A 57,671-nucleotide genomic window follows, 5' to 3' on the forward strand; every position below is an offset into this window, starting at 1 on the left:
GAATTTGACAACCGCCTGATTTCGGAGGCGCTAGCTACCTTCGGCATCCAGCGTTCGCTGAGCAAGAAGGGCTGTCCGTATGATAACGCAGTCGCTGAGGCTACGTTCAAGATTTTCAAAACGGAGTTTGCCAACCAACGACAGTTCCAAAGCCTGAAGCAGTTGTCGGTGGAGCTCCGTGATTATGTCCACTGGTTTAATGAGCATCGGATTCATGGGACGTTGGGTTATCGAACGCCCGCTGAAGTCAGACGGTTGCCCTCATAATCGTTGTCCAGTTTTGTGTTGACAATCCAGTAACGAAATTCCGCTCGCTCAGGGTCGGCGATATGGGCTGAATCGTGAGCCTAATCGATGCCGGGGCGGACTCTCGATCCCGGGGAGGTATCCTGAAGAAGGAGGCTGACTGCATGAATTCGCGTGGGCGCCGTTGCGTAAAAACGGGATGGAGCGTTGTAAGGGGGACTGAACGAAAGGGATATCGAGATACGCGGGGGAACGCTGCGGAATGCCAGAAGCCTGAGCAAATGGGATATCGATGGAAAGGGGGAGCAGCGTCATCATCAGCGGGACCTGAGCGAAGGGCATTTCGAGGGATAGCGAAAGAATGGAACTGTCGGAGGGGGGGCTGAGCGAAGGGGACAACGATGGAAGCGGAAAGAACCGGCATCGCCAGCGGGAGCCTGACCGAAAGGGATATCGGCGAAAAGCAAAAGAACAGCCACGTCAGCAGCAACCTGAACGAAGGGGAGCGCAGGATGGAGCAGGCGGAAAGATTCGGGGCGGGAAACCGCGGATTCGGAACAAGCGGCAGAAAGAAACGAAGGAGGCTGCCCGCCTCCTTCGTTTATACGGCTTTCTTGGCGAAGTAAGTCCAACCGGCGGCGAAGAAGAGACAGAAGCTGCCGAGGACGACGATGAGCAGCGTCTCCATGGAGATGTTGAACGCACCGTAGTCCTGCCCTTGCGTGCGGGGAAGCATGGCGAGCATCGGCTGCGTCCACGGGTCGTACGGGCCGAATCTCGCCGAGTTGGCGACGAGAATGTTCGGCAGCGTCAGCACGACGTTGATCGCGAGCGGAGCGGCGAAGCTCTGCAGCGCAACGGAAGCGAACAACTGGAGCGCCGCCAGCGGGAGGCAGGCGACCCAGCCGCCGGCGAACGACGTTGTAAGCTCGCGCCAAGGGATCGGGCCGTTGAAGCCGTGGGCGAAGCCGACAAGCAGCAAGGCGGCGAAAAGCAGCAGCTGCGTGACCGCGAGCATGAGCATGACGAGAATAAATTTAACGACATAAACCTGCGTGCGCGAGACCGGCGAGGCGAGCATCGATTTCCATCCGCCGCCCGCGTGCTCGTAACGGCATAAGAGGGAGGCGTAAACGCCGGTCAGCAGCGGCAGGAACAGCATGGCGTGCAGCACGGACATGAGCGACAAGGCTTCGATCCAGGGGAAGTCGCCTTCCTTGTTGGCCGCGAAAAGGCCGAACAAGGCGGCGATCAGCGGGCTGACGAGAACGAGCAGCCAGATGACGGAACGCCGGATCTTGATCCATTCCGAGCGCATCATTCGCCACATCGGTTACTTCACGTCCTTTCGTACGAATTCGGTCAGGCCGACCGCAAACACGACGATTCCGAATGCAACCCCGGCGGCAACCGCATAGAGGGGATCGTTTGCGGAGACGGCCAGCTGCGGCCACTTGTAGGGCACCCAATCAGGGAAGCGGGCCCCGGCGAATAAGGAGACAATCATGCCGATGATGCCGACGGTCAGCGGCACCGCCTGATTGGCCATTGTGACGGAAAGCCAGGCCTGCAGCGCGATAAAAGGCATGGAGGCCAGATAAGGATAGAAAGCGTCGGTCAGCAGATCGGACCAAGGGATCGATCCGCCGCCAAGGCCGAGCGTCAAGCCGAACGCGGCGGACAACGGCACGAGCAGCGCGCTGGAGACGAGCAGCAGGAGCGCGGTCAGCACGAATTTCCCGGCGAACACCTGCCGCTTGGACACCGGAAGCGCCAGCGTCAGCTTCCAGGCGTTCATCTGGTGCTCGATGCCCGCCGACATGGAGGCGACGATAGCGAGGCCCATAAGCAGCGCAGGCATCGCCAGCATCGATACGTCGCCGATCAACGCGTCCCATACTTCGCCGGGCTGTTTGCCCCTCACCAAATAGTCGTAGCGCAAGCCGAAGTTAACGCCCTGAAGAGCGACGACCCCGAGGGGGCCGGCGACGACGAGGACCCACAGCCACTTCCGGCGGATCTTCAGGAATTCGGCGGACAAAATGCGCAGCAGCATCGTCACAAGCTCCCTTCCGTACCCGTCATCTCGAGGAAGATGCTCTCGAGCGAAGCGGATTCCTCTTCCACCCGGTACACCTCGTAGTCCGCTTTGACCAGCTGCGCCACGATACCGGCCACGGTACGATTATCGGTCTGTGAAGCGGTCAGTACGCCGTTCTCCCAGCCGACCGAGTGGCCGTGCGACAGCAGCGTTCGCCAAGCGGCTTCGGGTTCGCTGACGGAGAGGCGGATACGGCCTTTGGCCTGGTCGCGCAGGCGCTGAATGCTGTCCTCGTAGATCAGCTTCCCTTTGGAAATAATGCCGACGCGAGTGGCCATCTGCTCCACTTCGGAGAGAAGGTGGCTGGAGATCAGAATGGTCACTCCGCTCTTGCCGGGCAAGCTCTTGATCAGCTCGCGGATCTCCTGGATGCCCGCCGGGTCGAGACCGTTGGTGGGCTCGTCCAGCACGAGCAGCTCCGGATCGCCGAGCAGCGCCGTCGCGATGCCGAGCCGCTGCTTCATGCCGAGGGAGAAGCCTTTGACCGCGCGGTTCGCATCCTTCGTCAAGCGCACGATCGACAACACCTCGTCGATTCGCGCTTTCGGCACGCCGAGCAGGCGCCGGATCGCTTCCAGATTTTCGACCGCGGTCAAGTGGCCGTAGTAGGAAGGGTACTCGACCAGGGAGCCTACTTTGCGAAGGATGGCGATCCGCTCCTTGCGAATATCCTTGCCGAACACGCGGATGCTTCCGTCCGTCGGCTTGGCAAGGCCGAGCAGCATGCGGATCGTCGTCGTTTTGCCCGCGCCGTTCGGCCCGAGGAACCCGTAGATGTCTCCTCGTCCGATCGCCAGGTTGACGCCGTCCACCACTTTTTTGCCGCCCAGTCTCTTGGTCAGGTCTTTCGTTTCGAGAATCGTATCGCTGGCCATGTTCTCTTCACCTCTGAACCCATTGTAAGGGCCGCAGGTTAAAAGATATGGAAGGCCGAGTTTAAGAACGGTTTAAAAAAAGGGCTTCGGCGTCAACCTTCCGGCCGGCGGCGCCTTGAGGCTACGACGAATACCGTCAGGCTGAGCACGATGGTGGCGGCCGCAAACAGCCAGGCTTCGCGCAGGCCGCCGACGAACGTGTCGATGCCGGAACGGGAATGAGCCGTGATAATCGCGGCGGCAATCGCCGTGTAGCAGGCGATGCCGAGATTTTGGACCATCCGCTGGATCGCCCCCATCGTTCCTTGGATGTCCCGGCCGGCGGCGCTCATCATGGCAGCCGTATTCGACGGGAGAAACAATCCCGCGCCAATGCCGTACAGCCCCAAAAGAGCGGCCATTCCCCAAGGCTGCCAGTCCGCTTGCATGGTGCCGAGAGCGCCGTAAGCCGCCGCCATCGCGACCAGGCCCGCCATCATGGGACGAACCGTTCCCGCCCGTTCCATGAGCCTTCCGGAGCTCCGGGCGACGAGAACAAGCCCTAACGGGCCGGACAGATTGACCAGGCCGGCTTGCCAGGAGTCGAGATGCCGCGCTTGCTCCAGGAAGTAAGGAGGGAGGATGAATCCCAGCGAGGTGGCTCCGCCAAGGACGAAGATCCCGAGCACAGGTGCCGTGAAGCCGATGCGCAGAAACAGCTTTAAATCGACGATCGGCCGACTCGTCCGCATCTCCCGGCAGACGAACAATGCGAATAACACGGCAAACAGGACGAGGGGACCCCACGTCGCGGTGCTCAACATTCCCGATCTCGACGCCATGGCCAGTCCTTGCAGCAGCGACAGGACGGAGGCGGACAGCAGGAGATGGCCGGGCAGGTTCATCGGAACGGCGTTTTTCGGTCCGTTCACGCTTTTGCGAAGGCAGGAACAGCCCCACAGACCGGCCGCCGCAACGGGAATGTTGATCCAGAACAGCCATCTCCAGCTGCCTGCGGACAGGATCAATCCCCCGATGCCGGGCCCTAAGACGGGACCCAGGCCGAGGAGGACGGCGAGCAGGCCGAACGCCGGACCCTGCCGCTCCTTGGGAATGGCGGTCGTGATAATGGCGGTCGCGGTTCCTTGAAGCATGGCGGCGCCAATTCCTTGCAGGGCGCGGAAGGCGATGAGCGTTCCCGGCGAGCCGGAAAGTCCGCAAAGCGCGGAGGCGGCGAGAAACACGAGCAGTCCGGCTCCATAAACGGTCACGCGCCCGTACCTGTCCCCCAGCCTGCCGAAAATCATCACCGTCCCGACAAGCGCCAGCGTGTACAAGGTAATGGTCCAGGTCATCGTCGCGATGGAAGAATGAAACGTCCGTACCCATGTCGGCAGCGCGATGTTGACGATTCCCGTATCCAAAGAAGACAGGAACATGCCGCAGCCTGCGGTAAGCACGACCAGACGGTCGGCACGCCCTGCTTGCATCCGATCTTGATTCATGAAACGATCCCTCCCGGCACCATTATAGAATGCCGATATTTCACGCTTCATCGAAATGTCGAAATGGTATACTTGAAGGATCATTCGGGAAAATCGAAAGGAGCGGCGCGGTATGACGATGTTTTCTCCGATCTCGAGATCGGCTTCGCTGATCGGCGACCCGACGCGTACGGCCATTTTGGTCGCTCTGATAGACGGAAGGGCCCTCACGGCGGGGGAACTCGCAAGGATGGCCGGCGTATCTCCGCAGACCGCAAGCGCGCATCTGAAAAAACTGACGGAGGGCGCGCTGATCCGCAGCGAGGAACAGGGGCGTCACCGTTATTACACGCTCGCCGGACCCGAGGTGGCCCGCGCGATCGAAGCCATCGCCGCGGTATCGCCGCCGCCTCAGGTGCGATCCTTGCGTCAATCCAATCACAGTAAGGCGCTCGAACGAGCTCGGACATGCTACGACCATTTGGCCGGGGAATTGGGAGTGGCGCTGACGGAAGCGATGCTTCGAATGGAATATCTTTGCGAGAGAGAAGGCGGGTATCGGGTAACCGATCGGGGCAAGATTTGGCTGCAGCGTTTCGGCATCCGTTCTCTGCCGCCAAAGGCGAACCTGGACGAGGTGCCTCATCATATCGATTGGACGGTCCGCAAATATCATTTGGCGGGACCGCTCGCGGTTGTCATGATGAGGAGACTGTTCGAGCTGGAGTGGATCGAGAAGGGGCTTGTTCCCCGCTCGGTAAGGTTGACCGATCGGGGACGTACGGCATTCCGCGAGGAGTTCGGCCTGGATCCGACCTTGTGGGCTTGATTCAGGCCGGGCGAATGACGACGGTCGTTCCTTCCGGTCCCGTCCGGACTTCGCTGCGCAGACGCATGTCCTTAAGCATGAGCGAAGCGATTGACAGGCCGATGCCGGCGCCTTTTTCCTCCGACTCCCCGGTCATGCCCGGGCCGCGGTCTTCGATCACGATGCTGCCGCCGTTTTCCGCCGACACTTTGAGAGCGACGTAGCGGCCGGCTTTCGCGTGGCGCAGAACGTTCTGCAAGTAATTGTCGACGACCCGTTCCAGCCACTGCGGGTCGGCTTCCCAATAGACAGGCTCTTCCGGAAGGTCGGAATCGATCTCGAAGCCGGCCTGCTCGAACGCCGGATACCAGCCGGCCAGCTGCGTCCGGGCCATCCGGACAATGTCGATGCGGCGAGGGTGGTACGGGTATTTGCCCGAGGACAACAGCGTGAAGGAGAGGAGATTGTCGATCAGCGTTCCCAGGAATTCGATCTTTCGGTCGATCAGCCGGAGAGACTCTCGCCCCTTGTCGCTGATCGCTTCTTCTCCGAGGCCGTAAGCATGCCCTCGAATCGCGGTCAGCGGCGTCCGCAGGTCGTGCGACAGCCGGGCGATCAGGTCGCGCCTCAGCGCTTCTTCCTCGGCCTCGCGTTCCCGGCTTCGCTCCAGCTTGCGCACCATGACGTTGAAAGACTGCTCCAATCTGCCGATCTCGTCCGAACGGGCCGTCTCGACCGGGGCCGGGATGCCGGTCTCCGAAGGAGCCGTCATGGCATTCTGGAGCTGCACGAGACGCCGCCGAATGCGATAGAAGAACAGCAGCGAGACGAACAGGAACAGCCCGAGGACGAGCAGGATTCCGGAGACGAAGATCGTACCCTGTCTGGCATCGATCGCGGCGGCGGTCGATTCGAACGCTTCCCGCGGCACCTTGAACACCATAAAACCGCGGTCGTTCCCCGGCTTGTCGCCGAGAAAGGCCACTACGGTATAGATACGGCTGTATGAGGAATTCTTCATGAACTGGACGGTATAAGAAGCGGTCCAGTTCGCCGGGAGATCTTGTCCTTCCGGAAGCTGAAGGCGCGTCGTTCCGCTGCCGTCCACCCAGAATAGGGATGCTTTCGGGTAGGCGTCCTTCAAACGGCGCAATTCCGCATCGATCTGCCCGGGCGATGCGTTCGCCAGCTTGGCGGCTTCCCGATGCCATATCTCTTCGAGGTGAGACGAGCTGCGGTAAGGCTCCGTCGTCTCGCGGTGGCCCGTCCAGGTCTGGAACACCGTCGCGGCGGAGACGAGCACAAGGGCGAACGGGAGCAGCACCATCGCCGACAGCACGATCAGCAGGTACTTGGTCATCAAGGAGTTTCGGAGGCTGAACCGCCTTTTGCCGCTTCCTCTTCCCGCGTTCATGCCTTCACCTCACCCGGTATCCGATGCCGCGAATCGTCTCGATAATCTGCGGATTCCCCGGATCCCGTTCGATTCTCTCCCGCAAGTAACGGATATGGACGTTGACGGTCTTGTCCCCTTCCAGGTACGGCTCGCCCCAGACCGCCTCGTAAATTTGTTCCTTGGTCAGAATCAGCCCGCGATTGCGGAGAAAATACATCAGGATCTGCAGCTGCTTCGCCGTCAGCGGAATCTCTTCGCCCGTCAGACTGTCGGTAACGGTCTGCAGCTCGGGCCGGATCAGAAGGTGGCCGCATTCGATCTGCCGGTCGGCCGCCATGCCATGGCGCCGAAGCAGCACTTCCAGTCTTGCGGCCAGCTCGTCCGGATGGAACGGCTTCGTCAGGTAGTCGTCCGCGAACCCGAGCCCCTGCAGCTTGTCGTCCATCGACGTTCTGGCCGACAGCATCAGGATCGGCGCGTTCGGCGCTTCCTTCTTCAGCCGCTTGCCGACCGTAAATCCGTCCAAGCCGGGCAGCATGACGTCGAGTACGATCAGGTCGGCTTCCCGCGCCCGCTCGACCGCTCCGTCTCCCGAGATCAGCCAGTCCACGACGTAGCCTCTGCGCTCCAGATCCTCCTTGACCCAGCGCCCGATGTCGCGGTCGTCTTCCACGTACAGCACCCGTTTGGCCACCTGCTCCTCCCCCTTTCCGCTGCTCGATTATTCCCTATATTAGTCGATAGGCTTCCCCGAGGGGAAGTTAATTTTCGGTTAAAAGGCGGCATGGCGAACATGCTATAATGGAGGGACACCATGCGCGCGGGGGCTGCATTCCGTTGAGACTCGGCAAAATTTACCGCAATTACATACAGAACAACCTGTTCGTAAAGGTCATTCTCGTCTTCGCCTTGATCGTCGTGGCGACGATCATCACGCTCTCCTACTTGCTCTTCAACTTCATGTCCGCGCAAGTCCGGCAGAACGAGCTCAAGGAGCAGAAGGAGCTGATGGATCGCGTCAACCGCTACCTGGAGCAGAAGTACGCCGGCGTCGAGGCGGACGTGCAGGAGATCTACCGCAACGGCGTGCTCGCGAACAATGTCTCCTACCTGTTGAAGCATTCTTATCAGGAATACATTCAATATACGCTCAACGAATCCTCGGTCGGCAATGCAGGGGCGGCCAACGCCCTCGATTTTTTCGGTTCCATTTTCGATTCGGATCCGGACGTTCGCAACGTCATCGTCTACAGCTCGGAAGTGCAGCAGCTCTACGTCTACAGCTCGCCCGTCACCCCCAAGCTGTACAGGACGGACTTGACCCACTCCTACATCCCCGACATGATGTCCCTGGAAGGCCCGAACGCCAACATCCCCAACATCTGGATCCGCAAGACGATCAACCAGTGGGACACCCGGCTGTATTCCATGCGGGCGCGGATCAACGACAAGAATACGCTCAAGAACATCGGGCAGCTGCTCGTCTACTTCGATTCGGAGCTGATCCGCAAGGCCCTTCCGCAGAATTCTGCGGGAACGAAAGGCCAGATTCTGGTGCTGACGCCGGACGGCCAGGTGATGTTCGATACATCGGGCTTATACTATGGGCAGAAGTATCCTTACTTCAACCGGATCAGTTCTTTAAAGGAGGAGGGAACGCTCGAGGAGCCCTCCTACATCTCCACGCTGTCCCAGAGCGATGCCGGATACACGATCGTCGGCGTCATGCCCAAGAAGGAATTGACCAAAGCGACCGCGGCCCTAAGGCGGACGATCGTTCTGATCAGCTTGATCTGCATCGCGGTCGCCATCGTCATTCCTTCGCTGGTCGTCATCAGCATCGCCCGGCGAACGAACAAGATCGTCCGGTTCATGAGGAAGGTGGAGGGCGGAGACCTGGGCGCCCGGCTTCACGACGACCGGGACGACGAGCTCGGGCAGATCTCGTCAAGCTTCAACGACATGGTCGAGGAGCTGGGCCGCATGATCGACCGGGAATACAAAGCGGAGATCCGGCTGAAGCGGACCGAGCTGGCCGCCCTGCAGGCGAGAATCAACCCCCACTTCCTGTACAACACGCTGGAAGTGATTCGGATGCGGGCCATGTCCCGAGGGGCCGACGACGTCGCGGAGATGATCTACAGCTTGGCCACGCTGTTCCGCAATTCGGTGCGCACGAACGCGGAATGTTCGCTCGCCGAGGAGCTCGAGATGTGCCGGCTTTATCTGGAGCTGTTCCGAATCCGATATAAAGATAGGTTCTCTTATACAATCGACTGCGATCCGCGGCTCGCTTCGCTCTCGGTGCCGAAGATGCTGCTTCAGCCGCTCGTGGAAAATTATATCGTGCATGGGATGGAACCCCGCCGCACGGACAACCGCATCGAGATCGGCGCATCGCTCGCGGACGGTCTCGTCGCGATCCGGGTGCGGAACAACGGCCGTCCGATCGAGACCGAGCGGCTGGAGCAAATCCGGGCGGACTTGAACAATCCGGAGGAAGAAGGAGACTCGTTCGGTTTGCGAAGCGTCCACAGCCGGCTGAAGCTGATCTACGGGCCGGAATACGGCGTCGAGCTTTTGAGCGCGGACGACGGCACGGAAGTAACGATGCGCTTCCCCTTAGAAGCCGGAGAGAAAGGAGCGGACAAAGGAGATGTATAACGTATTCCTGGTGGACGACGAGCCGTTCATCCTCGAAGGGCTGTACGATACCGTCGATTGGCCGGCATTCGGGCTGGAGGTCGCGGGCAGCGCGGAGAACGGGGAAGAGGCGCTGGCGTTGATGCGCGTGACGCCGGTCGATTTGCTCATCACCGACATCTCGATGCCTTACATGAACGGACTGGAATTGATCCGCAGAGCCCGCGAACTCCGGCCGGAGCTGAAGGTCGTCATCCTCAGCGGCTTCAACGAGTTCGATTACTTGAAGGAAGGCATGCGGCTCGGCATCGAGAATTACTTGCTCAAGCCGATCAACGTCAAGGAACTGAACGATACGCTGCGCACGACGGTAGAGAAGTTGGACAACCTCAAGCCGGGCGCCCTGATGAGCGAAGACAGCGTTCAGATGATGACGGACAACACGATGTTCCGGTGGGTCAACGGGCGCATGAGCGAAGCCGAGTTCGCCGAACGGGCCGCTATGCTCGGCATCCGGATGAACGAGCCGTACGGCTTGGCGGCGGTCCTGCGGCCGGCCGCATCCGACCCGGAGACGTCGGAGCGGGCGTTCCGGACGGCGGCCGAAGCGGCGGCGGAAGGCGAAGACGAGGTGGCGTTCCGCGATATGAACGACGACATCGTCATCGTCGCGGGTCTTCGCGATCCCGAAGAAGACAAGCCGAGGCTGCTGCAGCGGTTGGCGAAGCTCCGCAAGCGGCTGGAGCCGGTCGCCGCCGTCCGTCTGTCGCTCGGAAGCGTCTATCCGCTGCGGGGGCAAATTGCCGAGAGCTACCGCGAAGCGAAGAAGGCGCAGGAATATTTCATGATGTACCCGGAATGGGAATGGGTCGATTACGGCGATACCGCGGCGGTGAAGCGCGAAGAGCTGACGGCTTTCCCGATCGATTGGGAAGACTATGCAAGAAGGCTGCTGGCCAAAGACCGGGAAGGGCTGTCCGGGCGGATCGCGGGCGATTTCGAGGAGCTTCGCCGCCGCGAAGGAATGACGCCCGCCGGGCTGCAGGCGATTGCGGCGGAGCTGATCGTCCGCTTCAAGATGGAATTGCAGGCGGTCAAGCATGAGGAGGAGCCGGAGCTGTTCTCGCTCGGCTTCGAGCGCGTTCGGACCGCGCCCGATTACGCCGGCCTGGCCGAAGCGGTCCGCCTGACGGCCGAACGCTGCATCGATTCCCTCGAACGCGACGCGAGGAGCCCGATCGTCCTTCAGGTGCTTGCCGAAATCCAGGAGCATTATGCGGAAGAACTGTCCCTGAAGGCGCTGGGCGCCCGGTACCATATTCATCCGGTCTACCTGGGGCAGCTGTTCCAGAAGGAGACCGGCGAGAACTTTACGGAGTACATCAACCGTTACCGGATCGACAAAGCCAAGGAGCTGCTGAAGTCTTCCCGCCTGAAGGTGCACGAGATCGCGCGGGCGATCGGCTATTGGGAGACCGGGTACTTCTACAAGCAGTTCAGGAAATACGTAGGCATCTCGCCGACGGAATTCAAAGGCCTATAAAACGCGAGCCGCCAGGGGCGAACCGGCCCGGCGAAGCTTCGACCGCCCTCGCGGCGGTCTTTTCTTTATTTAGAACCATGGTTTATTAAGTTTGTGTTCTATTTGAAACGGTTTTCATGAATTACGATTGATTTGTAGATGATCTTATCAAGGAGGGCATTAGAAAGATGAGCAACAAGAAACGGCTAGGCGCGACGCTCACCGCAGTCACGGCTTTGTCGCTCGTGCTCGGCGCGTGCGGCAGCAGCGGCAGCAACAACAACGCAGCAAGCTCCGCTTCCGGAAGCTCCAGCTCCGAGAAGCCGGTGAACCTAATCTGGTACACGATCGGCACGCCTCAAAAAGACGTGGACAAGGTCATGGCGGAAGTCAGCAAATACACGAAAGAAAAGATCAACGCCACCGTCACCATGAAGATGATCGACTGGGGCGACTACCAGCAGAAGATGCAGGTGCTCGTCGCTTCCGGCGAGCCGATGGACATCATGTTCACTTCCGCCGGCGGCTTCGATTACGTGCAGAACGCCCGGAAAGGCGCGTTCCTGCAAATCGACGACTTGCTGGACAAGTACGGACAAGGCATCAAGGACACGATCGATCCCGCTTTCCTGAGCGGCACCAAGGTTGACGGCCACAACTACGGCATTCCGGCGAACAAGGAGCTGCCGCAGCTAGAGGTGTGGCGTTTTAACAAGAACGTAGTCGACAAGTATAATCTGGACATCTCCAATGTCCGCTCGCTCGAAAGCATAGAGCCGCTGCTCAAGAAAGTTAAGGAAAACGAGCCGACCTTCACGCCGTTCGTGATGACGAAAGATTACGTGCCGTACGTGCCGTACGACTATCTGATCACGAACCTGCCGATGGCCGTCAAACTGGACTCGCCGGACCACAAAGTCGTCGACATCCTCGAGACGGACGAGATGAAGCAGGCGCTGGAAACGATGCATAAGTATTATACGGCCGGTTATGTCGCTCCCGAAGCGGCGACGACGGGTTCCACGACCGACTTGGAGAGCACGGGCAAATGGCTGCTCGACCGGGCGCAAACGCAGCCGTTGGCCGACAACGTTTGGTCGGCAAGCTTCGGTTTTCCGGTCGTCTCGACGCCGGCCAGCGATCCGATCATCACGAATACGTCGGTTCAAGGATCGATCATGGCGATCTCGGCCAACTCCGAGCATCCGGAGAAGGCGATGCAATTCCTGAACCTGCTCAACACCGACCCGGTGCTCCGCAACATGGTCGACTCCGGCATCGAGGGCGTCCACTACGAGAAGACCGGCGACAACCGGATGAAGAACTTGCCGGAATCTAAAAACTACGACATGCCGTCCTATTCGCTCGGCAACAACATGCTGCTGTACCTGAACGAGAACGATCCGGACGACAAGTGGGAGCAATTCAAGAAGTTCAACGCTTCCGGCGTGCCGTCCCCGATCCTCGGTTTCAACTTCGACACCACGAAAGTCGCGACCGAGCTGACCGCCGTGCAGAACGTCAAGGAGCAGTTCTGGTCCTCGCTCATGACCGGAACGGTCGATCCGGCTACGTACCTGCCGAAGGCGATCCAGCAGTTCAAGAACGCCGGCCTCGACAAGATCATCGCCGAAGCGCAAACCCAACTGGACGCTTGGGTGGCGGCGAACCAACAAAAGTAATAGAAGCGCATCTGCAAAAGATGGCAGGATCGGGCGGGCGAGGTTCGCCCGATCCTTTTTCATTTAGGAGGGATTCATCATGGGCGGAACGTTCTTCCGCAATCTGAACCGCAACAAGGCGATGCTTCTGATGGTATTGCCGGGAGCGCTTTGGTTTCTGTGCTTCTCCTACCTGCCTCTGGTGGGGACGATCGCGGCCTTCAAGCAGTACCGGTTCAGCCGTCAAGGCTTCCTGTACAGCCTGGTCCACAGCAAAAACGTCGGCTGGGACAACTTCAAGTTCCTGTTCAGCACCGACGCCGCCTGGACCATTACGCGCAACACGCTTTTCTACAATATCGCCTTCATCTTCCTGGGACTGGTCTGCTCCGTCGCCATGGCGATTCTCTTGTCCGAGCTCGTGAACAAGAAGATGGCCAAGCTGTACCAGACGGGCATGTTCCTCCCTTATTTCCTCTCATGGGTCATCGTCGGCTACTTCGCGTTCAGCTTCCTCAGCCTGGACCGCGGATTGCTCAACCATATTCTCGGCTCCTTCGGCGGCAAGTCGCTGCAATGGTACTCCGACCCGACCTATTGGCCGTACATTCTCGTTCTCGTCTACCTGTGGAAGTCGGTCGGCTACAGCAGCGTCGTTTATCTGGCCTCCATCATGGGCATCGACAGGTCGCTCTACGAAGCGGCCATGATCGACGGAGCCAGCAAGTGGCAGCAGATTCGCAGCATTACGCTGCCGTTGCTCAAGCCGATCATCATTATCATGACGCTGCTGGCGGTCGGCAAAATTTTCTACGCGGACTTCGGCTTGTTCTATGAAGTGCCTCGCGACTCCGGAACGCTCTACTCGGTGACCAACGTTATCGACACGTACGTTTATCGCGGTCTGAAAACGACCGGCGAGATCGGCATGAGCACGGCGGCCGGGCTTTACCAATCCGTTGTCGGCTTCGCGCTGGTCATGATCTCCAACTTCGTCGTGCGCAAGATGGACAAGGACAGCGCGCTGTTCTAAGAAAATTACAGGGCTCCCTCTACAGTGCTCGGATTCAGCTCGGAGCGTCGCGTCACTTTTGGGGGCCGGTTAGAAAGGAGAGTTCATCGTGTCTAACGTTCAAGTATCCGGCGTTGCCGTGAAAACGAAAAAACGCAACTTCCAGCAGATCACGAAGGGCTGGAACGTCATCTTCAACCTGATCGCGGGCATCTTCGCGTTCCTGTGCGTGTTCCCGTTCCTTTTCGTCGTCATCATCTCCTTCACGGACGAGAAGACGCTCGCGACGGACGGGTACCGGATCATCCCCGCAAAATGGAGTCTCGAGGCGTATCGATACGTGTTCCAGACCGGGGATACGCTGCTGCGTTCCTACGGAGTTACCATTCTGGTCACGGTCATCGGCACGATCGTCAGTCTCATCATGATTTCGCTGTATGCGTACGCCATCTCGCGCCGCAGCTTCGCGTACCGTCGGTTTTTCTCATTGTTCGCGGTGTTCACGATGCTGTTCAGCGGCGGGATGATTCCGACCTATATCGTCGTTACGCAATTGCTTCACCTGAAGGACAGCGTCTGGGCTCTCATTCTGCCGCTGGCTATGAACGCCTTCTATATCATGATTCTCCGCACGTTCTACCTGACGAGCGTTCCCGACGCCATCATCGAGTCCGGAAAAATCGACGGCGCCGGCGAATTTCGCATTTTCTTGAGGCTCGTGCTGCCGTTGTCGCTGCCGGGCCTGGCGACCATCGGCCTGTTCAGCACGCTCGGCTATTGGAACGACTGGTTCAACGCGCTATTGTATATCGACGATCCGAATAAGGTTCCGCTGCAATCGATGCTCATGCGCATTGAATCAAGCATCCAGTTCATTCAGCAGAACTCGGCGAACAGTTCGATCAGCCTCGCCGCCTTGCAGTCGCTGCCGCAGGATACGGCCCGCATGGCGATGGTCGTGCTGGCGACGGTTCCGATCATTTTCGCATATCCGTTTTTCCAAAGGTACTTCGTACAGGGCTTGACCGTGGGATCGGTCAAAGAATAATCTCAGGCCGGGGGATGGATCGTGGTGAGACCGAAGGACGACCGGGGATATCGGGACCCGGCCAAGCCGATTGGCGAGCGGGTAGAGCTTCTGCTCCGCGAGATGACTTTGGAAGAGAAGGCCGGCCAGCTGGTTCAACCGTTCGGCTGGCAAGCCTATGAGCATACAGACGGGAAAATCGAGCTGACGGAAGCGTTCCGGCGGCAGGTGGAGCAAGGCGGCGTCGGTTCGCTCTACGGGACGCTGCGCGCCGATCCGTGGACCGGCGTCACCCTAGAGACGGGGCTGACGCCCGCCCAAGGCGCCGAAGCCGTCAACGCCATTCAGCGGTACGCGATCGAGAACTCCCGGCTCGGCATTCCGATTCTGATCGGCGAGGAATGCTCGCACGGCCATATGGCGATCGGGGCGACGGTGTTCCCGGTGCCGCTGGCGATCGGCAGCTCCTGGAACGCGGAGCTGTACCGCGAGATGTGCCGCGCGGTCGGCGCGGAGACGCGCTCCCAAGGCGGGGCGGCCACGTACTCGCCGGTGCTGGACGTCGTCCGCGATCCCCGCTGGGGACGGACGGAGGAATGCTTCGGCGAGGACCCGCACCTGATCGGGGAGTTTGCGGTCGCCGCCGTGGAAGGCCTGCAGGGCGAGCGGCTGGACGGCGAGAACGCCGTAGCCGTCACGCTGAAGCACTTCGCCGGCTACGGCAGCTCGGAGGGCGGCCGCAACGCGGGGCCGGTCCATATGGGCTGGCGCGAGCTGCTGGAGGTCGACCTGCATCCGTTCCGCCTGGCGGTGGAAGCGGGCGCGGCCTCGATCATGCCTGCGTACAACGAGATCGACGGCGTGCCGTGCACGGTGAACGGCGAGCTGCTGGACGGCGTTCTGCGCGGCAAGTGGGGCTTCGACGGCATGATCATTACCGATTGCGGCGCGATCGAGATGCTCGCGAGCGGCCACGACGTGGCCGCGGACGGCCGGGAAGCGGCGATCGCCGCGCTGGAAGCCGGCATCGACATGGAGATGTCGGGCGTCATGTTCGGCAAGCATCTGGCGGAAGCGGCGCGGGAAGGCCGGCTGAGCGAGGAGACGCTGGATCGCGCCGTGCGGCGGGTGCTGGCGCTCAAGTTCAAGCTCGGCCTGTTCGAGCGGCCGTATGCGGATCCGGAACGCGCGGCGGCGGTCATCGGCAGCGAACGGCACGCGGAGCTGGCCCGCCGGATGGCGGCCGAGGGCATCGTGCTCCTGAAGAACGAAGGCGGGGCGCTGCCGCTGGACGCTGCCGGCTGCGGCAGGATCGCCGTGATCGGCCCGAACGCCGACCAGGGCTACAACCAGCTCGGCGATTATACGTCGCCGCAGCCGCCCGGGGCGGTCGCCACGGTGCTGGCCGGCATTCGCGCCAAGCTGGCGGACGAGCCGGAGCGCGTCCTTTACGCGCCGGGCTGCCGGATCCGCGGCGACGACCGGGAGGGCTTCCCGGCGGCGCTGGCTGCAGCGGAAGCGGCCGACACGGTCGTCATGGTCGTCGGCGGTTCGAGCGCCCGCGACTTCGGCGAAGGTACGATCGACCTGAAGACCGGCGCTTCCAAAGTGACCGGCGATTCCTGGAACGACATGGACTGCGGCGAAGGGATCGACCGCTGGTCTCTGGGCCTGTCCGGCGTGCAGCTGGAGCTGATCCAGGAGATTCGCAAGCTGGGCAAGCGGCTGATCGTCGTCTGCATCAACGGCCGTCCGATTGTCGAGCCGTGGGTGGACGAGCAGGCCGACGCGATCGTGGAAGCCTGGTACCCGGGACAGGAAGGCGGACACGCGATCGCCGATGTGTTGTTCGGCGACGTCAATCCGTCCGGCAGGCTGACCGTCTCGGTGCCGAAGCACGTCGGGCAGCTGCCGGTGTATTACAACGGCAAGCGTTCCCGCGGCAAACGGTACCTGGAAGACGATTCGCGTCCCCGTTATCCGTTCGGCTACGGACTGAGTTATACCGAATTCGAATACTCGCGGCTGTCGGTCGAGCCGGCCGTCCTGGCGGCGGAAGGAACGGCGACGGTCAGCGTGGACGTGACGAACGTCGGCGCGCGTTCCGGCTCGGAAGTCGTGCAGCTGTACGTCTCCGACGCGGCAAGCCTGTATACGCGGCCGCTAAAGGAACTGAAGGGCTTCCGCAAGCTGGAGCTGGCGCCGGGCGAGACGCGCACGGTACGCTTCGCGGTCGGGCGCGAGCAGCTCTCGTACATCGGCCGGGATCTGGAGCCGACGGTCGAGCCGGGGCTGTTCCGCATCATCATCGGCAAGAACGCGGAGGAGGAAATCTTGTCCGCCGAATTGCTCGTCCGGGAGGAGGAAAGTCCATGAAAGGCGTAGAACAACGAATGGAACGATTCCTGCGCGAGCTGTCGGAAGCGCAGTGGCTGGAGCGGGAGAGCGTTCGCGATTGGGAGATCGAACGCGCCGACTATGCGGTGCCGGGCCGTTACGACGGCCGGGCTCCGTATCCGCAAGGGCGGGAGCTCGATCCTTTTCCCAGCAAGCAGGGAACGACTTACTTCTTCCGGCGCAAGCTGGAGCTGCCCGGCGAATGGCTCTCTTCGGGGGCGCTCGTCGGGCTCTTGTTCGAATCGGGCGGCGAAGGGCTGCTGCGGGTAAACGGCGTCTCCGCCCAAGGACTGGACCGCAACCATACGTTCGCCCCGCTCGACCCGGCCCGCGTCGGAACATCCCCGCAGGTCGAGATCGAGCTGTTCGATCCGGTGCCGGAGCCGGTCGATCCGCTCAATCGCCAGGCGAACATTCAGCCGCCGATCGCCGCGGTGCGCAGCGAGCTGGTCAAGGCCAACCGCTCCGTGCAGAGCTTGCTGTATGCCGCTGCGGTCGTGCGCGATTCGGCGCTGCTGCTGGCGGAGTCGGACCTGCGGCGCACCCGCATGCTGGAGGCGCTGTACCGGGCGATGGACGGCTGGACGAATCTGGACGAGGCGTCGGTGCGCGAAGGCTCGGCGGTCGCGGCGATCGAGGCGGAGCTGACGGCTGCCGTCCGCGCCGTCGGCGGCAATGCCGAGGGGACGCTGCAGATGGTCGGGCAGTCGCACATCGACGTCGCCTGGCTGTGGCCGGTTCGCGAGACGGTGCGCAAGACGAGCCGGACGTTCTCGACCGTCGACGCGCTGATGCGCGAATATCCGGAGTTCAAGTATGCGCAGAGCCAGCCTCAGCTGTTCGCCTTCCTGAAGGACAACGATCCGGAGCTGTTCGAGAGGGTGAAGGAGCGCGTTGCCGAAGGGCGCTGGGAGCTGGTCGGCGGCATGTGGGTCGAGCCCGACCTGAACATTCCGAGCGGCGAGTCGCTGATGCGGCAGATGCTGTACGGCCAGCGGTTCTACCGAGAGGAGTTCGGCCGGACGTCGGACATCGAATGGCTGCCCGACACGTTCGGGTACTGCGCTTCCCTGCCCCAGATCCTGAAGCACGGCGGCGTCCGCTACTTCATGACGACGAAGCTGAACTGGAACGACACGAACGTATTCCCTTACGACTTGTTCCATTGGGTCGGCATCGACGGCACATCCATGCTGTCGTACCTAAACCACGGCGTCAACGAGCATACGCGGACCAAAGACGTTCACGAACATTGGCAGTCGTATCGGCAAAAGGCGGTCCACCCCGAGCAGATGCTGCTGTACGGCCACGGCGACGGGGGCGGAGGCGTGACCCGGGAGATGGTGGAGACAATCGCGCGCTCGGATCTGATGGTCGGCCAGCCGGCCAGCCGGATCGGCACGGCGGCGGATTTCTTCGCCGGCATCGGGAAGCGGGATCCGAAGCTGCCGAAGTGGCAGGGAGATCTTTACCTGGAGCTGCATCGGGGCACGTACACGACGCACGGCCGGAACAAGCGGCACAACCGCAAGGCCGAAGCGCTGTACCGCGAGGCGGAGCTGTGGCATTCGCTGGCGCGGCCGCTGTTGGAAGAAAGTCGGGACGCAGAGCTGCGCAGCCGTCTGAACGAGGGCTGGAAGCTGCTGCTGCTCAACCAGTTCCACGACATCATTCCCGGCTCGGCGATTACCGAGGCTTACGTGACGTCGGAGAAGGAGTACGGCGAGATTTTCGCCGCAGGCCGCTCGAATCTGCAAACGGCGCTGGAGACGCTCGCCGGATCGATCGACACGTCGGCCGGGGAAGGAACGCCGTTCGTCGTCTTTAACGGCCTCGGCTGGGAGCGGGATCTGACGATCGAGCTTCCGGTCGAAGCCGGGACTTGCGTTCAAGCATTCGACGGGGAAGGCCGCAGGCTGTCCGCAGACGAGTGCGGGGCCGAAGAGGATCTCGCGGCCGGAGCGGACAACGCGGCCAAAGGGAACGTTGCGACCGCGGATGGCGCGGCGAGCAAGAAGGCCGCAGGCATTCTGACACTCGTCCCGGCCGTTCCGGCGTTCGGCTACAAGACGATCTGGCTGCGGACGGCGGAAAAGGCGGCGGAGTTCTCCGACGACGCCCGCCGGGCCGAGGCCGAATGGCTGGCCGACGGCGTATGGGAGACCGCGGCGTATGCGGTCCGCTTTAACGAGCGGGGCGAGATCGTCCGTCTGTACGACAAAGCCGCCGAACGGGAAGTCGTTCTACAGGGCGAAGCGGCGAACCGCTTCTGCTTCTTCCACGACCGGCCGACGCTGTGGGACGCATGGGACATCGACGACCGCTACGAGGAGCAGCCCGCCGGCGAGGCGGAGCTTCTGGAGCGGACGCTCGTCCGGCGCGGCCGGGCGGCCGATGTGCTCCGATTCCGGTGGCGAGTCGGCCGTTCCGAGATCGAGCAGGACGTGATCTTCCGTCACGCCGACGGTCGGATCGACTTCAAGACGCGCGTTCGCTGGAACGAGGCTCACAAGCTGCTTAAAGTGGCTTTTCCGATCGATGTCGTGGCGGACAAGGCAACCTACGAGATTCCGTTCGGCGCGCTGGAGCGCCCGACCCATCGCAATACGAGCTGGGAACAAGCGCAGTTCGAGGTGTGCGGCCACCGCTTCGCGGACGTATCCGAATTCGGATACGGCGTCAGCCTGCTAAACGACTGCAAATACGGCTACGATATACAGGGCTCCGCCATCCGGCTGTCGCTGCTGCGCGCGCCGAAATGGCCGGACGATACCGCCGATCTCGGGGACCACGAGTTTACCTACTCGCTTTATCCGCATGCCGGGGATTGGCGCGCCGCGCATACGGCCCGCCGGGCGGCCGAGCTTAACGCCGACTCTGCCTTCACGCAGACCGGACGGCACCCGGGCTCGCTTCCTTCGGAAGGCTCGCTTCTGCCGTTCGAGGGCGGGCACATCGTGCTGGATACGGTGAAGCCGGCGGAAGACGGAAGCGGGATCGTATTGCGTTTCTACGAGTCGGCCGGAGGCCGGGGAACGGCCGAGTTCGGCTGGCCGCATCCTTATGGGCGGGCGGTGCTCTCGAACGCCCTCGAAGACGAAGGCGAGGAGCTGGCACGCGACGGAGAGCGGATTCAACTGAAATTCGCCCCGTACGAGATTAAGACGATTAAACTTTTGCCTCATGAATAATTCGCGATAGGCTCGCCCCGCGCGGGCCTTTCGCCACGAATACGAGCCTTTGTCAAAGGAGCGACTGAAGACCGTGGAACAATTCCGCTTGCCCCAAATTCCGATGCCCAAGCTGCCGCTGCCCGCCGCCGTCCAGAACGTGCTGGCGGAAGCCGAGGAGCGCCTGAAGCATCGGCCGAAGCTGCTTCGGCTGTTCAAGAACTGTTTCCCCAACACGCTGGAGACGACGACCAAGCTGCTGGACGACGGGACGACGTTCGTCATTACCGGCGACATTCCCGCCTCCTGGCTGCGCGATTCCGTGGAGCAGGTCATCCACTACGTGCCGCTGGCCAAGGAAGACGCGGATTTGCAGCGAATCATCTCCGGACTTATTCGCCGGCATGTCGCCTACATCCTGGTCGATCCGTATGCGAACGCTTTTAACGAGAAGGCCAACGATTGGCACTGGAACGCCACCGACGGAACCGAGATGTCCCCGTGGGTATGGGAGCGCAAGTTCGAGATCGACTCGCTGTGCTTCTCGATGCGCCTGGCTTATCGCTATTGGAAGGAGACCGGGCGGGCGGACGTGTTCGATGCCGACTTCAAAAAAGCGATCCGAACGGTCGTCGACCTGTTCAAAACCGAGCAGCGCCACTTCGAGCGCTCCCCGTACCGGTTCACGCGCGACAACGGCATTTTGCACGATACGCTGCTGAACGACGGGCTCGGCATGCCGGTCAACTACACGGGCATGGTCTGGTCCGGCTTCCGCTCCAGCGACGACGCGTGCGACTTCCACTACAACGTCCCGGGCAACATGTTCGCGGTCGTCGCGCTGCGGCACATGCAGGAGTTCGCCGAATGGGTGTTCCGCGACATGGACCTGCTGGCCGAGCTGAAGCGGCTGGAGATCGAGATCGACACCGGCATCAAGCGGTACGGCATCTACCGCCATCCCGAGTTCGGTCCGATCTATGCCTACGAGACGGACGGGTTCGGCAACTATTGCCTGATGGACGACGCGGGAACGCCGGGCTTGATGTCGATTCCGTATCTCGGCTACACGTCGGCGGAGGATCCGATTTACGTCAATACCCGGCGCTTCGCGCTGAGCAAGGAGAATCCTTTCTATTACGAGGGCAAAGCGGCCCGGGGCATCGGCAGCCCGCATACGCCGCCCGATTATGTGTGGCATATGGCGCTCTCCATGCAGGGGCTGACGGCATCGACGGCGAAAGAGAAGCTGGAGATGATTGCGATGCTGGAAGCGACGGACGCGGACACCGGGTTCATGCACGAAGGATTCCATGTCGACGACCCGGCCGTCTTTACGCGGAAGTGGTTCGCTTGGTCCAACAGCCTGTTCTCGCAACTTGTCTATCAAGCGATGAAGGATGGATTGCTCGATGGCTAACGTATTGATTTTGCTGGACCCGGCGTTCCCGGGCGCGCCCGAATGGGCGGAAGCGGAGGCCCGGAAGCTGGCCGGTCTCGGCGAAGTCGTTCGCGCGGACGAATTGGCGGAGCGGCTGCGGCTAACCGACGCCGATTGCTTCGTTTCGCTGCATGCGCCGTATTTTCCGGTCGAGGCTTGGGAGGAGCTGCTCTTATTCCTGAAAAAAGGCCGCGGCCTGCTGAGCGCGGGCGGAGCCCCGTTCCGCCGGCCGGTCGCGCGGGAGGACGGACAGTGGCGCGTTCTCGCGGAACAGACGGCTTACCATCGCCAGCTTCGCATTCACGAGATGCTGGCGGTGAAGCCGGATCCGATCGTCCGGCTCGCGGCTTCCGCCGAGATCCCCTTGCTTCAGGGACAGGAAGCGCTGCTCGACGCCGCCGGAACGTGGAACCTCGTTCCGCACGTGACGAAGGCGAGCGACCTGCCGCATCAGATGGGCTCGGCGGGCCCGATGGACGCGCACATCCACGCCCTGCTGAAGGGCGTCTCGGCCGAAAACCGCGAAGTGGCGGCGCCGGTCGTGCTGTGGGAGAACACGAAGGGCGATTTTGCCGGCGGGCGCTGGCTGTTCGTGAATCAACCGCTCGGCAGCGGGTTCGCAGAGCGCGGAGGTCTGGAAGCGCTGGCCGCATGGGCGCGCTTCTGCGCCCGGGGCGTCACCGAGCTGTGGCTGAAGCCCGGCTACGCTTCCTATGAGCCGCACGAGCGCCCGATGCTGACGCTGCAGGCGCAGAAGCTGGGCCGCGGCGCGTCGGCTGCGGCGGGCCGGACGGCTTGGACGTTCTCGCTGGAAGTCCGCCGTGCCGATGCGAATGAGCCGGTGTACTCGGAGCGGCTGACCGTCGAAGCGGGAGCCGAACTGGAGCTGCGGCGCATTCCCGTGCCGATCGACGTGACGCCCGGCGAATACGCCGTATGGTGCCGCGCCGAGTCGGCGGAAGGGGAAATCCGCGTGCTGCGCCAAGGCTTCTGGGGCGCCGATGCAGAGCTGCTGGCCGAGGGCGAGCCGGTCCGCGCGGGCCGGGACTACTTCGAGAAGGACGGCCGCCCGCTGCCGGTCGTCGGCATGACGTACATGACGTCGGACGTGGCGCGCAAATTCCTGTTCCTGCCGAACGTCGCGGTATGGGACCGGGACATGGCGCAGATGCGGCGCGCGGGCATCAACTGGATCCGCACCGGCATCTGGACCGCTTACCGCAACGTGATGCAGGTGGACGGACACGCCTCCGAGGAGGTTTTGCGCTCGGTCGATGCGTTCCTCCTGACGGCGAAAAAGCACGGGCTTCAAGTAACGTTTACCTTTTTCTCGTTCACGCCGGAGACATGGGAGGGCGTCAATCCGTTCCTCGATCCCCGCAGCGTCGAGGCCCAGAAGCGGTTCGTCCGCTCGATCGCGAGCCGCCATGCGAAGACGGCGAACGTCGATTGGGATCTCATCAACGAGCCGTCGATGTTCGATCCGGCGCGCATTTTCTCGGATGGCCCGCGTTCCGCGCGGGACCGGTTCGAGCAGGCGGCGTTCGCCGAGTGGCTGGAGCGCCGGCACGGGCGGATCGAGACGCTGCGCGAGCGCTGGGGGATGACGCCGGGCGAGCTTCCGAGCTTCGCCGCGGCGAAGCCGCCGGAGCCGGACGAGATCAACTTCGACGTGCAGGACATGCATCAGGGCAAGCGGGGAACGCGCTGGCTCGACTGCGTGCTGTTCTCGATGGACATGCACAACCGGTGGGCGAAGCAGCTGTATGACGCGATCAAGGACGTCTGCCCGGATCACATGGTCACCGTCGGCCAGGACGAGGCGCTCGGCGCTCAGCGGCCGTCTCCTTTCTTCTATGGCGAGGCGGTCGACTATACGACGGTCCACTCCTGGTGGCTGAACGACCAACTGCTGTGGGACGGCATCTTCGCCAAGACGTCGGACAAGCCGAACCTCGTGCAGGAGACGGGCATCATGTACGTCGAGACGCCGGAAGGGCTGGCCAAGCGAAGCGAGGAAGAGCTTCGCGCGATGCTGGAGCGCAAGTACGCGTATGCGTTCGCGACCGGCGGCGCGGGCGCGGTTCATTGGATCTGGAACACGAACTTCTATATGGACAACGCCAACGAATCGCATATCGGAGCGCTGCGCGCGGACGGAACCGAGAAGCCGGAAGCGGATGTGTCCTACCGGTTCGGGGCGTTCATGGAAGCGGCGCGGGACCTGTTCCGCGACCGGGAGCTGGAGGACGTCGCCGTCGTGTTCCCTTACTCGAACGACTTCTCCAACCGCAAGCTGGCGATCGAAGCGACGGCGAGGCTGACGCGCGTGCTCGCTTACGAGCTGAACGTGCCGTTCCGCGGCGTGTCCGAATACGATCTGCAGCCGCTTGCGAAAGATCCGGCGAAGCTGATAATCCTGCCTTCCGCGCATAACGTGGACGACGAGGCGCTGGCCGAACTGCTCTCCATCGTCGACCGGACGGGGGCGACGCTGCTGTTCACCGGCCCGGCGGGCCTTGACGCTTACTGGCGCCATACGGATCGCCTGACGGATACGCTCGGCGTCCGCACGCTCGGCAACGTCGTGCGCGAGGAGCGGCTGGCCGTCGGCGGCCGGACGTATCCCGTCTCTTACGGCGCGCGGCGGATCGCCGAAGTCGCCAAGGAGACGCAGACGGGTCAAGCGGAGGCGGCCGCTGCGGTCTTCGACGTTCCATACGGAGGCGGCCGGCTCATCTGGTGTCCGCTGCCGGTGGAGCTGAACGGACGGAACGAGCCGATCGAGGCGCTGTACCGCTACGCGCTCGAGGCCGCCGGCTATCGTCCGGCGCTGGAATGGCTGGAAGGCGGCGAGCTGCCCGGCGTTTACGGCCGGAAGCTCAAGTTCCGCGACGGGGCGCTGTTCGTGTTCGTCTCGGAATCGGCTTATGACGAGCCGATCCGGGTTCGGGACGCGGCGACCGGAGCGGTCTATTCGTTCACGCTGGAGAAGGAGCGCGCGGCGCTGTTCTCCGTCGATGCGGAAGGACGAGTGGTTACGGTTTATCGGCCGGGAGAGGTCGAAGTCCGCACGGAAACGGAAGGGAGGGCGTAAGCCATGAGCAACCCGAAACGAACGGCCCACATCATCTCGCACTCCCACTGGGACCGCGAATGGTATTTGCCGTATGAGAAGCACCATGTCCGGCTGATCGAGCTGGTCGACACGCTGATGGACACGCTGGCCCGGGATTCGGAATACCGCAGCTTTTTCCTGGACGGGCAGACGATCATTCTGGAAGATTATCTTCAAGTCCGGCCGGACCGCCGGGCCGAGCTGGAGAAGTGGATTCGCGAAGGCCGGATCCGCATCGGGCCCTGGTACATCCTTCAGGACGCGTTCCTGACGAGCGGAGAAGCGAACCTGCGCAACCTGCTCATCGGACACCAGGACGCCCGCCGCTACGGGCAAATCTCGAAGATCGGCTACTTCCCAGACACGTTCGGGAACATCGGACAGGCTCCGCAAATCCTGCGTCAGGCCGGCATCGACAACGCCGTGTTCGGCCGCGGGGTGAAGCCGACCGGGTTCAACAACACGGTTGCCGACTCGGACTACGAGTCTTCTTACTCCGAGCTGCTGTGGGAGGGGCCGGACGGCTCGCGGGTGCTCGGCATTCTGTTCGCGAACTGGTACAGCAACGGCAACGAAGTGCCGGCCGATCCGGCGGAAGCCAAGGAATACTGGGACCGCAAGCTGGCCGACGCCGGCAAATACGCGTCCACGGGCGAGCTGCTGTATATGAACGGCTGCGACCACCAGCCGATCCAGACGGACCTGTCCGAGGCGATTCGCGTCGCCAGGGAGCTTTATCCGGACACGGCGTTCGTCCACTCGAACTTCGAGGATTACTTGAAGGCGGTCCGGGATTCGCTGTCGGGGGAGCTGTCGGTGGTGAAGGGCGAGTTGCGCAGCCAGCGGACGGACGGCTGGTCGACCCTCGTGAATACCGCTTCGGCGCGCGTGTACCTGAAGCAGATGAACCAGAGGGGCCAGACGCTGTTGGAAAAGGTGGCCGAGCCGCTGGCGGCGATGGCGCATCTGCAAGGCGAAGCTTATCCGCAGCCGCTGCTTACGTATGCCTGGAAAACGCTCATGCAAAATCACCCGCACGACAGCATCTGCGGCTGCAGCGTCGACGAGGTGCACCGCGAGATGGTGACCCGGTTCGCGAAGAGCGCGCACGTCGCCGAGACGATCGTGGACGCGGCGAAGCAGGCGCTGGCGGACAAGGTCGACACGACCGTCTTTGCCCGCTATGGCGAGGATCCGCTGCCGCTCGTCGCGTTCAACACGACCGGCCGTTCGCGGACGGGCACGGTGGAGCTGGAACTCGATGCCGCGCGCATCTACTTCCGGGAAGGCGTGCCGTCCGGCGAGATGATCCGGCGGATGAAGGAGCTCGACCTCGGCCGGCGCGCGCTGGTCGACGCGGAAGGCCAAGCGGTCATCTGCCGCGTGGAGGACCTCGGCCTGCAGTTCGGCTACGACCTGCCGGACGACAAGTTCCGTCAGCCGTACTGGTGCCGCCGCGTCCGGCTGACGTTCGAGGCCGCGAACGTGCCGGCTCTCGGCTCAAAGGCCTACGCGTGGGTTCGTTCCGCCGCCGCGCCGGAAGCGGGCTCGCTCGTTCAGGGCGAGCGCACGCTGGAGAACGCGGCGCTGCGCGTCGACGTCGCGGACGACGGAACGCTGACGGTAACGGACAAGGCGAGCGGCCGGACGTATCGCGATCTGCTGATCTATGAGGACACCGGCGACATCGGCAACGAGTATATGTACAAGCAGCCGGACGGCGAGAAGCCGCTCACGACGAAGGGCCTTGCCGCCGAAATCCGCGTCGTTGAGGATGCTCCGTACCGGGCGGCGGTCGAGATCGTGCACCGTTGGGCCGTTCCGGCTTCCGCGGATGCGCTGTTCGAGGCCGAGAAGCAGGAGGCGGTCTACTTCCCCGAGCGCAAGGCGCAGCGGGTGGCCGAGACCGTCCCGCTCACGATCCGGACGATCGTCAGCCTGGAGCGGGGCGGCCGCGGCGTGGGCGTGAAGACCAGCTTCGACAACCAGGCCAAGGACCATCGCGTGCGCGCGCTGTTCCCGACCGACCTGGCCGCTTCCGTTCATCGGGCCGACGCGATCTTCGAAGCGGCGGTTCGTCCGAACGAGCCGGCGGCCGAATGGGTGAATCCGAGCAACGCCCAGCACCAGCAAGCGTTCGTCGACGTCAGCGAAGCCGCCGCGGGGCTGACCGTCGCCAATCGCGGCCTGAACGAATACGAAGTGCTGCGCGACGGCCGCAATACGATCGCCGTCACGCTGCTTCGTTCCGTCGCCGAGCTGGGCGACTGGGGCGTGTTCCCGACGCCGGAAGCGCAATGCCTCGGCGAGCACACGGCCGAGCTGATGCTCATTCCGCATGCTGGAGACGGCGCCGCGAACGGCGCTTACGAGGAAGCTTATGCCTTCCAGGTTCCGTGGACGGCGGCGCAGACCGGCGTACACGAAGGCGAACTGGCGCCGGTTCGGTCGGTTCTGACCTGGGAAGGCGAAGGGCTCGCGTTCTCCTCCATGAAGATCGGCGAGGAGGACGGAAGCCTCATGCTTCGCTGGTACAACCTGCGGCCGCAAGCGTCGGAGCTGACGCTGCGGGTGAAGGATGCCGCCTCGCTGTACAAGAGCAACGTGCTCGAGCGGACGGGTCCCACCATCGCGGCAGCAGACGCCTCGGGCGAGGTGGCCGTTCCGGTTGGCCCGTGCGAGATCGTCACGCTCGGCGCGAAGCGATAAGGCATCGCGTCGGCGGCTCATTGAAGAAGGCTGCGGATACGATGAGGATCATCCGAACGAGCGGATGAGCGCATCGTCCCCATCAGCTAAGCGGTGAAAAACATCGTATCGACAACCCTCTGCTGGGGTTTTCGCGAGAGCCAATGACCGGATACGATACGAAACATCCTATGCGGAGCGGGTTGCGAAGAAGTGAAGTATTCGTGCGATGATTTGCATCGCGACCGACACCGGCGGCTCAACCCTCCGGATACGCATCGCTTCTGCCAAATGCCATAAGAACAGGGCAAAATTCGAAGTCGCTGTCCGGAACGCTTTTCCGATATAATAAATAGGTACACATGCGCGCGGAGCGCGCCGGCGCGAAAGTCCGGCGATCCCGCGCGCCATATCGGACAAGGTGGTGCTCGAGTTTATGGCCAAACCGCAAGTAGGCATTCAAATGTATTCGGTTCGAGATATGTGCGCCGAAGATTTCCTGGGCGCAATCCGGCAGATCGCCGGTATCGGCTATCGCAACATCGAGCTGGCAGGCTATTACGGCGTCTCCGCCAGCGAATTGAAGGCGACTCTCGCCGACGTTGGAGTGAACGCTCCTTCGGCCCACATCGGTCTTGATCTCAAGCAGCCGATCGCGGACCAAGTGAAGAAGCAGCTGGAGTACGCCCTGGAGCTGGGGCTCAAGCGTTACATCGTTCCTTACTATCCTCTCGGCGACAACCCGACCGAGGACGACGTCGCCAAGATGGCGTCCATTCTCGAAGAAGCGGCCGCGATCGTCACGGAAGGCGGACTCGAGTTCGGCTACCATAACCATGCGTTCGAATTCAAGAAAGTGAACGGAACGCCGGCTATCGACCTGCTGCTGGCCCGCGTGTCCCCGAAGCTGCTGTTCGCGGAATTCGACCTCGGCTGGGTCAAGGTAGGCGGAGAAGATCCGGCTGCTTACGTGAAGAAGTATGCAGGCCGCGTGCCGGTCGTCCATGCCAAGGACTTCAAGGCGGACGGTTCGGACGCGGAGATCGGCAAAGGCTCCGTCGATTGGGACTCCGCTCTGGCCGCCGTCGAAGAGGTGGGCGTCGAGTACGTCATCATCGAGCAGGAGCAGTACGAGGTTTCTTCGCTCCAAAGCGCGAAGAACAACCTCGAATGGTTCAAAAATCGCGGCTGGAACTGAATTTCGTTCGGTCTCTGGCGACATGGAAGAAGCCCGCAGGCGGGGAACCGCCGCGGGCTTCTTTGTCCATAAAGAACGGATAGGTTCCCGGGGTCTCCGCAAAGAATCTGAGAAAGCTTCGAGGCTAAGCCCCGCTTCGTGGGGTTATTTTGCATTTTTGCAGCAAAACCGTTTACGGTCATGAAATATATGTGTATTTTGGGATAGAGTGAGAAATCCGAAGGGATAAATCAGGAGTTGAAGAGTATCATGAACCGAATCGGCCTCGCTATGACCGTCGTCCGAAGAACGATCCTCGTGGTTCTCGTTGCCATCCTGTTGGCTCACTATATTCAGCGATGGGCCCAAGACCTGGGGCAGGATAGAGGAATCAACGACCCGATGAAAGAGCTGCAGGCGGACGGAGCCGTTACGGAAATCCCGGTCGGCCGGACGGTTCTTATCGACCGGGACCGCTTTACCGCGGATGCCGTATATGTGACGCAGAAGCAGATTATGGTGACCTACACTTACCATATCAAACAGGCGAAACACGGATGGTCTTTTCCGGCGACGTCGCTCAAGCTCGTCATGCCGGACGGCCAACAATTGTATGGGCGCAGCTCGGGCTCCCATGGCACTTCTTGGGGAGAGCGGGGATACATTTTCTACGGCCTGCCGAATCAACCGGCGGATCGCGCGACGCTCGTCTACGACATCTACGACCGATTCGCCAAGATCGAGCTCCCGCTCGCGAAAGCGGGTGAAGACGCTTGAACAAAAGAACGCTATTCGCGATTGCCGAGTGGGCCGCCGTTCTGCTGCTGATCTGGTTGTTCTATCGCTCGGACATCATCTTCCCGCACGGATCCTCCACGCCCGAGCAAGCGCACCGGCTCTCGGAAAGCAGCTACCACTACGGTCCTTCCAAAGTTGTGCGCAAAGTTGCGGCACCTTTCGATCCGGATCGGGTGGTCTTCCTCGGAACGTACAAGATTTGGTTCTCCGCGGACACCGTGGTTCGGAAAAGGGGAGGCTGGTGGCCGAACGGAGGAGTCGCGGGAGTCGAGATCGATCGCGATAAGCCTTTCTCTTACAGTTGGGAGGGCTCCGCGACTCAAGATTCCCTCATGGCGTACAAATTTTACGGTTACGTAACCGACGATCGCATCTCGGCCGTCGAGTTGCTCCTGACGGATCGGAATACGGGCAAGTCGACGCCGATGCGCGAAGAGATTGGGGCCGACCGCATGTTCCTCTTCCTGTGGGAAGCGAATGACGACAGCAGGATGCAGGCGGTTCGCGGTCTCGACAAAGAGGGAAGCGTCGTCTACGAGCAGGAGCTAGGCTAGGGCGCGGCCCGTTTGTCGGGCGTTTGAACGACAGCCTTTGCGGCGGGCGTTAAGCGGCTTGGAGCTTGCGGCGAAGGATGAGAGCCCTGAACTCCACGGCATCTAACGAAACTACACGTTCTTATGAGGCTCAAAAAAGGGAGTTTTGAATTCTAACGAATCTGAGCAATCTTATTTGCCCCGACTTGACCGGAAAACGGCGATTCCCTGGCTCATAAGATCTGCTCGTTTCGTTACGTTCTGCTAACCCCCGATTTTGAAGAAATAGCGTTTCTTGGTTTCGTTAGAGGCGGCTGCCTCGTCGTCACCGAGAACATCGTCTCCATCTCCGCCGGCCCTTCATCGCCCCCAACTCGCGCTACCAACCCGCTCGGCGAACACAAACCGCCAACTCCTCACTCAGCGAACACAAACTACCAACTCCTCACTCAGCGAACATGTACCGCAAACTCGCTTAGCTTACACGAACCCCCAACTCGCACCGCCAACTCGCGCTCTGTCAACTCGCACCGCCAACTCCACACTGCCGACTCGCTCAGCTTATACGAGCGCCAACTCGCTTTGTCAACGCCCACGGGGCCGTTCGCCAAGTGCTGAAAACCTTGTTGATCTGTGCCTCCAAAGGAAGCAAGATCCGGAAATCGCGGCCTTGATCACCGCGCCTCCAAAGGCAGCTCGATCCGGAAATCGTAATGGCCGTCCGAATGGATCAAGCGGACGTCTCCGCCGTGAAGCCGCGCGATGCTTCTCGCGATCGAGAGTCCAAGGCCCGATCCGCCGCCGAACACAGACCCTTTCGCTCTCGAGTCGTCGGTCTTGTAGAACCGTTCGAACAGTCGCTCTTCCTGCTCCGGGCCGATCGGCTCGCCGTCGTTCTCCACGCGGATCGCCGCCTGTCTCTTCGATCCGACCGCCGCGGTTTCCAGCGACAGCCGGATCACCCCCGGCTTCACGGAGAACTTCAGGGCATTCATGAACAGATTATCGACCGCCCTGCGGATTTTCTCGGGATCGAGCTCCATGAAGAGCGGGGCCGGGGGCAGCGCCGTAACGACGGAGATGCCGCTCTCCTTGGCAAGCGGATGGAACTCGGACTCGATCTGGTGAAGCAGCTCCCGAAGATCGACGCGCTGCTTGAGAAGCCGGGCTTCGCGCGTCGTCAGCCGCGTGTATTCGAACAGGTCGTCGATCAGCGCCTTTAACTGAAGCGCCCTGTTGTACGTGTTGCCGACGAACCGTTCGTACTCGGAATCGTCCCGGTACGCCTTGTTCCGCAGCAGCTCCAGATAGCCGACGATGCTGGTCAGCGGCGTCCGCAAATCGTGGGAGATGCCGGTGATCAGCTCCATCTTCGCCTGCTCCGACCGCCGCTCTTTCTCGATCTGCCGCTCCAGCTTCTCCGCCATCGAATTGATGTTCTCGGCGATCTTGCCCAGCTCGTCGGCTCTCGGCGCCGGAATCCGGTAGCGCAGATCCCCGCCCGCGATAACCTCAAGGCCGTCGGCCAAGCTCAGCAGGTAGGCGACGGTTCGGCGGGTCAGCAGAAAAAAGCACAGAAAAAACAAAAAGCTGAACGTAAGCAGGGACAAAATCACGTTATAAACCGCCTGGTGCGGAACTTCGGGGACCTTCGGAATGACGGTCGAGACGACGCCGGCGATCAGAACGCTCGCGACGACCGACCACAGCATGTGGGCCCGAATGCTTCTACGGGCGGACAGGCGGGCAAGCGGATTAGGGCTCAACTTTGTATCCCACTCCCCATACGGTTTTGATATACCGGGGTTCGCGGGGATTCTGCTCCAGCTTCTCCCGAATGTTGCGGATATGAACCATGACCGTATTGTCCGAGTATCCCGCCCGTTCCTTCCATACCTTCTCGTAGATCTGGTCGGCGTGAAAAACCTGTCCTCGGTGGGACGCAAGCAATTCGAGAATGGCGAACTCCAGAGGCGTGAGGGCGACGGGGCGGCCGAGGACGGTCACTTCGTGGCGCGCGAGGTCGATCGTCAAATCCTGGACGCGGAGGACGGTTTCGGCTTCGGCGTCCGCCGCTCCGTAGCTTTGCCGGCGCAGCTGCGCCTTCACGCGGGCCAGCAGCTCCAAAGGGCTGAACGGCTTGGCGACGTAATCGTCGGCGCCGGTCGACAGCCCCGTGATCTTGTCGATCTCCTCTTCCTTGGCGGAGAGCATGATGATCGGAACGTGCGAGGTTTTGCGAATTTGGAGGCATGCCCGGATCCCGTCAAGGACCGGCATCATGACGTCCAGGATGACGAGCTGAACGGACTCCTCGCCGGCGATCCGCAGCGCTTCCGCGCCGTCCGCCGCCTCGAACACCCGATAGCCTTCGTTGCGCAGATAAACATGAATGACTTCGCGAATGTCGGGATCGTCATCCGCGACGAGAATGGTTGTTTTCATGCCGGCTTCTCACCCGCTTGTTCGAATAATCCGACGCATGACTCGATTATAACAGACCGTCGGATCCGGCGCGTCTCCGCCGCGATCGGAGGATGGCCCAGCAGACGGCGGTCACGGCGGCGAGCCACAGAACGCGAATCCCGTGCTCGTAAAGCGAATAGCCGATGTCCCGGGCATGGGAACCGAATGCGAGACCGATCGAGAAAAATACGGCCGTCCAGACCAAGGAGGAGGAATAGGCGAGCAGGGCGAAGCGGGCGTAACGGGTACGGCCGGCACCTGCCCCATAAGGAACGAGATGGCGTACGACCGGGATAAAATAGCTGAACAGGAGTGCAAGATCGCTATGCTTGCCCAGCAGACGCTCCGACCGGCGCAGCGCCGTTCCGACGCCGCGGCGGCGGCTCAGTCGGTCGATCAGGCCGGGGCCGAGCTTTCGGCCCATCGCGTACCCGAACGTCAGGCCGCACGCGACTCCCAGGTACGTCGCAAGAAAGGCCGATCCTCCGGGGAGCGCTCCGGAGCCGGAGAGGGCGCCGCCAGAAACGACGACGACCTCGTTCGGAATCGGCAGCCCGATCAGGCCGAGCCACAGCGAGAAGAACAGCGCCGCGCACCCGAATTGGCCGACCCATACCGCCCATTGATCGTAGAGCGCCATGTCAGTCCCTCCTTTTCCGGCAGACATAGACGAAAGCCGGAGGGAGGTTCAGCGCCACGAAGCCGATCCGCTCGATCTCGAACGCAGCCGCGAGCCGCTTCTTCATCTGCAGCGAATATTGGAAGGCGACGAACAGGCCGTCCGGCTTGAGCGCGCCTTCGATCTGCCCGATCAGGCGGGACCGGAGACTCTCGGAAAAGTTATAAAACGGCAGTCCGCTGACGATGCCGTCCAGAGGCTCCAAGCCGGCGCGCTCCAGAACGTCCAGCACGTTCTCGGCGTTCGCGAAGCAACCGTACTGGGGATAGGCTTCGGCGAGCCTTCGCCGCATCTTTGCGTCCTTTTCGAACAAATAAACGTTCGTGCTTGGCCTCGCCCGCTTCGCGATCTCGCGGGTAATGGCCCCGGTGCCCGCTCCGAGCTCCGCCACGGAGACGGCCTTTTCCCATGGAATGGGGCGGGTCATCGCTTCCGCGAGAAACCGCGAGCTCGGCGCGACGCTTCCGACTTGCTTCGGGTCTTGCACGAATTTGCGGAAAAAAATCCGGCTTTCTTCGCTTAGGATGGGCATTTTCAGACACGCTCCCCGGTTCGTTCATGGCCCTCATTTTAAGCGCCAAAAATAAGGAACCGGGTAGGGAATTTCTGAAGAAATCATAAAGATTCCCGTTCGAGAACCGCCGATGCCTGCTTCCGTTCCAAAATTCCGCTCGCAAGGAACGAGGCCAGAGACAGCGCCATGAAGCAGGCGGAGACGGCGCCGATGGCGGCGTAGCCGTCGGAGCGGGCATAGAGCAGACCGGAGATCGAAGCGCCGAGCGTCGTCGCGGCGTTCATCGTGGCGGTCGAGAGGCTGGAGATCGTGCCCCGGATCCGGGCGTTCAGCGAATTGAGCAGCCCGACGATCAGCGGGAACAGCGTGCCGAGAACGGTGAAGATGAAGAAGTAGGCGCCTGCGACGGCCGCGGCCGACGGAAGATGCGGCATCGCCAGATAGAGGGCGACCAGCGCGGCGAATGCGCCGGCGAATGTGGCGCGAAGGCCGATCGCTTGGGAGATCCGGGCGCTGACCAGACTCCCCGCGAAATTGCCGAGCCCGACGAAGATCATCACGTAGCCGATCGAGCCGACGGAGAGATCGAAGCGGTCGGATAGCCATTTGCCGAGAAAAGAAAACGAAACGCCGCTCCCGAGATGGATGAAGAGATAGGCCAGAAAAGCGCCTCTTGCCTTGCCGCTCGCGAGCAGCGGCACGTACCGCCCGAGCACGGAACGTTTCGCCGCTTGGCTCCCGGCGGCCGGCTTCAGATCGGGCATCGCAAGGAACGCGAAACCCGCGACCGGCAGGGAGGCTCCCCCGATCGCCCAGAACGGAACGGACCAATGAAGCGCCGCGAGTCCGCTGCCGATCGGCACCCCCAGCGCCTGAGCGGCGGCGAGTCCCGCGAATACGACTCCGAGCGCTTTGGGGATGCGGGCGGGCGGAAACAGCGCGGGGATGGACGCCCATACTTGCGGCGCCGCGAACGCGGCGCTGACGCCGGCGAGGAACCGCAGCAGGCACATCGTCCAGAAGTCGGGCGCGAACCCGCACAGGATCGTCGAAGCAGAGAAGCCGAGAAGGCCGCACAGCAGCACCGTCCGGCGGTTCCAGCCGTCCGACAGCGGCCCGGCGATCAGCGCGAACGCGGCGGCTCCGAGCGTATAGGAGCCGACCATCCAGCCGGCCCGCCCGGTAGATACTTGAAACAGATTTTGCAGCGTCGGAAGAAGCGGGGAGATCAGGAACGTGTCGGTTCCGATCAGGAACATGACCAGAAAGAACAGGGCGGTATATTTTGGCATTGTCGCTCACTCCTCAGGGGATGGTTGCTCTCCGTGCCTATCGTAAGGCATAATGGTGACAAAACATGTCAACAACCATTCGCATCTTTTCAGAAAAAGGAGCGGAGCGGAATGCCCAAGTCCAAACGGCTGATGGAGCTGATGATGACCGTCAACCGGAAGCGCAGGTTCAAGGTTCAGGAGCTGGCCGACGAATTCGGGGTCTCGAAGCGGACGATTCTGAGGGATTTGCAGGAACTGAGCGAGCTCGGGGTGCCGCTTTATTCGGAGGTGGGCCCGCACGGGGGCTACCAGGTCGTCCGGGAGCGGGTGCTGCCTCCGATCGCGTTCACCGAGGGCGAGGCGGCGGCGATGTTTTTCGCGGTGCACGCGCTGCGTCATTATTCCTCGCTTCCGTTCGAAGCGGAATCCGCTTCGGCGCTCAGCAAGTTCTATCTTCATATGCCCGGGGACGTTCGCGACCGGATCGACCGAATGAAGGACCGGGTCGACTTCGTGACGCCGACCCGCCGGGGAGACGCGCCCTGCTTGGCCGTTTTGCTCGACGCGGCCGTGCGGCAGCAGGTGCTCGTCGTCGAATACGAGTCGAAGGAGGGGGCCGCGCAGCCCCGCCGCATTCAGCCGGTGTGCATCTACGCGAACAACGGCCTTTGGTACTGCACGGCTTACTGCTACTTGCGGCAAGGCTTCCGCGTCTTTCGCTGCGACCGGATCCGGGAGGCGGCGCACGACGGTTCCGGGCAGGAGCCGCTCGACCTCGGCGATATCGGCTTGAGCCGCAAGGGCGCGACCCCGCCGAGAGAGCCAGTCCGGCTTCGGGCGTCGCTGACGCGGTCCGGCGTGCAGCGCTGCGAAGGCGAGCTGTGGCTCGGGCCGATGCTTCGGGTGGGCGAAGACGGAAGCGGAGAGCTGGAAGGGAGCGTGCCGCGGGGAGACGTTCCTTTCTTCGCGGAGTTTTTCATTGGAATGGGCAAGAACGCGATCGTCTCCGAGCCGGCCGAGCTGCTGGAGGAGATTCGAACGCAGCTGGCGGATTTGTCCGCGAAGTACAGAGGAGGAAGCGAGCCGGCGACATCCCGGTGAGGATAAGGGCCGGATCGCCCGGGAGACGGCTTCCGCCGCCGATAACATAAAGACACCGGGGGAAACTCCGGTGTCTTTACGTTATTCTTAATGCAGAGTCTGCAGCGCTTCGCGCGTAAAGGGGACCAGCTCATCCCACCGGCCGTCGCGGATCTTGCTCGCCCAGGCGGGATCGATCAACAAGGCTCGGCCTACGGCGACCAGATCGAACTCTCCGCGCTCCAGTCTCTCGATCAACTCGTCGATGCCTGCGATGCCCGCTCCTTTGCCTTCGGCAAAGAGGCTTGTGAATTCCGTGTCCAGGCCGACCGATCCGACCGTAATCGTCGGTTTCCCCGTCAGCTTCTTCACCCAGCCGGCCAGATTCAGCTCGGAGCCTTCGAACTCGGGCTCCCAGAAACGGCGGGTGGAGCAGTGAAACACATCGACTCCCGCTTCGATTAACGGCTTCAAGAACTGCTCCAGTTCAGCCGGCGTCGCCGCCAATTTGGCCCCGTAGTCGGCCGACTTCCATTGCGAGAAGCGAAGCACGATCGGAAAGTCCGGTCCGACCGCCTCGCGGCAAGCTTCGATCACTTCCACCGCAAAGCGGGTGCGCTTCAGCATGTCGCCGCCGTATCGGTCGGTGCGCGGGTTCGTTTTCTCCCAGAAAAATTGGTCGATCAAATATCCGTGCGCGCCGTGAAGCTCGATGCCGTCGAAGCCGAGCCGCTTGGCTTCGGCTGCCGACCGGGCGAATGCTTGAACGATGGCGGCGATCTCCGCTTCCGTATAATCGCCGACTTGGCCGCGGGCTCCCATATGCCAAATCTGAGGGATGATCCGTCCGCCCGCTTCATGCACCTCGGCCACCACGTTCGCCCAACCGTTTAATGCGGCTTCGCCGTATAGGTGCGGAACGTTCGGTTGATTGGACGCATCCGGATGATCGACGATCGTGCCTTCGGTCACGATCAGTCCGACGTTGTTCTCCGCTCTGCGGCGATAATAGGCGGCCACATTCGGACCTGGCACGCCTTCGGGGGAAAATTGCCGGGTCATCGGCGACATGACGATGCGGCTGGACAGCGTAAGATTTCCGACAGAGAACGGTTGGAACAAGGCTTGCACGGATGTAGAGTTAGTCATGGACAACCTCCAATTGAAGTTTATGATTGATTTTTGCAGAAAGTTTATACTTGACTACGAAGTCAAGAAAAAGGCAAAAAATCACCGCAAAAGCGGTTGTGTGCTCCGGCTGCGCCCGCAAAATCCCTAAGCCCCACCTCCTTTAACGCGCGTCCGCAGATCCCGGCTGCGGGAACGCCCGATTCTAACGGGCGTTCTCCGACACCATGAGCGCAACGGACGTATGCAGCACCGCCGCGATCTGTTCCGGGGAAGCGCCGGACTTCTCCATGAGCTTCGCCCCGCTGAGTGCGTTGTTCAGGTAAGCGGCAAGCTCCTTGCCGCTGCGGCGATTCGTAACGAGCTCTTGCTCCTGGCCTTCGCGAATGATCTTCTCGAGAATACGTTCGGTCTGATCGAACATCAGCGTAACCTCGCGGTTGACTTCCCGGTCGTCTTCTCCGAATTCCAGCGCGGAATTGACCATCAGGCAGCCTCGGCGCAGCGTTTCTTCGTTCTGGTACAGCGTGGAATCGCAGACGGCCTCCAGCTTCTTCAAAGGCGACACCTCCCGGGAGGCCAGCTCTTCCAGCATCGCTACGCTCTGTTCGCGGTACAGCGCCAACGCTTTGAGGAACAAGTCCCGCTTGTCCTTGAATACGCAGTACAAGCTTTGCTTCTTCACCTGCGTCGTGCGGGTCAAATCTTCATAGGAAGTCGACTTGAAGCCTTTCGTCCAGAACACTTCCATGGACTGGCGAAGCGCTTGATCGACATCAAACTCTCTTGGTCTGCTCATAGGGGCATCATAACAGTTCTTGACCACGAAGTCAAAAATAATGGCGGCGCAAACTACGCCCACTCCTCCATCATTCGGAGCGCGTTCCGGGAATGGGCTTCCGCAAGGCCGCGGGCGAACGCTTGATCGGGGAATCCCCGATGCAGCAGTTTAAGCCCTCCGGCCGTCAGGGACAGGAAGTGGTGATAACGGTAAAACCGCATTCGGTCGGGATCCAGTGAGGGATTCGCGAAATATCGGTAGCTCTCCCCGAAGCGGAACTCCAGAAAACTGTGCTCGTGCTCGATATCGAAATACTCCGCTCCCTCGATATCGATCAAATAAGGTTCAAGCTGTCCATTGACCAACACATGATCGGGGCCGAGCTCTCCATGAATCAAACCGTAGCGATGACGCGGCTCGATTCGGGATTCCAGCCGGTTCAGCGCGTCCAGCAGCCGGTTCCGGTTCGTCCGGAAGCTGTCCAGGTGGTTGGCGGCGTATGCGAGCTGCTTCCGGGCGTTCTCGAGCTGCACAAGGTGGCAGGAGCGAAGGGCGGTTCCTCCCGGGGCGTCAGAGCCGCCGGTTTTTCCCCAAAAAGTTCTTTCGGTTGCATGCATGGTGCTCACCATCTCGCCGATTTTCCGCATGACGCGATCTTTCGCCTTGGCATCGCCGCCGTTCAAACAAGTCTCGGCTTTGGGGCCGTCGATATATTCGACAAGCGCATAATCGAACGGATACCGATCTTTCTTCCTGTTCAGCGAGTACAGGCCGGGCGTGCGGACGCCGAGCCTCGTCAATTCGTGATGGTTCGTCTCGAATAACTCGCTGCCATACGACCACGCCTCGGGCTCCATCACCTGCAGATCCTCGCGAAAATAATTGACGCCGAGATCCCACACGTACAGCACGCAGGCGAATCCGTCCGCGCATTCGACCTTATAAACCGCTTTTTGAGCGCCGCCGCTCATTCTCTCGACCCGCGCGATCAGACAGGCGGAACCGAATAATCGCCTCATTTCCTCTTGCAAGTCAGACCGCTTCAGGTGGCAGACATCTTCCATTGGCATGAGACTCCTTCGTTCGGAAAGTTTGCCGGCCGGCGGTCTTAATGTATCGCGATTCGAGCCGAAAATATAGACTGTTTGTCGGCGATCGTTTATGATGTTGAATAGGGTCTGCCTTGTTGAACGGCAGTGCATAAACCGAGTGCCGGACACACTCGGCCTATACAATCGGCTTGGATGGGCTTCCCTTCAAGTTGATTAGAGGACAGAAAACCCACCTGTGGCGCAAACCTTGGGGTGGGTTTTTACTTTCTCTTGTCATTATTCGCGATGTAAGATAATCCCCCTCCCAATGTCCCCATTCTATAAAAACAAGTCGGATGGCTATAAATACGAAGTTCGCCCGAAGCGGTAAACTAAAATAAATTGAAAGCGATTACAATACGCAGATCGGGGGCGAGACGGAACGTGAGCGAAAAGGAAGCGAAGCGGGCTGCGGGCGGAGAATGGTCCGTGGACCCGATGTTCGGCGATCATATGGTGCTGCAGAGAGAGACGCAGGTGCCCGTCTGGGGAACGGCGCCGGATGGCGAACGGATCGCGGTGGAATGCAGGGGCGAGAGAGCGGAAGCCATAGCGGCGGATGGCCGCTGGACGGCGCTGCTGCCGCCGCGGCCGGCGGGCGGGCCGTATGAGTTGACCGTCCGGACGGAGCGGGAGGCGGTCGTATTCCGCGACGTGCTGTTCGGCGACGTCTGGCTGGCGGGCGGCCAGTCCAATATGCAGTGGACGCTGAAGGAGTCGGCGGAGGCGGACGAGGAACTGCCGCTGGCGAATTTTCCGGACATTCGCTATTACGATGTTCCCAGAATCGCCTACGAGGACGGCTCCGAACCCCGCCCGGCCGGGGCTTGGAAGGCGTGCAGCCCGGAAAACGCGCGAGACTTTTCGGCGGTCGCCTACCACTTCGCTAAGCAAGTGCAGCGCGAGATCGGCGTTCCGATAGGCATCGTCGGCTGCAATTTCGGTGCGACTTCGGCCTCCTGTTGGATGTCCGAGGAACGTCTCTCCGAAGACAAAGAGCTTCGCGTTTATTTGGACGAATACCGCGAGCAAGTGAAGGATTTCGATTGGGACGCTTATGCGGCGGCGGAGAAGAAGTTTCACGACGACTTCGCGGCGTACGAAGCGAGAGCGGCGGCCGGAATGACCGGCGACGAGCTGGGTTTCGTACCGTGGCCGCCGCCGATCAGCCCGCACAGCTTCATGCGGCCGAACGGCCTGTACGGAACGATGCTCCGCAAGGCGGCGCCGTTCGCGCTGAAGGGCTTCCTCTACTATCAAGGGGAGGGAGACGCCCATAAGCCGCTGCTGTACGACAAGCTGCTGGAGGCGCTGATCGCGAATTGGCGGGCCGATTGGGGGCAAGCCGAGCTGCCCTTCCTGTTCGTGCAGCTGCCGGCGTTCGGCTGCGACGGCGATCCGGACGGAGAAGCGTGGGCGCTGCTGCGCGAATCGCAGGCGATGGTTGCGGAGAGGGTGCCGAACGCGTTCATGGCCGTCGTGCTCGATTGCGGAGAGAAGGACGACATCCACCCGAGGCACAAGCGGCCGGTCGGAGAGCGGCTGGCCCGCCTTGCCATGAACCGCGTGTACGGACTCGACGTTCCCGGCAACGGCCCCGTCTGCGCGGACATTCGCCTCGGGGACGGGCGGGCCGAGCTGCGGTTCGACCATGCAGGTTCCGGCCTCGCCGCGTCGGACGGCCGGGAACCGGCCGGCTTCGAGATCGCCGGAGCCGACGGCGTCTTCGTCCCGGCGCGGGCGGAGATCGCGGGCGATCGCGTCGTCCTGACGTCCCCGGCCGTTCCGGAGCCGCGCTTCGTACGCTACGGCTGGGCCAATTACACGGAGGCCAACCTGACGAATGCGCACGGGCTGCCGGCGGGATCGTTCCGGTCTCGGCGCGCGGGCAGGGAGGAAGGCGATGTCGCCAAATTATAAAAACCCGACGCCTAATCCAAAAGACGGTGCCTTCGGCCGGACGTACAATGAAGGAGCTGTTGCAAACGGATTCAACGGAGATGGGAGAGTCGAAACATGACTTTGAGATCGAACGCGCTGCTCCACCGGATCGTCGTCTACCTTCTGCTTTTGCTCGGAAGCGCCGCGTTTATCCTGCCGCTGCTCTGGCTGCTATCCACCTCGCTCAAAGGGGATATCAATCTGTTCGCCATTCCGCCGGAATGGGTGCCGCACCCGGTTCACTGGGACAACTACAAGAAAGCGGTTCAGTCGTTCCCTTTCCTGCGCTATACGTGGAACACGGTGCTGATCACCCTGCTGAGCATGCTCGGCGCCATGCTGTCCTCGTCCTTCGTCGCTTATGCTTTCGCCAGGCTCCGCTGGCCGGGACGGGACATCTGGTTCGTGGTCCTGCTGGCGACGATGATGCTGCCGGCGCAGGTGACGATGATTCCGCTGTTCATCCTGTTCAAGGAGCTGGGCTGGGTCAATACGTACTTGCCGCTCATCGTGCCGTTTTTCTTCGGAAGCGCTTTTTACATCTTCCTAATGCGGCAGTTTTTCATGACCATTCCGAAAGAGCTCAGCGAAGCGGCCAAGATCGACGGCTGCTCGGAAGTGTACGCCTGGTGGCGGATCTTCATTCCGCTGTCGCAGCCCGCTCTGGCCACCCTCGGCATCTTCACGTTTACGCTCGTTTGGAACGATTTTCAGGGACCGCTGATTTATTTGAACGATCCGCACAAATTCACGCTGATGCTCGGCCTTCGCGGCTTCCAGCAGCAGTACGGAACCCGCTGGAACGTCATGATGGCCGCCGCTCTGCTCGTCATGCTGCCGACGCTGGCGCTGTTCTTCTCCTTCCAGCGCTACTTTATCGAAGGCGTGACGCTGACGGGCGTGAAAGGGTAAGTGGCGTTCCGATACTCAAAAAATCGATACGAATGTGGGAGGTCCAACGAAACGATGAATCAGAAAAAGAGTTTCGCCCTTATGCTTGCGTCCGCATTGACGATCGCCGCGCTGTCGGCCTGCGGCGGCAACAACGACAACGGCGGCGCCAGCCCGTCCTCGGCGGCCCCAAGCTCGCCCGCGTCTTCGCCGAGCGGCTCTTCCCCGGCGTCTCCGAGCGCCGGTTCGTCCGCTCCGGCGAACGATGAGCCGGTCACGATTACCTACTGGCACATTTATACCGACGGTCCGATGAAGGATTTGACGGACCAGCTGCTGGCCGACTTCCATGCCCAGCATCCGAACATTACCGTGCAGCAGCTCGGCATTAACTTTTTCGACTATTGGACGAAGCTGTCCACGGCCATGGCGGCGGGCAGCGGCCCGGACCTGGCCCTTAACGACACGAGCACGGTGCCGACCCGCGCCAAGACCGGCGCGATCCTGAGCACGGACGACTTCATTAAGCGGAACGGCGTCAACCTGGACGACTACTTCCCCGTGCTCGTGGACCGGATGAAGTACGACGGCAAGATGTACGGCATGCCCAACGACACGGACGTGCGCGTCCTGTACTACAACAAGAAGATGTTCCAGGACGCGGGGCTCGACCCGAGCAAGCCGCCGGCCAATTGGGACGAACTGGAGCAGTACGCGGATAAGCTGACCAAGTGGAACAAGAACAAAATGCTGGACGTCATCGGCTTCTCTCCGGCGCTCGGCAACCTGCACCTGTGGACGCTGGCCTGGACGAACGGCGGCGACTTCTGGGACGATCAGGGCAACCCGACGTTCAACAAGCCGGAGAACGTGCAAGCGCTCCAATGGGAGAAGAAGATCCAGGACAAATACGGCGTCAAGGCGATGTCCGCTTTCAACTCGCAGGCGAACGCGCTTGGCTACAGCCCGTTCATCGCCGGCAAAGCGGCCATGATCGTCGACGTCAACAATCTGTACCAAGACATCAAGACGAGAGCGCCGGACCTCGACTTCGGCGTCGCCCCGGTTCCTTATGCGAAGACGCCGGCCAGCTGGTCGGCCGGGTTCGACCTCGAGCTGGTCAACAACAAGGACGACAAGCGCGCCGCCGCCGCTTGGGAGCTGATGAAGTATTTAACGAGCGCGGAAGTGCAGGTCAAGATTCATGAGGCCTCCGGCTCGCTGGTGTCCAATAGGAAGGCGGCGGAAGATCCGAAGTTCATGGAAGACCCGAATTGGAAAATGATCGTCGACCAGATGTCCGTCTCCCGGTTCGTCGAGTACGAAGAAGCGATGCCGTCGTGGCACGGCAACCTTGACCCGGTCGAGCAGGCGGTGCTGAACTCGGGCAAGGACCCGCAGCAGGTGCTCGACCAAGCGCAGAAAGACGCCGAGAACGCCGTCGCCAACTTCAAGAAAACGCAAAGCTAAAAGCGTGAGGACGTTCGGTTCAGGGATTTGAACGGGAAATTCTCCCTATATCGCTCATGGCAAGACCATCCGATCCTTGTGAGCCGGAAAACCTCCGCTTCATTTCGATCCAATCGCGTCTATAACCGTCCATGAACAAAAATATAGGGAGGTTTTCCCTTCCAATCGCAAATATCGGAGCCGAAGGCCGGATGGGATGGAGATTTTCCGGTTCGCGACCGTTCGCCCGGAAGTTCCCGGCTCCGTTCGCCGACAAGCACGTTAGACACCGATGGTCCATTGCGCTCTTGGCGCCGCATCTCGCCGTCTTTTCTAAAGAACGGCGAGGAATGACGACGAAGGAGAAGGAGGAATCGCCGTGCGCGCCCGCCGTCCGATGAAGCTCAGCACGAGAGAGGCACTGAACGGCTATCTGTTTTTCTCGCCGGGGCTGATCGGGTTCCTCGTGTTTATGGGGTTCCCGATCGCATTTTCGCTCTACCTTAGCTTTACTTCCTACAACATTTACAGCGCCCCCAAATGGATCGGGCTGCTAAATTACAAGATCCTGTTCACCCAGGATTCGCTGTTCCTCAAAAGTCTTGGCAACACGCTCTATTACGTGGCGTTCAGCGTTCCGCTGAGCACGGTGCTCGGCATCCTGGTCGCGCTGCTGATGAACCAGAAGGTATGGGGCATTCGGGCGTTCCGCACGATCTTCTTCCTGCCCAGCGTCGTCTCCGGCGTCGCCGTCGCGCTGCTGTGGCAGTGGATTCTCGACGGCAACTTCGGCCTGCTGAACACATTCCTGTCTCACTTCGGCATCGTCGGCCCGGGCTGGCTTACCGATGAGGCGTGGTCGAAGCCGTCCATGGTGCTGATGAACCTGTGGGCGGTCGGCGGCACGATGATCGTCTACCTCGCCGGCCTGCAGGGCGTGCCGAGAAGCTTGTACGAGGCGGCCACGATGGACGGGGCGGGACGGATCCGGCAGTTCTGGAACGTGACGCTTCCGATGCTGACGCCGACGATTTTTTTCAACGTCATCATGGGCGTGCTCGGCGGCTTCCAGGTGTTCATTCAAGCCTACATCATGACGGGCGGCGGACCGAACAACTCGACGATGTTCTATGCGCTGTATCTGTATAACAAAGCGTTCAAAGATTTGCAGATGGGCTACGCCTCCGCGATGGCTTGGGTGCTGCTGGCCATTACGCTGGTGCTGACGCTGGTGATTTTCAAGACAAGTACGAAATGGGTGTATTACGAAGGCTCCGACCAGCGATGAAGCCGGCGCGTCCGGGTCCAAAGCCCGCGAGGGCCAAAAGAGAGGCGGAGAACTTGCGGATGGGCAAACGCGGACGGATCGCGGCAACGCTCTTCGCGGCCGCGCTGCTGATCGCCGTCGCCTGCTGGACCGCCTTCGGGCGCGGATGGGGCGGCGGCAAGGCTGCGCATGCGGAAGCCGCGGCTGCCTACGGAGCGTGGATCGCGGACGTCCGGGCGCAGACGGTTGCGGGAGAAGAACTGGAAGGCGGTTCGGCCGGTCACGCCGTCGATGGCTCGGGCATGTCGGGAGCGGAAGCGAAGTCGCAGACGCACGGCAACGGGCCGGGCACGGCATGGGCGGTCCGGACAAAAGACGGCGAGCGGGCGAGCATCGTATTTGACCTTGGGAGCGTCCAGCCGCTCGGGGAGATGTGGATCTGGAACGGCAACGAACCGGATTCGGATTCGCCGGAAGGCGGCGGGCCCGGCCGGGGACTGAAAGACGTCTCGATCGAGCTGTCGGCGGATGGAGAAGCATGGACCGAATGGCAAGGCGACGGTTACCCGTTCCGGTTCGCCCGGGCGGACGGCTCGGACCGGCTGGCGGCGACGAACCTGGATGACGGGCGCCAAAGTCCCGTCCGCTTCGGGGGCGCGTCTGCCCGATACGTGAGGTTGACTGCGGCGGAAGCGCCGGGCAAGGGCAACTGGATGGCGAACGGGCAAGGCGAAAGAGTCTTCGGCCTGAGCGAGGTGCGCTTCTACCGCTATGCCCGTGAAGTCGTCTACGGGGGCGCGATCGATCCGATCGGCGCCACGGATTCGGGCGGGGATGCGGCGGTGTCGCATCCGGAGAACGCCGTCAACGGGTATGGCATGACGGAACCGCTCGGCCGGGAGGACGGCATCGGCGGTCTCCATGACAACGATGCCCGAGCGATGTGGCTTCTGCGCGCCGACCCTACTGCCGAATCCTGGCTGACGGTCGATCTGGGCGGCACGTATCCGCTGGACGAGATGCGCGTCTGGAACTACGACGGCGCGGGTTCGGACGGTCAGTCGCAGACCGATCGGGGGCTGCGGGACGTCGCCATCTATTATTCGCTGGACGGAAAAGCATGGACGGAGCTGAAGGGCCGGGGTTACCCGTACCGGCTGGCCCGGGCGGACGGATCGAAGCGGCTTGCGGCGACGAACCGGGACGGGGGACAAGGGGCGATCGCCTTCGGCGGCGCTTCGGCCCGCTACGTAAAGCTTGTCCCGCGCGGCGGAGCCGGACAGGGGAATTGGGGAGCGGAGGACGGCGGACAGACGCTGTACGGACTCAGCGAGTTGACTTTTACTTGCGGCTCCGGCGTGGCCGCCGAGCCCGCGCCGGAATGGACCGGCTTGTTCAGCGGCTACGAGGGCTGGACGGGGGCGGACGGCATTTTCTCGATTCCGCTGGACGGAATGGATCGGCCGGGATCCGCCACGGGCTCGTCGAAGACGCTGTTCCTGTTCGGAGATACGTTCGTCGGCCATGTGAATCCGGTATCCAAGACGCGGGAGACAGGCGCGATCGTGCGCAATTCCGTCGCGCTGCTCGGCGGCGCCAAGCCGGATCCCGGCGCTCTCCGATTCGATTGGGCGCCGAAAACGGCCGATCTCTCGCTGTTCTCGCCGCATACGCCGAATGCGGCGAAGGAGCCGGGAAGCTGGTACTGGCTGCAGGACGGGGTGGCCCGAAGCGGGAAGCTGACTTTGTTCCCGCTGCTCATGGCCGCGGATCCGTCGCAGCCGCCGGGCTTTCAGTTCGCGATCCGCGGCGTGGCGCGAATCGAGGTGCCGATCGGCGCGGACGGTCCGGACTACGCGGCCCAGACGCAAGTCGACGCTCCGCTGTACAAGAAGCTGCCGGACGGCGGCGAGATGGCGTTCGGGGCAGGCATTCTGGACAACACGGCCGAGGCGGGAGCTCCTTTTCCCGACGGTTATCTGTACACGTACGGCTACAAAACCGAGACGACAGGCGTGAAAAGGCTGCTCGTCGCCAGGGTCCAAGGCGACCGGTTCGACGATTTCGCGTCGTGGCGCTTCTGGGATGGCCGGGATTGGTCGGAGCGGATCGAGGATGCGGCGCCGCTGCTGGACGGCGTATCGCCCGAATTAAGCGTGACGCCGATGCAGGACGGCCGCTGGAACGGGAAGTACCTGCTCGTCTGCGAGAAGGACTCCGTCGGCGGCACCGTGGCCTATTCGGTCGGAGATTCGCCGGCCGGTCCGTTCGAACCGCTTGTCCCGTTGTACCATACGCCGGAATCGGATGGGGGAGAGGGCGTTATGACCTATAACGCGAAGGCGCACCCCCATCTGTCCGCGAACGGAGATCTGCTCGTCACGTACAACGTCAATTCGACGAGTCAGACCGCCAACATGGCGGACGCCGATATTTACCGCCCCCGCTGGATCCGCGTTCGCGAGATCGCGCCGTCCGGCGAGGGGAAGTGAAGGGCGGTCCGGGAAAATAGAAGCTGAGGAGCGACTTCGAGGCAAGGGCGGGTCGGCCCGCGACTCAACGGACTTTCGAGGAGGTGCCATAGAGGATGAACGACCCTAAGCTGCAGATGCCGCTTCGGAAGGGAGATCCGCTTCCCGCGCAAAGGCTGCGGGGAGCGGATGGAGGGGATTGGGACTTTTACGATTTCGGAGCTTCGTATCCGCTCGAATCGGTACGATGGGAGTTCGAGCCGACGGAAGATGAGAGCGGCCGTATGCGAATCGAGGGCTCGCTCGACGGCAGGACGTGGCTTCCCTGGACGGCGGAGGTTTCCGGCGCGGGCGCAGTCCGCTCGCCGATCCGCTACGTTCGAATAGCCGGCGCTGCGGAACGGGAGCCGGCGTTCTTGGCCGGGACCGGACTGGCGGCGGAGCCGGCCGACGAGTGGACGCAGCTGTTCCACCGCCGGGAAGGCTGGTCCGGCTCGGACGGCATCTATTCGATTCCGCTGAACGGCGTGGAAGCGCCGGGCCGCGCGGCGTCTTCCCGAACGCTGTTCCTGTTCGGGGATACGTTCGTCGGCTCGGTGGACAGGCAGACGGACGAGCGCGTCGGCTACGCGATGATTAACAATTCAATGGCGCTGCTGGACGGCGACCTTCCGGATCCGGCACGGATTTCCTTCCGATGGGGCGAACGGGACGGGAAGCCGGCCGGCGCCATCCTTCCGGCGACGCCGCTCGCGCGATCGCATGAAGGCACCTACTATTGGCTGCAGGACGGCACTTCCGTCGGCGGCAAATTCCACTGCTTCCCGCTCATCGTCGGGCCGAACCCGGATGGGCCGGAAGGCTTCGAGTTTACGGTGCACGGAGTCGCCATGGTGTCCGCGCCGATGGGCGAGGACGGCCCTGAGCTGGCCCGGCAGGAGCAGGCGGACACGCCGCTCTACTTCCGCTCCGCCAATGGCCATACGACATACTTTGGCGCGGCGATTCTGCCGCTGACGGAAGAGGCGGGGGTGCCGAACCCGGACGGCTACGTCTACATTTACGGCCTTCAGCAGAATGGCGGAACGAAGCTGGTCGTCGCGCGGGTTCCCGCCGGCGAGCTGGAGCGGACCGACCGCTGGACGTTCTGGAACGGCAGCGCATGGACGGGGCGGAAAGAAGAATGCGAGCCGGTCGCGCCGGAGACGTCGACCGAGCTGAGCGTAACTCCGCTGTCGGGCGGTTGGCTGGACGGGAAATTCGCGCTCGTTTTTCAGCAAGGGGGGATTCACGGCAACCGGGTGGCCGCGTCGATCGGCGAAAGCCCCGTCGGTCCGTTCGGGCCGGCCATCCCGCTGTTCTACTGTTCCGAGCCGGAAGCGGGCAACGGCATCTACACCTACAACGCCAAAGCGCACCCGCACTTGTCGCGGCCGGGCGAACTGCTGGCCAGCTACAACGTCAACACGACAAGCTGGGAAGCGCACCGGCTGCACGGCGGCATTTACCGTCCGAGGTTCATCCGGATTCGACAGATCGTTTAGGGGATGGGAGTGCTGCAACAATGAGAAAATACGCGATCGTCTTCGACGTCGGCGGCCTGTTCATCAAAGCCGGCGTGCTGGATGAACGGGGCCGGATCGTTCCGGGCACCTATATGATTTATCCTTCCCGGTCGAAGGAGAGCAAGGAGGAGCTGCTCGGGCATTTCGTCGACCTGGTCAAACAGCAGACGAACCGGATTTTGGCGAAGGCGTTCCGGATCGAGGGGATCGGGTACGCTTTTCCCGGGCCGTTCGATTACGACAGAGGCATCAGCTATATCCGGGACGTGGACAAATTCGAAGCGATCTATGGCGTGAACTTGCACGACGAGCTGACTCACCGGCTCGCGCAAGAGGGGGCGTTCGCCGGCAAGCGCGCCCCCGATTTCCGAATCGTGTTCGAGAACGACGCCAATCTGTTCGCGCTGGGCGAATACGAGGTCGGCAAAGCGTCCCGTTACGCCAAGTCGATCTGTCTGACGATCGGGACAGGGGCCGGCTCGGCGTTCCTGGAGCGGGGCAGGTTGGTCAAGAACCGTTCCGACGTGCCGGAGAACGGCTGGATCTACAACCAGCCGTTCCGGGACTCGGTCGTGGACGACTATATCTCCAAGCGGGGCATCTTCCGGCTGATGCAGCAAGCCGGGCTCGACGCCGACGTGTCGGACGTCAAGAGCGCCGCCGACCTGGCGAAAGCCGGAGACGAGCGGGCCGCCGCCGTTTTCCGCCGGTTCGGCGGCATGATCGGCGAGATGCTGCTGCCGTTTCTCCGGTCGTTCCGGCCGGAAGCGGTAGTCATCGGAGGCCAGATCGTCAAAAGCCAGGAGCTGTTCCTGGACAGCGTCCGGGAGGCGGTGCGGGATTTTCCGGTCGCGCTCGAGGTGTCCGACGAGACGTCGCTCAGCGCGTTCGCGGGGGTCTCCCGGCTGCTTCGGGAACAGAAGAACGCCATACGGAAATGAGGGTGAATCATGTCTAAAATCCGCGAAATTCTCGTTTATCATCACAGCCATTTGGACGTAGGGTACACCCATCCGCAGCCGGTGCTGTGGGAGCTTCAGAAAACGTTCATCGACCAGGCCATCGATCTGTGCGAACGAACGGCGGACGAACCGGCCGAAGAGCGTTTCTATTGGACGTGCGAGGCGACCGCGCCGGTCATTCGCTGGCTGGAGACGGCGGAGGAGCGTCAGATCCGACGCTTCGAGGCGTTCGTGAAAAGCGGGCAAATTTGCCTGACGGCCAACGACATTCACAGCACGCCGCTCGCTTCGGCCGAGGAAATGATGCGTTCGCTGTATCCGGTCCGCCGGCTGCGAGAGCGCTTCGGGGTGCCGATTCGCACCGCCATCAACCACGACGTCAACGGCCAGCCCTGGACGTTCTCGCAGGTGCTGGCGGACGCCGGCATCGAGCTTTACACGACGGGAATCAACATCCACTTCGGCGGCATTCCGCTGAGCCGGCCGAGCGTTTTCAGGTGGGAGACGCCGGATCGGAGGGAGCTGCTGACGTTCCATGGCGAGCATTACTCGCTGTTTACGCAGTTCGGCGAGCTGTGGGAGAACGATCTGGAGAAAATGAAGGCCGGCCTCGATCGCTACATGAACCGTTTGGAGAGCGAAGGCTACCCGCACGATTTTCTCTATCTGTCGGCCACCAATATCCCGATGCTGGACAACACGCCTCCCGATCAGGAGCTGCTGGCCATCATCCGCCGCTGGAACGAAGCCGGGCTCGGTCCGGTCATCCGCATGGCGACGCCGGAGATGCTGCTGGACCGCCTGAAGCGGCTTCCGGGCGAGCAGGTGCCGGTCCATCCGGGGGATTGGACCGACTACTGGAATTTCGGCGCCGCCAGCTCCGCGGACGAGACGCGGCTGAGCCGCCGCTCCAAAGCCGCTCTGCAAAGCGCGGAATTTCTCGCCGCTTTCCGGAAGGCGCCGACAGGCGCGTCGGAGACCGCGCTGTACCGGGAAGCTTGGGATCAGGTCAAGCTGTACGACGAGCATACGTGGGGCGCCAATATCTCCGTGACCGGTCCCGATACGACGTACACGAAGGTGCTGTGGGGCCATAAGGCGCATTTCGCCCACCAGGCGAACAGCGTCTCCGGCTATTTGCTCAACCGCGAGATGGAAAGCTTCGCCGGCAATCCGCCGCAGTCGGGGCCGCCGGAAGGCGTGCTGCTCGTGAATCCGACAGCGTTCGAGCAAACGATTGACGTTCGCTTGCCGGGAGGCTGGTATCACGAAGGCCGGCATACGGCGGGCGCGCGTTTCCACTACCATCGCAACAACGATAGCGCCGACTTCTCGGCTCCGGTCGCGGGTACGGCGGTTCTGCCTCCTTTCAGCTGGCGGAAAATCCCGTTGAAGTCGCTTGGCGGCATCGGCAAGGAGCGGGGAGCGATCTCGCTGTCGGAAGGCCGAATCGAGACTCCGTACTATCTTCTGAGCTACGACCCGGGCACCGGACGGATTACCGGGCTTACGGAGCGATCGTCGAACTGGCCGATGATCGACCCGGGCAGCGATTGGACCTGGTTCCAATATGTCCGCGAGACGCCGGATCCGCTGCGGAACCCGCGCCTGCGAACCACCCTGTTCAACCGCGACGTCGACAAGTGCAACAACAGCATCAGCTGCTGGAACCGCGACTGGGTCGCCGAACGCCGGGGAGCGACGCGGCTGCTGAGCTGCTCGGCGGCCGAGCACGACGACGGGGCGACGCTGACGCTCGTCTGGGAGGCGCCCGGCGTGCGGCGGCTGGAGCAGCGGATCACGCTGTTCCGCGATCGTCCCGAGATCGAACTCCGCGCGGAGCTCGACAAGACGGACGACCGGGAGCCGGAGTCGATTTACTTCGCTTTCCCGCTTCGTCTGGACGCGGGCTGGGATGCCGTATTCGATTCGGCGGAGACGCTCGTCCGGCTGGACGACGACCAATTGCCGGGCGTCAGCCGGGACTGGGTGACGGTCGACCGGGCGGTGTCGGTGTTCGACGGCCGCCGCGGCGTAACGCTGGCTTGCCCGGACGCGCCGCTCGTGCAGATCGGCGGCTTCAACTTCGGCCGCGAGAGCGCCGCCATCCCCCGGGAGGCGAACCCGATGCTGCTGGCCTGGCCGCTCAACAACTACTGGGACACCAACTTCCGCGCCAGCCAGCCCGGTCCGCTCTCGTTCAAGTACGTCATCACCCCGTTCGAGCGGTTCGAGCCGGCGGAGATGGTCCGCCGGGGCGTCGAGGCGTCGCTTCCGGTGCAGCTGTTCCCCGCGATTGGTTGCGCGGAAGAGACGGGCGGCACCCTGCTCGAAGTAACGGGCGAAGGCGTGACGGCGACGTATGTAAAGCCGGCCGAAGACGGAGACGGCATCATCGTCCGGCTCCATCGGGGCCGGAACGGCGCTCCTTCGGCGCCTTTCACGGTGCGGGTACCCGGCGCCTCGGTCCAGCGCGCGTTCCGCGCTAATGCGCTGGAGTCGAATGTCTCCGAGCTGGACGTGTCGGGCGACGTTGCCCGGGGCACGCTGGAAGCAGGCGGCTTGGCGACGGTTCGCATCTGCTTTTCACGTGCTTAAATAAGAACAGCGACGGTCCTGGACTGCCGCTGTTTTTTATTGGTACTCGTGCTGGCCGATTGCGATTCAAAACATCGCAACAGGCACTGGTGAAGGCTGCTTCGCCAACGGATGCGATGCTAAACATCGTATCGCGCGCCCCAAGCCTCGGAATAGATGCATAACGAGGAAGTTTAACGATATGAAACATCGTAACGACCGCGCAACATGGCCGCTTACCGACGCATGCGATACAAAACAACGTATCTCATGCCTCTTGCTTCTTGTGCTGGCTGTAACGTTCCTCTAACGAAACTAAGAGACGCTATTCGAACAAAATCGGGGGTTCCCGGAACGTAACGAATCTCAGAGCGCTTATTTGGTGGAATCTCGCGGCTTTTCGGACGAGAGCGTGTCGATAGGGTCGCTCAGATTCGTTAAAAATTCAAATCTCTTCGCCGAATCTCTAACGAAACGGAGCGACGCTATTCGGGCAAAATCAGGGGCTCCCGGAACGTAACGAATCTCAGAGCGCTTATTTGGTGGAATCTCGCGGCTTTTCGGACGATAACGTACCGATAGGGTCGATCAGTTTCGTTAGAAATTCAAATCTCTTCGCCGAATCTCTAACGAAACGGAGCGACGCTATTCGAGGCAAATCGGGGGGGCGCGGAACGTAACGAATCTCAGAGCGCTTATTTGGTGGAATCTCGCGGCTTTTCGGACGAGAACGTGCCGATAAGGTCGCTCAGATTCGTTAAAAATTCAAATCCGCGAAAATCGGCCCCATAAGAACTCTCAGTTTCGTTAAAAGGCGCGGGATGCGAGGCCGTGAGGATGCGAAGCTGTAAAGTCGCGAGGCCGCGAAGCCGTGAGAATGCGAAGACGCGAAGCCACGAGAAGGCGAAGACGCTAAGCCTTGGGGACGTAAGGCCGTGAGTCAACGGAGCACACGTCTTCGCCGAATCTCTAACGAAACGAAGCGACGCTATTCGGGCAAATTCAGGGGTTCGCAAAACGTAACGAATCTCAGAGCGCTTATTTGGAGGAAACTCGCGGCTTTTCAGACGATAACGTGCCGATAAGGTCGCTCAGATTCGTTAAATATTCAAATCCACGAAAATCGGCCCAATAAGAGCGCTGAGTTTCGTTAGAGCCACGGAACGCGAGATCCTAAGGCGAACCAAACCCAAATCCGAACCAAACCCAAATCCGAACCAAACCCAAATCCAAACCAAACCCGAATCCAAACCAAACCCGAATCCAAACCAAACCCGAATCCAAACCAAACCCAAATCCGAACCCAAACCCGAACCCAAACCCGAACCCAAACCCGAGCCTGAGCCAAAGGGATATCCGCGCTAAGGGAGCCCGGCCCAGACACGCGTCAGAACGTCTCCGAATTCTTCAGCTTCTTCAGGAACTGGCCCGGGGGCTCGCCCATCTCCGACTTGAACACCGTGGTGAAGTAGTGCACGGTGTCGAAGCCGCACTCCTCGGCGATGCGCTTGATCGACCACTCGGTGCCGGTCATGAGGGAGACGGCGTGCCGGATGCGCTCTTTGCGGACGTAGACGGAATAGGATTGTCCAAGTTCTTCTGCGAATAAGCGCGACAAGTGGCGGGAGGAGACGTGCAGGTAGTCCGCCACGGATGAGAGCTTCAGTTCCTGAGCCAGGTTGTCGCGGATATAGAGCTTGGCCCGGTGCACGAGAGTGGAGGCGGACGGATGCAAGGTCGGCGCCTTGACCGCGTCCCGCCGGTCGTCGAAAGCGTTCTCGAACGACGTCAATAGCGAGCAAGCGAGCCCGAGCACTCCGTCGTCCAGGAATCGGCGGCTGGCGGACACCTGCTTGAGCAGGGCGAGCCAGATCCATACGGCGGGCAGATTCCCGGCTTCCGGGAGAACGAAGTTGTGCGACTTCTCCAGGCTCCGGAATCGCCGGATTCCCTCCTCGGAAGACTCTCCCGGGATCAGCTCGAACGCGACGAATACGGTATAAAGTTCTTTTTGGCTAATAATCTGATGCTTCAGGTGCGGGCGCGACATGAACAGCGTGCCGGGGCGAAGAGCCCACCGCTCCCCGCCTTCCTCGTACCACCCTTCGCCATCCGCCACGTAACAAATTTCGAAAAAAGAATGCTTATGGACATGGTTCGTCGGAAGGCTCGTTTCTCCGCCCCAATAGTGGACGTAAAACGATAGCTCCGACCCCGTCAAACTGACCGCGTAATCGTTCAGAACGGCATTGCTGTGGTCCAATTCCTGCTGCGTAAATTCCATCGACGAACACCACCCGCTCGGAATATACCCATCATAAAGGAGAGGGAATGCGATTTCAACGAATCGGCGGATCGTGTCCATTTTTTATAAATCGCCGTCCCGTTCATGCAAAGATTCGCCGAAACCGGGTTCCTATAATGAAAGGAAGAATGAGAGGAGGAATCGGAACATGCCGTTCTATGAAAAAGAGCCGGTGATCCGAATCGAAGGCTGCGATGACCGGGCGTGGGCCGGATATGAGGCGATCTCCGAACAACTGGGCAAGCGGATCGATCCGAACAAGCGGAACGTCATCGTCCTCGAATGCTATCCCGGAGTCCGGATCGAGGAAGTGATCCGGGGGCTGCAGGCGCTCCGCCCGGCGCTGGTCGTGCAGTCCGAGGAAGCCGCGCTGGACCGGGATGCCCTGAATGGGCTGCTCGGCCGGTATTTGACGGACGACCGGGTTTTTGGATATATGGCTCCTTTTGCGATTGACGAGTGGTACGATCCGGCGAAGCTGAAGGAACTGGCCGCCCGCATTCGCGGGGTGGAGCGGGGCGTCGTGCTGGTGGCGGGCTTCGGCGCGTCTTTGCTGCTGGAAGAAGATGACGTGCTGGTTTACGCCGACCTGGCCCGCTGGGAGATTCAGCTCCGCTATAGGAGCAAGGAGCTGGGCAATTGGCGCGCGGGCAACGAGGACGAAGATATTCTCCGCAAGTATAAGCGGGGGTTCTTCGTCGAATGGCGAACGGCCGACCGGTTGAAAAGATCGCTGCTGGAGCGCGCAGACTACTATCTGGATACGAACCGTAGGAACGATCCCCGCATGGTGACGGGGAAAGCGCTGCTCTCCGGCATCCGGCAGACGGCGGCGCGTCCGTTCCGCCTCGTGCCGTATTTCGATCCGGGCGTCTGGGGCGGCCATTGGCTGGAGGAGAAGATCGGGCTGGAGCCGAGAGAGCATCCTTACGCCTGGGGCTTCGACGGAGTGCCCGAGGAGAACAGCCTCTATTTCCTGTACGGAGACGTTCGGGTGGAGCTTCCGGCGATCAACGTCGTGTTTTTCCAGCCGGAAGCACTGCTTGGCGAGCGGGTATATGCGCGGTTCGGCGCGGAATTCCCGATCCGCTTCGACTTCCTGGACACGATCGGCGGCCAAAACTTAAGCCTCCAAGTTCACCCGCTGACCGATTACATCCAGGAAAAGTTCGGCATGAAATACACGCAGGACGAGAGCTACTACATGCTGGACGCCAAGGAAGGCGCGGTCGTCTATCTCGGCCTGAAGGAAGAGGCGGATCCCGAAGCGATGATCGCCGACCTGGAACGGGCGCAGCGCGGGGAGGTTTCGTTCCCGGCCGACCAATACGTGAACGTGTTCCCGGCGCGCAAGCACGACCATTTTCCGATTCCGGCGGGCACGGTTCACTGCTCCGGCACGGACGCCATGGTGCTGGAGATCAGCGCGACGCCGTATATTTTCACCTTCAAGCTGTGGGATTGGGACCGGCTCGGCCTGGACGGCAAGCCGCGTCCGGTGCATCTGGAGCACGGCAAGCGCAACATCCGCTGGGAGCGCCGCACCGGCTGGACGGAGAAGAACCTGGTCGGTCGCGTGGAGAAGGTGGCGGAAGGCGAAGGCTGGACGGAAGAGCGCACCGGGCTGCACGAGTTGGAGTTCATCGAGACGCGGCGCCATTGGTTCGAGGGCCGAGTTCCGCACCATACGAACGGCGGGGTACAGGTGCTGAACCTCGTGGAAGGGGACGAAGCGGTAGTGGAGAGTCCTTCGGGCGCTTTCAAGCCGTTCACGATCCGGTATGCGGAGACGTTCATCGTGCCGGCTTCCGTGGGCGAATACACGATCCGGCCGACGGAGCGGAGCGCGGGCCGGCGGTTGGCGACGATCAAGGCGTATGTCCGTTAGGAGGGGCCGCTCGTGAACGTCACCATCGATTTCGGCGGAACGAACATCAAGATCGGCCTCGTCCGGGACGGCGAGGTGTTCGCGAAGACGAGCATCCCCGCGAATTCCGGAGAAGGCATGCTCGCCAGACTGCCGGAAGCGGAGCAGGCCGTGCGCGGGCTGCTGGGTTCGTCGGGAACGGATCTTGCCCAGTGCAAGGGGATCGGTCTGGCGCTTCCGGGCGTGGTCGATCCGGTCCGGAAGACGCTCGTCTCGATCAAGGAGAAGTATACCGACGCGCTCGGGTTCGACTTTGCCGGCTGGACGGAGAGGGCGTTCGGCCTGCCGCCGGTCGTCGAGAACGACGCGCGCGCCGCGCTGTTCGGGGAAGTCGCTTACGGGGCCGCGAAAGGCGAGCGGGATGCGGTGCTCGTCATTTTCGGGACCGGCATCGGCACGGCGGCCATGATGGACGGTCGAATCGTTCGCGGAAGGCATGATCAGGCGGGCATTCTCGGCGGCCATCTGACGACGGACGTCTACGGCCAGGCGTGCGCCTGCGGCAATGCCGGGTGCCTGGAGGCGCAGGCCAGTCATTGGGCGCTGCCGATCCGGGCGGCCAAGCGGCCGGGCTTCGCCGCCAGCCGGCTGGCGCAGCGTACGGATTGGGGCTACGAGGCAGTTATGCAGGACACGCTGGCGGGCGATGAATTCGCGGACCGGCTGCTCGGCGACCTGATCGTCCACTGGAGCGCGGGCATCGTCAATCTGCTGAACGCGTACGATCCGGAAGTCGTCGTGCTCAGCGGCGGCTTGATGAAATCCGCGGACGCGCTGCTGCCGCGCCTGACCGAGCGCATCCTGGCTTCGGCCTGGTTGTCGTGGGGACACCCGCGCTTCGTCGTGGCGGAAGACCCGGAGACGTCGGTGCTGCTGGGAATGTCCTACCTGGCGGAGCAGAACGGTTGTCACCTTTAGGCGCATATGATACAATAGGAATACTGTTTATGCAGATGCATTCGGATGCAAGGTACCGCTGGGGGGTGGAAGCAATGGAAATCGCTTTGAAAATCGTTTTGATCATTTTCTCGCTCGGCCTGATCGGCGTCGTCCTGCTGCAGCGCGGCAAGAGCGCGGGTCTGTCGGGTGCCATCTCCGGCGGAGCGGAGCACCTGTTCGGCAAGCAGAAAGCGCGCGGTCTGGACCTGTTCCTGCAGAGACTGACGGTAGGGCTGGCGATCGGGTTTTTCGTCATGGCGCTTCTGGTCGCTTATTACGTTAAAGCAT

The 57,671-nt window shown here is 61.7% G+C and carries 43 protein-coding genes (1 of these 43 running past the window's edge); 28 read left to right on the forward strand and 15 right to left on the reverse strand.

Annotation, left to right across the window (positions count from 1 at the left end):
- A partial coding sequence (locus H7C18_RS06540) for an integrase core domain-containing protein (protein ID WP_185128234.1) occupies positions 1 to 267 on the forward strand: 267 nt, incomplete at its 5' end.
- Positions 268 to 647: 380 nt separating this feature from the next.
- Positions 648 to 872, forward strand: a complete 225-nt coding sequence (locus H7C18_RS06545; RefSeq protein WP_185128235.1) for a hypothetical protein — start codon at positions 648 to 650, stop codon at positions 870 to 872.
- Here H7C18_RS06545 and H7C18_RS06550 read toward each other — a convergent pair.
- The 4 genes from H7C18_RS06550 to H7C18_RS06565 form a co-directional block, all read right to left on the reverse strand.
- On the reverse strand, positions 848 to 1,576 hold the full coding sequence (locus H7C18_RS06550) for an ABC transporter permease (protein WP_185128236.1): 729 nt from the start codon (positions 1,574 to 1,576) through the stop codon (positions 848 to 850). The genes H7C18_RS06545 and H7C18_RS06550 overlap by 25 nt on opposite strands.
- 3 nt (positions 1,577 to 1,579) lie before the next feature.
- On the reverse strand, positions 1,580 to 2,302 hold the full coding sequence (locus H7C18_RS06555) for an ABC transporter permease (RefSeq protein ID WP_185128237.1): 723 nt from the start codon (positions 2,300 to 2,302) through the stop codon (positions 1,580 to 1,582).
- Between the two features lie 2 nt (positions 2,303 to 2,304).
- A complete protein-coding gene (locus tag H7C18_RS06560; protein ID WP_185128238.1) occupies positions 2,305 to 3,222 on the reverse strand; it encodes an ABC transporter ATP-binding protein in 918 nt (305 codons plus the stop codon).
- A gap of 92 nt (positions 3,223 to 3,314) precedes the next feature.
- On the reverse strand, positions 3,315 to 4,706 hold the full coding sequence (locus H7C18_RS06565; RefSeq protein ID WP_238357520.1) for an MFS transporter: 1,392 nt from the start codon (positions 4,704 to 4,706) through the stop codon (positions 3,315 to 3,317).
- 112 nt (positions 4,707 to 4,818) lie between these two features.
- Here H7C18_RS06565 and H7C18_RS06570 point away from each other — a divergent pair, with 112 nt between their 5' ends.
- Complete coding sequence (locus H7C18_RS06570) at positions 4,819 to 5,514, forward strand: ArsR/SmtB family transcription factor (RefSeq protein WP_185128239.1); 696 nt, start codon at positions 4,819 to 4,821, stop codon at positions 5,512 to 5,514.
- A 1-nt stretch (position 5,515) separates the two neighbouring features.
- Here H7C18_RS06570 and H7C18_RS06575 read toward each other — a convergent pair whose 3' ends face one another.
- The gene (locus H7C18_RS06575; RefSeq protein ID WP_185128240.1) at positions 5,516 to 6,907 is read right to left on the reverse strand and encodes a HAMP domain-containing sensor histidine kinase; all 1,392 of its coding nucleotides are present in this window, start codon (positions 6,905 to 6,907) and stop codon (positions 5,516 to 5,518) included.
- Between the two features lie 4 nt (positions 6,908 to 6,911).
- Entirely contained in the window at positions 6,912 to 7,583 is a 672-nt protein-coding gene (locus H7C18_RS06580; protein WP_185128241.1) for a winged helix-turn-helix domain-containing protein, read from the reverse strand.
- Between the two features lie 143 nt (positions 7,584 to 7,726).
- Between H7C18_RS06580 and H7C18_RS06585 the strand changes: the two genes are divergently transcribed.
- The 13 genes from H7C18_RS06585 to H7C18_RS06645 all read left to right on the forward strand — a co-directional run bounded on the left by H7C18_RS06585 (position 7,727) and on the right by H7C18_RS06645 (position 30,097).
- On the forward strand, positions 7,727 to 9,553 hold the full coding sequence (locus H7C18_RS06585; protein ID WP_185128242.1) for a sensor histidine kinase: 1,827 nt from the start codon (positions 7,727 to 7,729) through the stop codon (positions 9,551 to 9,553).
- Positions 9,546 to 11,075: a response regulator transcription factor gene (locus H7C18_RS06590; RefSeq protein WP_185128243.1), complete on the forward strand. Its 1,530-nt coding sequence runs from the start codon at positions 9,546 to 9,548 to the stop codon at positions 11,073 to 11,075. Before H7C18_RS06585 ends, H7C18_RS06590 begins: the two co-directional genes overlap by 8 nt.
- A 167-nt stretch (positions 11,076 to 11,242) precedes the next feature.
- Positions 11,243 to 12,736, forward strand: coding sequence for an ABC transporter substrate-binding protein (locus tag H7C18_RS06595; protein WP_185128244.1), 1,494 nt, complete (start codon positions 11,243 to 11,245; stop codon positions 12,734 to 12,736).
- Positions 12,737 to 12,815: 79 nt separating this feature from the next.
- Positions 12,816 to 13,748, forward strand: coding sequence for an ABC transporter permease (locus H7C18_RS06600; RefSeq protein ID WP_185128245.1), 933 nt, complete (start codon positions 12,816 to 12,818; stop codon positions 13,746 to 13,748).
- Between the two features lie 118 nt (positions 13,749 to 13,866).
- Positions 13,867 to 14,775: a carbohydrate ABC transporter permease gene (locus H7C18_RS06605; protein ID WP_185128360.1), complete on the forward strand. Its 909-nt coding sequence runs from the start codon at positions 13,867 to 13,869 to the stop codon at positions 14,773 to 14,775.
- Between the two features lie 102 nt (positions 14,776 to 14,877).
- The gene (locus tag H7C18_RS06610) at positions 14,878 to 17,130 is read left to right on the forward strand and encodes a glycoside hydrolase family 3 N-terminal domain-containing protein (protein WP_185128361.1); all 2,253 of its coding nucleotides are present in this window, start codon (positions 14,878 to 14,880) and stop codon (positions 17,128 to 17,130) included.
- Positions 17,127 to 20,342, forward strand: a complete 3,216-nt coding sequence (locus H7C18_RS06615; protein ID WP_185128246.1) for an alpha-mannosidase — start codon at positions 17,127 to 17,129, stop codon at positions 20,340 to 20,342. Before H7C18_RS06610 ends, H7C18_RS06615 begins: the two co-directional genes overlap by 4 nt.
- A 73-nt stretch (positions 20,343 to 20,415) precedes the next feature.
- A complete protein-coding gene (locus H7C18_RS06620; RefSeq protein ID WP_185128247.1) occupies positions 20,416 to 21,741 on the forward strand; it encodes a glycoside hydrolase family 125 protein in 1,326 nt (441 codons plus the stop codon).
- Positions 21,734 to 24,859, forward strand: coding sequence for an alpha-amylase family protein (locus H7C18_RS06625; RefSeq protein ID WP_185128248.1), 3,126 nt, complete (start codon positions 21,734 to 21,736; stop codon positions 24,857 to 24,859). Before H7C18_RS06620 ends, H7C18_RS06625 begins: the two co-directional genes overlap by 8 nt.
- A 3-nt stretch (positions 24,860 to 24,862) precedes the next feature.
- Entirely contained in the window at positions 24,863 to 27,589 is a 2,727-nt protein-coding gene (locus H7C18_RS06630; protein WP_185128249.1) for an alpha-mannosidase, read from the forward strand.
- A gap of 415 nt (positions 27,590 to 28,004) precedes the next feature.
- Positions 28,005 to 28,766, forward strand: coding sequence for a sugar phosphate isomerase/epimerase family protein (locus H7C18_RS06635; RefSeq protein ID WP_185128250.1), 762 nt, complete (start codon positions 28,005 to 28,007; stop codon positions 28,764 to 28,766).
- Positions 28,767 to 29,015: 249 nt separating this feature from the next.
- Positions 29,016 to 29,522, forward strand: a complete 507-nt coding sequence (locus tag H7C18_RS06640; RefSeq protein WP_185128251.1) for a hypothetical protein — start codon at positions 29,016 to 29,018, stop codon at positions 29,520 to 29,522.
- Positions 29,519 to 30,097: a hypothetical protein gene (locus H7C18_RS06645; RefSeq protein ID WP_185128252.1), complete on the forward strand. Its 579-nt coding sequence runs from the start codon at positions 29,519 to 29,521 to the stop codon at positions 30,095 to 30,097. Before H7C18_RS06640 ends, H7C18_RS06645 begins: the two co-directional genes overlap by 4 nt.
- A gap of 653 nt (positions 30,098 to 30,750) precedes the next feature.
- Here the strand turns inward: H7C18_RS06645 and H7C18_RS06650 are convergent.
- From H7C18_RS06650 to H7C18_RS06670, 5 genes are all read right to left on the reverse strand, one after another.
- Positions 30,751 to 31,842: a sensor histidine kinase gene (locus H7C18_RS06650; RefSeq protein WP_238357521.1), complete on the reverse strand. Its 1,092-nt coding sequence runs from the start codon at positions 31,840 to 31,842 to the stop codon at positions 30,751 to 30,753.
- Positions 31,832 to 32,521 (reverse strand): response regulator transcription factor, encoded by a 690-nt coding sequence (locus H7C18_RS06655; protein WP_185128253.1) that lies wholly within the window; start codon positions 32,519 to 32,521, stop codon positions 31,832 to 31,834. Before H7C18_RS06655 ends, H7C18_RS06650 begins: the two co-directional genes overlap by 11 nt.
- A 46-nt stretch (positions 32,522 to 32,567) precedes the next feature.
- A complete protein-coding gene (locus H7C18_RS06660) occupies positions 32,568 to 33,182 on the reverse strand; it encodes a DedA family protein (protein WP_185128254.1) in 615 nt (204 codons plus the stop codon).
- Between the two features lies 1 nt (position 33,183).
- Complete coding sequence (locus H7C18_RS06665; RefSeq protein ID WP_185128255.1) at positions 33,184 to 33,753, reverse strand: class I SAM-dependent methyltransferase; 570 nt, start codon at positions 33,751 to 33,753, stop codon at positions 33,184 to 33,186.
- A gap of 83 nt (positions 33,754 to 33,836) precedes the next feature.
- Positions 33,837 to 35,027 (reverse strand): MFS transporter, encoded by a 1,191-nt coding sequence (locus tag H7C18_RS06670; RefSeq protein ID WP_185128256.1) that lies wholly within the window; start codon positions 35,025 to 35,027, stop codon positions 33,837 to 33,839.
- Between the two features lie 111 nt (positions 35,028 to 35,138).
- On the opposite strand from H7C18_RS06670, the gene H7C18_RS06675 reads away from it, so the two are divergent.
- A complete protein-coding gene (locus H7C18_RS06675) occupies positions 35,139 to 36,110 on the forward strand; it encodes a helix-turn-helix transcriptional regulator (RefSeq protein ID WP_185128257.1) in 972 nt (323 codons plus the stop codon).
- A gap of 87 nt (positions 36,111 to 36,197) precedes the next feature.
- Here H7C18_RS06675 and H7C18_RS06680 read toward each other — a convergent pair whose 3' ends face one another.
- The 3 genes from H7C18_RS06680 to H7C18_RS06690 all read right to left on the reverse strand — a co-directional run bounded on the left by H7C18_RS06680 (position 36,198) and on the right by H7C18_RS06690 (position 39,062).
- Positions 36,198 to 37,238, reverse strand: a complete 1,041-nt coding sequence (locus H7C18_RS06680) for an NADH:flavin oxidoreductase (protein ID WP_185128258.1) — start codon at positions 37,236 to 37,238, stop codon at positions 36,198 to 36,200.
- Positions 37,239 to 37,422: 184 nt separating this feature from the next.
- Complete coding sequence (locus H7C18_RS06685; RefSeq protein WP_185128259.1) at positions 37,423 to 38,016, reverse strand: TetR/AcrR family transcriptional regulator; 594 nt, start codon at positions 38,014 to 38,016, stop codon at positions 37,423 to 37,425.
- 53 nt (positions 38,017 to 38,069) lie between these two features.
- A complete protein-coding gene (locus H7C18_RS06690; protein ID WP_238357522.1) occupies positions 38,070 to 39,062 on the reverse strand; it encodes a phosphotransferase family protein in 993 nt (330 codons plus the stop codon).
- A gap of 411 nt (positions 39,063 to 39,473) precedes the next feature.
- On the opposite strand from H7C18_RS06690, the gene H7C18_RS35700 reads away from it, so the two are divergent.
- The 8 genes from H7C18_RS35700 to H7C18_RS06730 all read left to right on the forward strand — a co-directional run bounded on the left by H7C18_RS35700 (position 39,474) and on the right by H7C18_RS06730 (position 52,233).
- Positions 39,474 to 41,009, forward strand: a complete 1,536-nt coding sequence (locus H7C18_RS35700; RefSeq protein WP_185128260.1) for a sialate O-acetylesterase — start codon at positions 39,474 to 39,476, stop codon at positions 41,007 to 41,009.
- A 96-nt stretch (positions 41,010 to 41,105) separates the two neighbouring features.
- Positions 41,106 to 41,942 carry a carbohydrate ABC transporter permease gene (locus tag H7C18_RS06700; protein WP_185128261.1) on the forward strand — a complete coding sequence of 279 codons (837 nt, stop codon included), beginning with the start codon at positions 41,106 to 41,108 and terminating at the stop codon, positions 41,940 to 41,942.
- 54 nt (positions 41,943 to 41,996) lie between these two features.
- Positions 41,997 to 43,391, forward strand: a complete 1,395-nt coding sequence (locus H7C18_RS06705) for an ABC transporter substrate-binding protein (RefSeq protein WP_185128262.1) — start codon at positions 41,997 to 41,999, stop codon at positions 43,389 to 43,391.
- A gap of 358 nt (positions 43,392 to 43,749) precedes the next feature.
- Positions 43,750 to 44,658: a carbohydrate ABC transporter permease gene (locus tag H7C18_RS06710; RefSeq protein ID WP_337913041.1), complete on the forward strand. Its 909-nt coding sequence runs from the start codon at positions 43,750 to 43,752 to the stop codon at positions 44,656 to 44,658.
- A 59-nt stretch (positions 44,659 to 44,717) separates the two neighbouring features.
- Positions 44,718 to 47,129 (forward strand): discoidin domain-containing protein, encoded by a 2,412-nt coding sequence (locus H7C18_RS06715; protein ID WP_185128263.1) that lies wholly within the window; start codon positions 44,718 to 44,720, stop codon positions 47,127 to 47,129.
- Between the two features lie 95 nt (positions 47,130 to 47,224).
- Positions 47,225 to 48,652, forward strand: a complete 1,428-nt coding sequence (locus H7C18_RS06720) for a DUF4185 domain-containing protein (RefSeq protein WP_185128264.1) — start codon at positions 47,225 to 47,227, stop codon at positions 48,650 to 48,652.
- Positions 48,653 to 48,672: 20 nt separating this feature from the next.
- Entirely contained in the window at positions 48,673 to 49,614 is a 942-nt protein-coding gene (locus H7C18_RS06725) for an ROK family protein (RefSeq protein WP_185128265.1), read from the forward strand.
- 9 nt (positions 49,615 to 49,623) lie between these two features.
- Positions 49,624 to 52,233 (forward strand): glycoside hydrolase family 38 N-terminal domain-containing protein, encoded by a 2,610-nt coding sequence (locus H7C18_RS06730; protein WP_185128266.1) that lies wholly within the window; start codon positions 49,624 to 49,626, stop codon positions 52,231 to 52,233.
- Positions 52,234 to 53,599: 1,366 nt separating this feature from the next.
- On the opposite strand, the gene H7C18_RS06735 is transcribed toward H7C18_RS06730, so the two are convergent.
- Positions 53,600 to 54,496 carry an AraC family transcriptional regulator gene (locus H7C18_RS06735; RefSeq protein ID WP_185128267.1) on the reverse strand — a complete coding sequence of 299 codons (897 nt, stop codon included), beginning with the start codon at positions 54,494 to 54,496 and terminating at the stop codon, positions 53,600 to 53,602.
- 169 nt (positions 54,497 to 54,665) lie between these two features.
- On the opposite strand from H7C18_RS06735, the gene H7C18_RS06740 reads away from it, so the two are divergent.
- From H7C18_RS06740 to secG, 3 genes are all read left to right on the forward strand, one after another.
- Positions 54,666 to 56,405, forward strand: a complete 1,740-nt coding sequence (locus H7C18_RS06740; protein WP_185128268.1) for a class I mannose-6-phosphate isomerase — start codon at positions 54,666 to 54,668, stop codon at positions 56,403 to 56,405.
- Between the two features lie 12 nt (positions 56,406 to 56,417).
- Entirely contained in the window at positions 56,418 to 57,362 is a 945-nt protein-coding gene (locus tag H7C18_RS06745; RefSeq protein WP_185128269.1) for an ROK family protein, read from the forward strand.
- 74 nt (positions 57,363 to 57,436) lie between these two features.
- A protein-coding gene (gene secG / locus H7C18_RS06750) for a preprotein translocase subunit SecG (RefSeq protein WP_185128270.1) crosses the window boundary here: on the forward strand, positions 57,437 to 57,671 show its 5' portion. The gene runs 2 nt beyond the window's last position; 235 of the gene's 237 nt are visible here — the first part of the coding sequence; the start codon lies at positions 57,437 to 57,439; the stop codon is cut by the window's right edge — 1 of its three bases falls inside, at position 57,671.

Origin of the sequence: Cohnella zeiphila, assembly GCF_014212055.1 — a bacterium.
Classification (GTDB): Bacteria; Bacillota; Bacilli; order Paenibacillales; family Paenibacillaceae; genus Cohnella; species Cohnella zeiphila.

Coding starts and splice junctions, on each gene's coding strand:
- H7C18_RS06545 (WP_185128235.1), top strand. CDS start 648: ATGGAAGCGGAAAGAACCGGCATCGCCAGCGGGAGCCTGACCGAAAGG.
- H7C18_RS06550 (WP_185128236.1), bottom strand. CDS start 1,576: ATGTGGCGAATGATGCGCTCGGAATGGATCAAGATCCGGCGTTCCGTC.
- H7C18_RS06555 (WP_185128237.1), bottom strand. CDS start 2,302: ATGCTGCTGCGCATTTTGTCCGCCGAATTCCTGAAGATCCGCCGGAAG.
- H7C18_RS06560 (WP_185128238.1), bottom strand. CDS start 3,222: ATGGCCAGCGATACGATTCTCGAAACGAAAGACCTGACCAAGAGACTG.
- H7C18_RS06565 (WP_238357520.1), bottom strand. CDS start 4,706: ATGAATCAAGATCGGATGCAAGCAGGGCGTGCCGACCGTCTGGTCGTG.
- H7C18_RS06570 (WP_185128239.1), top strand. CDS start 4,819: ATGACGATGTTTTCTCCGATCTCGAGATCGGCTTCGCTGATCGGCGAC.
- H7C18_RS06575 (WP_185128240.1), bottom strand. CDS start 6,907: ATGAACGCGGGAAGAGGAAGCGGCAAAAGGCGGTTCAGCCTCCGAAAC.
- H7C18_RS06590 (WP_185128243.1), top strand. CDS start 9,546: ATGTATAACGTATTCCTGGTGGACGACGAGCCGTTCATCCTCGAAGGG.
- H7C18_RS06595 (WP_185128244.1), top strand. CDS start 11,243: ATGAGCAACAAGAAACGGCTAGGCGCGACGCTCACCGCAGTCACGGCT.
- H7C18_RS06600 (WP_185128245.1), top strand. CDS start 12,816: ATGGGCGGAACGTTCTTCCGCAATCTGAACCGCAACAAGGCGATGCTT.
- H7C18_RS06610 (WP_185128361.1), top strand. CDS start 14,878: ATGACTTTGGAAGAGAAGGCCGGCCAGCTGGTTCAACCGTTCGGCTGG.
- H7C18_RS06615 (WP_185128246.1), top strand. CDS start 17,127: ATGAAAGGCGTAGAACAACGAATGGAACGATTCCTGCGCGAGCTGTCG.
- H7C18_RS06625 (WP_185128248.1), top strand. CDS start 21,734: ATGGCTAACGTATTGATTTTGCTGGACCCGGCGTTCCCGGGCGCGCCC.
- H7C18_RS06630 (WP_185128249.1), top strand. CDS start 24,863: ATGAGCAACCCGAAACGAACGGCCCACATCATCTCGCACTCCCACTGG.
- H7C18_RS06635 (WP_185128250.1), top strand. CDS start 28,005: ATGGCCAAACCGCAAGTAGGCATTCAAATGTATTCGGTTCGAGATATG.
- H7C18_RS06640 (WP_185128251.1), top strand. CDS start 29,016: ATGAACCGAATCGGCCTCGCTATGACCGTCGTCCGAAGAACGATCCTC.
- H7C18_RS06655 (WP_185128253.1), bottom strand. CDS start 32,521: ATGAAAACAACCATTCTCGTCGCGGATGACGATCCCGACATTCGCGAA.
- H7C18_RS06660 (WP_185128254.1), bottom strand. CDS start 33,182: ATGGCGCTCTACGATCAATGGGCGGTATGGGTCGGCCAATTCGGGTGC.
- H7C18_RS06665 (WP_185128255.1), bottom strand. CDS start 33,753: ATGCCCATCCTAAGCGAAGAAAGCCGGATTTTTTTCCGCAAATTCGTG.
- H7C18_RS06670 (WP_185128256.1), bottom strand. CDS start 35,027: ATGCCAAAATATACCGCCCTGTTCTTTCTGGTCATGTTCCTGATCGGA.
- H7C18_RS06675 (WP_185128257.1), top strand. CDS start 35,139: ATGCCCAAGTCCAAACGGCTGATGGAGCTGATGATGACCGTCAACCGG.
- H7C18_RS06680 (WP_185128258.1), bottom strand. CDS start 37,238: ATGACTAACTCTACATCCGTGCAAGCCTTGTTCCAACCGTTCTCTGTC.
- H7C18_RS06685 (WP_185128259.1), bottom strand. CDS start 38,016: ATGAGCAGACCAAGAGAGTTTGATGTCGATCAAGCGCTTCGCCAGTCC.
- H7C18_RS06690 (WP_238357522.1), bottom strand. CDS start 39,062: ATGGAAGATGTCTGCCACCTGAAGCGGTCTGACTTGCAAGAGGAAATG.
- H7C18_RS06700 (WP_185128261.1), top strand. CDS start 41,106: ATGACTTTGAGATCGAACGCGCTGCTCCACCGGATCGTCGTCTACCTT.
- H7C18_RS06705 (WP_185128262.1), top strand. CDS start 41,997: ATGAATCAGAAAAAGAGTTTCGCCCTTATGCTTGCGTCCGCATTGACG.
- H7C18_RS06715 (WP_185128263.1), top strand. CDS start 44,718: ATGGGCAAACGCGGACGGATCGCGGCAACGCTCTTCGCGGCCGCGCTG.
- H7C18_RS06720 (WP_185128264.1), top strand. CDS start 47,225: ATGAACGACCCTAAGCTGCAGATGCCGCTTCGGAAGGGAGATCCGCTT.
- H7C18_RS06725 (WP_185128265.1), top strand. CDS start 48,673: ATGAGAAAATACGCGATCGTCTTCGACGTCGGCGGCCTGTTCATCAAA.
- H7C18_RS06730 (WP_185128266.1), top strand. CDS start 49,624: ATGTCTAAAATCCGCGAAATTCTCGTTTATCATCACAGCCATTTGGAC.
- H7C18_RS06735 (WP_185128267.1), bottom strand. CDS start 54,496: ATGGAATTTACGCAGCAGGAATTGGACCACAGCAATGCCGTTCTGAAC.
- H7C18_RS06740 (WP_185128268.1), top strand. CDS start 54,666: ATGCCGTTCTATGAAAAAGAGCCGGTGATCCGAATCGAAGGCTGCGAT.